Annotated in this window: 53 protein-coding genes, 4 tRNA genes and 3 pseudogenes (1 of these 60 cut by a window edge); 24 read left to right on the plus strand and 36 right to left on the minus strand. The window is 63.1% G+C overall.

Going from position 1 to position 56,776, the window contains the following annotated elements; translation table 11 throughout:
* Together QN413_RS20780 and QN413_RS20785 are read right to left on the minus strand one after the other, a co-directional pair.
* A pseudogene (locus QN413_RS20780) lies at window positions 1–625 on the minus strand (hypothetical protein); the annotation flags it as partial.
* Between the two features lie 54 nt (window positions 626–679).
* Complete coding sequence (locus tag QN413_RS20785; RefSeq protein WP_323498478.1) at window positions 680–3,061, minus strand: UvrD-helicase domain-containing protein; 2,382 nt, start codon at window positions 3,059–3,061, stop codon at window positions 680–682.
* A 211-nt stretch (window positions 3,062–3,272) separates the two neighbouring features.
* Here QN413_RS20785 and QN413_RS20790 point away from each other — a divergent pair, with 211 nt between their 5' ends.
* A complete protein-coding gene (locus QN413_RS20790) occupies window positions 3,273–4,253 on the plus strand; it encodes a GMP reductase (protein WP_323498479.1) in 981 nt (326 codons plus the stop codon).
* A 22-nt stretch (window positions 4,254–4,275) separates the two neighbouring features.
* Here the strand turns inward: QN413_RS20790 and QN413_RS20795 are convergent, their stop codons facing one another.
* Window positions 4,276–5,157, minus strand: coding sequence for an alpha/beta hydrolase (locus QN413_RS20795; RefSeq protein WP_323498480.1), 882 nt, complete (start codon window positions 5,155–5,157; stop codon window positions 4,276–4,278).
* A gap of 43 nt (window positions 5,158–5,200) precedes the next feature.
* On the opposite strand from QN413_RS20795, the gene QN413_RS20800 reads away from it, so the two are divergent.
* A tRNA-Ala gene (locus tag QN413_RS20800) sits at window positions 5,201–5,276 on the plus strand.
* Window positions 5,277–5,401: 125 nt separating this feature from the next.
* Here QN413_RS20800 and QN413_RS20805 read toward each other — a convergent pair.
* The 20 genes and pseudogenes from QN413_RS20805 to QN413_RS20895 form a co-directional block, all read right to left on the minus strand.
* Window positions 5,402–5,623, minus strand: coding sequence for a hypothetical protein (locus QN413_RS20805; RefSeq protein WP_323498481.1), 222 nt, complete (start codon window positions 5,621–5,623; stop codon window positions 5,402–5,404).
* An 898-nt stretch (window positions 5,624–6,521) separates the two neighbouring features.
* On the minus strand, window positions 6,522–7,001 hold the full coding sequence (locus QN413_RS20810; RefSeq protein WP_323498482.1) for an HK97-gp10 family putative phage morphogenesis protein: 480 nt from the start codon (window positions 6,999–7,001) through the stop codon (window positions 6,522–6,524).
* Window positions 7,002–7,003: 2 nt separating this feature from the next.
* On the minus strand, window positions 7,004–7,420 hold the full coding sequence (locus QN413_RS20815; protein WP_323498483.1) for a hypothetical protein: 417 nt from the start codon (window positions 7,418–7,420) through the stop codon (window positions 7,004–7,006).
* A 3-nt stretch (window positions 7,421–7,423) separates the two neighbouring features.
* A pseudogene (locus QN413_RS27385) lies at window positions 7,424–7,546 on the minus strand (HGGxSTG domain-containing protein); the annotation flags it as partial.
* 13 nt (window positions 7,547–7,559) lie between these two features.
* Complete coding sequence (locus QN413_RS20820) at window positions 7,560–7,898, minus strand: hypothetical protein (protein WP_323498484.1); 339 nt, start codon at window positions 7,896–7,898, stop codon at window positions 7,560–7,562.
* A complete protein-coding gene (locus tag QN413_RS20825) occupies window positions 7,898–9,772 on the minus strand; it encodes a hypothetical protein (RefSeq protein ID WP_323498485.1) in 1,875 nt (624 codons plus the stop codon). Before QN413_RS20825 ends, QN413_RS20820 begins: the two co-directional genes overlap by 1 nt.
* 10 nt (window positions 9,773–9,782) lie before the next feature.
* Window positions 9,783–10,109: a hypothetical protein gene (locus QN413_RS20830; RefSeq protein WP_323498486.1), complete on the minus strand. Its 327-nt coding sequence runs from the start codon at window positions 10,107–10,109 to the stop codon at window positions 9,783–9,785.
* Between the two features lie 18 nt (window positions 10,110–10,127).
* Window positions 10,128–10,649 carry a hypothetical protein gene (locus QN413_RS20835; RefSeq protein WP_323498487.1) on the minus strand — a complete coding sequence of 174 codons (522 nt, stop codon included), beginning with the start codon at window positions 10,647–10,649 and terminating at the stop codon, window positions 10,128–10,130.
* Window positions 10,649–10,921 (minus strand): hypothetical protein, encoded by a 273-nt coding sequence (locus QN413_RS20840; RefSeq protein WP_323498488.1) that lies wholly within the window; start codon window positions 10,919–10,921, stop codon window positions 10,649–10,651. The genes QN413_RS20835 and QN413_RS20840 overlap by 1 nt, the downstream gene beginning before the upstream one ends.
* A gap of 267 nt (window positions 10,922–11,188) precedes the next feature.
* Complete coding sequence (locus tag QN413_RS20845) at window positions 11,189–12,610, minus strand: phage/plasmid primase, P4 family (protein ID WP_323498489.1); 1,422 nt, start codon at window positions 12,608–12,610, stop codon at window positions 11,189–11,191.
* Window positions 12,610–13,437, minus strand: coding sequence for a toprim domain-containing protein (locus tag QN413_RS20850; RefSeq protein WP_323498490.1), 828 nt, complete (start codon window positions 13,435–13,437; stop codon window positions 12,610–12,612). Before QN413_RS20850 ends, QN413_RS20845 begins: the two co-directional genes overlap by 1 nt.
* Window positions 13,434–13,769 (minus strand): helix-turn-helix domain-containing protein, encoded by a 336-nt coding sequence (locus tag QN413_RS20855; protein WP_323498491.1) that lies wholly within the window; start codon window positions 13,767–13,769, stop codon window positions 13,434–13,436. The genes QN413_RS20850 and QN413_RS20855 overlap by 4 nt, the downstream gene beginning before the upstream one ends.
* The gene (locus QN413_RS20860) at window positions 13,762–13,956 is read right to left on the minus strand and encodes a hypothetical protein (RefSeq protein ID WP_323498492.1); all 195 of its coding nucleotides are present in this window, start codon (window positions 13,954–13,956) and stop codon (window positions 13,762–13,764) included. Before QN413_RS20860 ends, QN413_RS20855 begins: the two co-directional genes overlap by 8 nt.
* A 284-nt stretch (window positions 13,957–14,240) precedes the next feature.
* Entirely contained in the window at window positions 14,241–14,735 is a 495-nt protein-coding gene (locus QN413_RS20865; RefSeq protein ID WP_323498493.1) for a hypothetical protein, read from the minus strand.
* A gap of 227 nt (window positions 14,736–14,962) precedes the next feature.
* On the minus strand, window positions 14,963–15,361 hold the full coding sequence (locus tag QN413_RS20870; protein WP_323498494.1) for a hypothetical protein: 399 nt from the start codon (window positions 15,359–15,361) through the stop codon (window positions 14,963–14,965).
* A gap of 107 nt (window positions 15,362–15,468) precedes the next feature.
* Window positions 15,469–15,900, minus strand: coding sequence for a hypothetical protein (locus QN413_RS20875; protein WP_323498495.1), 432 nt, complete (start codon window positions 15,898–15,900; stop codon window positions 15,469–15,471).
* An 80-nt stretch (window positions 15,901–15,980) separates the two neighbouring features.
* Window positions 15,981–16,550 (minus strand): hypothetical protein, encoded by a 570-nt coding sequence (locus QN413_RS20880; protein ID WP_323498497.1) that lies wholly within the window; start codon window positions 16,548–16,550, stop codon window positions 15,981–15,983.
* Window positions 16,550–16,735 carry a hypothetical protein gene (locus QN413_RS20885; RefSeq protein ID WP_323498498.1) on the minus strand — a complete coding sequence of 62 codons (186 nt, stop codon included), beginning with the start codon at window positions 16,733–16,735 and terminating at the stop codon, window positions 16,550–16,552. Before QN413_RS20885 ends, QN413_RS20880 begins: the two co-directional genes overlap by 1 nt.
* A 54-nt stretch (window positions 16,736–16,789) precedes the next feature.
* On the minus strand, window positions 16,790–17,614 hold the full coding sequence (locus QN413_RS20890) for a hypothetical protein (protein WP_323498499.1): 825 nt from the start codon (window positions 17,612–17,614) through the stop codon (window positions 16,790–16,792).
* 11 nt (window positions 17,615–17,625) lie between these two features.
* Window positions 17,626–18,978 carry a tyrosine-type recombinase/integrase gene (locus tag QN413_RS20895; RefSeq protein ID WP_323498500.1) on the minus strand — a complete coding sequence of 451 codons (1,353 nt, stop codon included), beginning with the start codon at window positions 18,976–18,978 and terminating at the stop codon, window positions 17,626–17,628.
* Between the two features lie 189 nt (window positions 18,979–19,167).
* On the opposite strand from QN413_RS20895, the gene QN413_RS20900 reads away from it, so the two are divergent.
* Window positions 19,168–19,908: an SDR family oxidoreductase gene (locus tag QN413_RS20900; RefSeq protein ID WP_323498502.1), complete on the plus strand. Its 741-nt coding sequence runs from the start codon at window positions 19,168–19,170 to the stop codon at window positions 19,906–19,908.
* Window positions 19,909–19,950: 42 nt separating this feature from the next.
* On the opposite strand, the gene putA is transcribed toward QN413_RS20900, so the two are convergent.
* Window positions 19,951–23,805, minus strand: coding sequence for a trifunctional transcriptional regulator/proline dehydrogenase/L-glutamate gamma-semialdehyde dehydrogenase (gene putA, locus QN413_RS20905; protein WP_323498503.1), 3,855 nt, complete (start codon window positions 23,803–23,805; stop codon window positions 19,951–19,953).
* 66 nt (window positions 23,806–23,871) lie between these two features.
* Between putA and QN413_RS20910 the strand changes: the two genes are divergently transcribed.
* On the plus strand, window positions 23,872–24,396 hold the full coding sequence (locus tag QN413_RS20910; protein WP_323498505.1) for an Lrp/AsnC ligand binding domain-containing protein: 525 nt from the start codon (window positions 23,872–23,874) through the stop codon (window positions 24,394–24,396).
* Window positions 24,397–24,437: 41 nt separating this feature from the next.
* Here QN413_RS20910 and QN413_RS20915 read toward each other — a convergent pair whose 3' ends face one another.
* On the minus strand, window positions 24,438–25,985 hold the full coding sequence (locus QN413_RS20915; protein ID WP_323498507.1) for an alpha/beta hydrolase fold domain-containing protein: 1,548 nt from the start codon (window positions 25,983–25,985) through the stop codon (window positions 24,438–24,440).
* Between the two features lie 169 nt (window positions 25,986–26,154).
* Between QN413_RS20915 and QN413_RS20920 the strand changes: the two genes are divergently transcribed.
* The 16 genes and pseudogenes from QN413_RS20920 (at window position 26,155) to QN413_RS20995 (ending at window position 42,534) form a co-directional block, all read left to right on the plus strand.
* A complete protein-coding gene (locus tag QN413_RS20920; RefSeq protein ID WP_323498508.1) occupies window positions 26,155–27,018 on the plus strand; it encodes a fumarylacetoacetate hydrolase family protein in 864 nt (287 codons plus the stop codon).
* A 16-nt stretch (window positions 27,019–27,034) separates the two neighbouring features.
* Window positions 27,035–27,844, plus strand: a complete 810-nt coding sequence (locus QN413_RS20925; RefSeq protein ID WP_323498509.1) for an alpha/beta hydrolase — start codon at window positions 27,035–27,037, stop codon at window positions 27,842–27,844.
* Window positions 27,845–27,855: 11 nt separating this feature from the next.
* The gene (locus QN413_RS20930) at window positions 27,856–29,145 is read left to right on the plus strand and encodes an amidohydrolase family protein (protein WP_323498510.1); all 1,290 of its coding nucleotides are present in this window, start codon (window positions 27,856–27,858) and stop codon (window positions 29,143–29,145) included.
* An 18-nt stretch (window positions 29,146–29,163) separates the two neighbouring features.
* Entirely contained in the window at window positions 29,164–30,447 is a 1,284-nt protein-coding gene (locus tag QN413_RS20935) for an amidohydrolase family protein (RefSeq protein ID WP_323498512.1), read from the plus strand.
* Window positions 30,444–31,403, plus strand: coding sequence for a branched-chain amino acid ABC transporter permease (locus QN413_RS20940; protein ID WP_323498513.1), 960 nt, complete (start codon window positions 30,444–30,446; stop codon window positions 31,401–31,403). Before QN413_RS20935 ends, QN413_RS20940 begins: the two co-directional genes overlap by 4 nt.
* Window positions 31,400–32,581, plus strand: a complete 1,182-nt coding sequence (locus tag QN413_RS20945) for a branched-chain amino acid ABC transporter permease (RefSeq protein WP_323498514.1) — start codon at window positions 31,400–31,402, stop codon at window positions 32,579–32,581. The genes QN413_RS20940 and QN413_RS20945 overlap by 4 nt, the downstream gene beginning before the upstream one ends.
* Window positions 32,578–33,849, plus strand: a complete 1,272-nt coding sequence (locus tag QN413_RS20950; protein WP_323498515.1) for an ABC transporter substrate-binding protein — start codon at window positions 32,578–32,580, stop codon at window positions 33,847–33,849. Before QN413_RS20945 ends, QN413_RS20950 begins: the two co-directional genes overlap by 4 nt.
* 19 nt (window positions 33,850–33,868) lie before the next feature.
* Window positions 33,869–34,690: an ABC transporter ATP-binding protein gene (locus QN413_RS20955; protein WP_323498516.1), complete on the plus strand. Its 822-nt coding sequence runs from the start codon at window positions 33,869–33,871 to the stop codon at window positions 34,688–34,690.
* A pseudogene (locus QN413_RS20960) lies at window positions 34,690–35,184 on the plus strand (ABC transporter ATP-binding protein); the annotation flags it as partial. The gene QN413_RS20955 and the pseudogene QN413_RS20960, both read left to right, overlap by 1 nt.
* 540 nt (window positions 35,185–35,724) lie before the next feature.
* Entirely contained in the window at window positions 35,725–36,957 is a 1,233-nt protein-coding gene (locus tag QN413_RS20965) for a Tm-1-like ATP-binding domain-containing protein (RefSeq protein WP_323498539.1), read from the plus strand.
* 42 nt (window positions 36,958–36,999) lie between these two features.
* Window positions 37,000–37,830 carry a phosphoenolpyruvate hydrolase family protein gene (locus QN413_RS20970; RefSeq protein ID WP_323498517.1) on the plus strand — a complete coding sequence of 277 codons (831 nt, stop codon included), beginning with the start codon at window positions 37,000–37,002 and terminating at the stop codon, window positions 37,828–37,830.
* A 15-nt stretch (window positions 37,831–37,845) separates the two neighbouring features.
* Entirely contained in the window at window positions 37,846–39,543 is a 1,698-nt protein-coding gene (locus tag QN413_RS20975; RefSeq protein ID WP_323498518.1) for a flotillin family protein, read from the plus strand.
* A 12-nt stretch (window positions 39,544–39,555) separates the two neighbouring features.
* Complete coding sequence (locus QN413_RS20980) at window positions 39,556–39,996, plus strand: SRPBCC family protein (RefSeq protein ID WP_187050997.1); 441 nt, start codon at window positions 39,556–39,558, stop codon at window positions 39,994–39,996.
* Window positions 39,996–41,477 carry an SRPBCC family protein gene (locus QN413_RS20985; protein WP_323498519.1) on the plus strand — a complete coding sequence of 494 codons (1,482 nt, stop codon included), beginning with the start codon at window positions 39,996–39,998 and terminating at the stop codon, window positions 41,475–41,477. Before QN413_RS20980 ends, QN413_RS20985 begins: the two co-directional genes overlap by 1 nt.
* 33 nt (window positions 41,478–41,510) lie before the next feature.
* Window positions 41,511–41,885 carry a VOC family protein gene (locus QN413_RS20990; RefSeq protein ID WP_323498520.1) on the plus strand — a complete coding sequence of 125 codons (375 nt, stop codon included), beginning with the start codon at window positions 41,511–41,513 and terminating at the stop codon, window positions 41,883–41,885.
* A 91-nt stretch (window positions 41,886–41,976) separates the two neighbouring features.
* On the plus strand, window positions 41,977–42,534 hold the full coding sequence (locus tag QN413_RS20995) for a fasciclin domain-containing protein (RefSeq protein ID WP_323498521.1): 558 nt from the start codon (window positions 41,977–41,979) through the stop codon (window positions 42,532–42,534).
* 289 nt (window positions 42,535–42,823) lie between these two features.
* On the opposite strand, the gene QN413_RS21000 is transcribed toward QN413_RS20995, so the two are convergent.
* From QN413_RS21000 to folC, 11 genes are all read right to left on the minus strand, one after another.
* The gene (locus tag QN413_RS21000; RefSeq protein ID WP_323498522.1) at window positions 42,824–43,900 is read right to left on the minus strand and encodes a TAXI family TRAP transporter solute-binding subunit; all 1,077 of its coding nucleotides are present in this window, start codon (window positions 43,898–43,900) and stop codon (window positions 42,824–42,826) included.
* A gap of 18 nt (window positions 43,901–43,918) precedes the next feature.
* The gene (locus tag QN413_RS21005; RefSeq protein ID WP_323498524.1) at window positions 43,919–44,824 is read right to left on the minus strand and encodes a hypothetical protein; all 906 of its coding nucleotides are present in this window, start codon (window positions 44,822–44,824) and stop codon (window positions 43,919–43,921) included.
* A gap of 89 nt (window positions 44,825–44,913) precedes the next feature.
* Window positions 44,914–44,990: transfer RNA gene (locus tag QN413_RS21010), tRNA-Asp, on the minus strand.
* A 71-nt stretch (window positions 44,991–45,061) separates the two neighbouring features.
* Window positions 45,062–45,137 (minus strand) — tRNA-Glu (locus tag QN413_RS21015).
* A 44-nt stretch (window positions 45,138–45,181) separates the two neighbouring features.
* Window positions 45,182–45,257, minus strand: a tRNA-Ala gene (locus tag QN413_RS21020).
* Between the two features lie 33 nt (window positions 45,258–45,290).
* On the minus strand, window positions 45,291–46,679 hold the full coding sequence (gene gltX, locus QN413_RS21025) for a glutamate--tRNA ligase (protein WP_323498525.1): 1,389 nt from the start codon (window positions 46,677–46,679) through the stop codon (window positions 45,291–45,293).
* 8 nt (window positions 46,680–46,687) lie between these two features.
* Complete coding sequence (locus QN413_RS21030) at window positions 46,688–47,905, minus strand: O-succinylhomoserine sulfhydrylase (RefSeq protein ID WP_323498526.1); 1,218 nt, start codon at window positions 47,903–47,905, stop codon at window positions 46,688–46,690.
* 35 nt (window positions 47,906–47,940) lie between these two features.
* Window positions 47,941–49,443: an amidophosphoribosyltransferase gene (gene purF, locus QN413_RS21035; protein WP_323498527.1), complete on the minus strand. Its 1,503-nt coding sequence runs from the start codon at window positions 49,441–49,443 to the stop codon at window positions 47,941–47,943.
* Between the two features lie 13 nt (window positions 49,444–49,456).
* A complete protein-coding gene (locus tag QN413_RS21040) occupies window positions 49,457–49,942 on the minus strand; it encodes a CvpA family protein (protein WP_187050988.1) in 486 nt (161 codons plus the stop codon).
* A 16-nt stretch (window positions 49,943–49,958) separates the two neighbouring features.
* Entirely contained in the window at window positions 49,959–50,915 is a 957-nt protein-coding gene (locus tag QN413_RS21045) for an SPOR domain-containing protein (RefSeq protein WP_323498528.1), read from the minus strand.
* A gap of 65 nt (window positions 50,916–50,980) precedes the next feature.
* On the minus strand, window positions 50,981–52,285 hold the full coding sequence (gene folC, locus QN413_RS21050) for a bifunctional tetrahydrofolate synthase/dihydrofolate synthase (protein ID WP_416352216.1): 1,305 nt from the start codon (window positions 52,283–52,285) through the stop codon (window positions 50,981–50,983).
* Between the two features lie 49 nt (window positions 52,286–52,334).
* On the opposite strand from folC, the gene QN413_RS21055 reads away from it, so the two are divergent.
* From QN413_RS21055 to QN413_RS21070, 4 genes are all read left to right on the plus strand, one after another.
* Window positions 52,335–52,703, plus strand: coding sequence for an ArsC family reductase (locus tag QN413_RS21055; RefSeq protein WP_323498541.1), 369 nt, complete (start codon window positions 52,335–52,337; stop codon window positions 52,701–52,703).
* A 119-nt stretch (window positions 52,704–52,822) separates the two neighbouring features.
* Complete coding sequence (locus QN413_RS21060) at window positions 52,823–53,413, plus strand: hypothetical protein (RefSeq protein ID WP_323498529.1); 591 nt, start codon at window positions 52,823–52,825, stop codon at window positions 53,411–53,413.
* Window positions 53,414–53,659: 246 nt separating this feature from the next.
* Window positions 53,660–55,429 carry a DUF1800 domain-containing protein gene (locus QN413_RS21065; protein WP_323498530.1) on the plus strand — a complete coding sequence of 590 codons (1,770 nt, stop codon included), beginning with the start codon at window positions 53,660–53,662 and terminating at the stop codon, window positions 55,427–55,429.
* Between the two features lie 8 nt (window positions 55,430–55,437).
* Window positions 55,438–56,776 carry the 5' portion of a DUF1501 domain-containing protein gene (locus QN413_RS21070; protein ID WP_323498531.1) on the plus strand. It continues 101 nt past the right edge of the window, so the window shows 1,339 of its 1,440 coding nt (coding positions 1–1,339); the start codon lies at window positions 55,438–55,440; the stop codon falls past the right edge of the window.

Raw genomic sequence — 56,776 nt, forward strand, 5'->3', positions numbered from 1 at the left:
GTGGTGGGGCAGGTGGACGGGGCCGCGGGGACGGAGCCGGCGCGGTGATGCGAGGAACAGCCGGGATCGCTGGCGGCGACGGCACGACGCCGGACGGCATCACGGGAGTGACCACCGGCGGTGCTACGGCCGCTGTGACCTGGGCGGAGATCACCGGCTTCGCTTCAGGCACATGCACATGCACAGGCACAGGCACAGGGGCCAGGGTCGCAGCGGGCGTGGACTCCGTCGCCGCCGGCTTGACCGGCATCGAGATACGTCCAGCGCTATTCGCGGGCATCGCCGCGGCGACAGGCAGGCGCCGCGTCGGAAACGCGAACGCCGCTGTCGGCGGAGCGGCAAGCAGCGTAAGTGGCGCAGTCGAAGCTGAAGCCAGGCCCGTTTCCACTGCGACCAGTCGTCGCTCCAGCAAGTCGATTCGTCGCTGCAACGCGACGATGTCAGGTTCCGGCACCGGTCCGGCTTCGGACAGTGGCACCCCTGCCTTGCTTACCCTGCCCGTCTTGGCGACGAGCGGCAAAACGATCGCGCCGATCGCGCCGATGGCGCCGAGCACGAGTGCCGCGCCCATAGATTGAAAAACCGCACCGGCCAACAGCCCGGCTAGCAAACCGACAAACCACATCCCTGAACCTCGCTCTTTTTCGGCGAGTCTACGGTCGGCTCCTGAGGGGAAAGGCTAAACCGGCGTCAGCTTGGCCACCGATAGCGCCAACCATTTCACGCCGTGACGCGGAAAGTTGATCTGCGCACGCGCGTCGTCGCCGGTGCCTTCGAGGCCCAGCACGGTGCCCTCTCCAAACTTGTTGTGGAACACCTGCATACCCGAGCGCAGGCCGTGCGACGGCGCAGTCTTTTGCGGTGGCACCGGTGGGCTGGCGAACGAATCTTTCGAGAAGCCAGCGCCGCCGACCGGACGTGACGTCGCATAGCCGCCGCCATAGCCGAACGCCGATGGCGTAAAGCCCTGATTCTTCGGCGTAAGCCACTTCAACGCGCCTTCGGGCAGCTCATCGAAGAAGCGGCTCCTGACGTTGTAGCGCGTCTGGCCGTGCAGCATGCGCGTCTGTGAGTGGCTCAGGTACAGACGTTTGCGGGCCCGGGTGATCGCGACGTACGCCAGCCGGCGTTCTTCCTCGAGGCTCTCGTAGTCGTTCATCGAGTTTTCGTGCGGAAACAGGCCCTCTTCCATGCCGGTGATGAACACGCAATCGAACTCGAGGCCCTTGGCCGCATGAACCGTCATCAGTTGCACTGCGTCTTGGCCTGTCTTGGCCTGGTTGTCGCCGGACTCCAGCGCCGCGTGCGTGAGGAATGCGGCCAGCGGACTCAGCGTTTCGCCGGTTTCCGAATCGGGCGCCAGCGGCTCATCGATAACGGGCAAATTCGGGTCGAGCCCCTGGCTGACGAGCGACTGCCGCAGCTCGTCTATCGGCAGCGCCACCGCATCGCGGCCGAAGCCTTCCTGCGTGACGAAGCTCTCGGCCGCGTTCACCAGCTCTTCCAGATTCTCGATGCGGTCGGCGCCTTCGCGGTCGGCCTTGTAATGCTCGACAAGCCCGCTGTGGTCCAGCACCAGATCGATGATCTCGCGCAGGCTGATGCCTTGCGTCTGCTCGCGCAGCACGTCGATCTTGGCGACGAAGCCGGTCAGGTTGGAGCCGGCCTTGCCGGCCACTGCACCGACCGAGTCATGCATCGACTTGCCCGCTGCACGCGCCGCGTCCTGCAATTGCTCGATGGTGCGGGCACCGATGCCGCGGGGCGGAAAGTTGACGACGCGCAGAAAGCTGGTGTCGTCATCCTTGTTTTCGAGCAGTCGCAAATACGCCAGCGCATGCTTGATTTCGGCGCGTTCGAAAAATCGCAAGCCGCCGTAGACGCGGTACGGCACGGCCGCGTTGAAGAGCGCCGTTTCGATCACGCGACTCTGCGCATTGCTGCGGTAGAGCACCGCCATCTCTTTTCGGTCGAAGCCGTCGCGCACCAGTTGGCGCATCTCTTCGACCATCCATTGCGCCTCCGCGAAATCGCTGGTCGACTCGTACACGCGCACCGGCTCGCCGGGGCCTTGGTCTGTTCGCAGGTTCTTGCCGAGCCGCTTCTTGTTGTGGCTGATCAGCTCGTTGGCCGAGTCGAGGATGTTGCTGTAGCTGCGGTAGTTCTGCTCCAACTTGACCTGGTGCGCCACATGGAACTCGCGTACGAAATCGGCCATGTTGCCGACGCGCGCGCCGCGAAACGCATAGATGCTCTGGTCGTCGTCGCCCACTGCGATCACGCTGTTGTCGCCGGGGATGAAGGTGCCGTCGACGATGTTGCCCGACAGCATCTTGATCCACGCGTATTGCAGGCGGTTGGTGTCCTGAAACTCGTCGATCAGGATGTGCCGGAAGCGCCGCTGGTAGTGCTCGCGAATCGGATCGTTGTCGCGCAGCAGCTCGTAGCTGCGCAGCATGAGTTCGCCGAAATCGACCACGCCTTCGCGCTGGCACTGCTCTTCGTAGAGCTGATACAGCTCGACCTTCTTGCGGTCGTCGTCGCTGCGCACTTCGACATCGCGTGGGCGCAAGCCGTCTTCCTTGGCGCCGGCAATGAACCATTGCGTCTGCTTGGCCGGAAAGCGCTCGTCGTCGACCGCGTACTGCTTCATCAGCCGTTTGATGGCCGAAAGCTGGTCTTGCGTGTCGAGGATCTGAAACGTCGAGGGCAGGCCGGCCAGCTTCCAGTGCGCGCGCAACAAGCGGTTGCACAGCCCGTGAAAGGTGCCGATCCACATGCCGCGCACATTCACCGGCAGCATGGCCATCAGCCGCGCGGTCATTTCCTTGGCGGCCTTGTTGGTGAAGGTGACGGCCAGGATGCCGCCCGGCGACACCTGCCCCGTCTGAAGGAGCCAGGCGATGCGCGTGGTGAGAACGCGGGTCTTACCGGAGCCGGCGCCGGCCAGGATGAGGGCATTGCCGGCCGGCAGTGCCACGGCAGCGCGTTGCTCGGGGTTGAGGTGCTGGAGCAGCGGCGATTCCGCTGATTCGGAGGCAGTCGCGAGATCGATAAACATGCCCCGATTGTAGAAACCGCAGCGTGCGGTGGTTATATGAAATGCCATCGCCCCACGTCCAAACGACCGCGTAAACTCAGACACCGGGCCCAAGTTTTTTGCGCCCGGTTTTTTGTGGGCGCCTTATTGAGGCGGATGCTGCGAAAACCGGCCGGACCAAGCGCTCGTTCGTTATTTCAAACGACCTTCACAGGAGCTTGGGACCTTAGCTATGCAGATTTTCGACTACGACAACATCCTCTTGCTTCCGCGCAAATGCCGCGTGGAAAGCCGCTCGGAATGCGACGCCAGCGTCACTCTGGGCCCCCGCAGTTTCCGCATTCCGGTGGTCCCCGCCAACATGAAGACGGTGATCGACAAGACCATCAGCCTGTGGCTCGCCAAGAACGGTTACTTCTACGTGATGCACCGCTTCGACCTCGACAACGTGCACTTCGTGAAGCACATGCACGCGCAAGGCGTCTTCGCCTCGATTTCGCTGGGCGTGAAGAAGGCCGACTACGACACCGTCGACCTGCTGGCCGCTGAGGGTCTGGTGCCCGAATACATCACGATCGACATCGCGCACGGCCATGCCGACAGCGTGAAGAACATGATCGGCTACCTGAAGCAGAAGCTGCCGAAATCGTTCGTCATTGCAGGCAACGTCGGGACCCCCGAAGCGGTGATCGATCTGGAGAATTGGGGCGCTGACGCGACCAAGGTTGGCATTGGCCCGGGCAAGGTCTGCATCACCAAGCTCAAGACCGGCTTTGGCACCGGCGGCTGGCAACTGTCGGCGTTGAAGTGGTGCGCCCGCGTCGCGACGAAACCGATCATTGCCGACGGCGGGATTCGCGACCACGGCGACATCGCCAAGAGCGTTCGCTTCGGTGCATCGATGGTCATGATCGGCTCGCTGTTCGCCGGCCACGAAGAGTCGCCCGGCAAGACGGTCGAAGTCGACGGCGCGCTTTTCAAGGAGTACTACGGCTCGGCCAGCGACTACAACAAGGGCGAGTACAAACACGTCGAAGGCAAGCGCATCCTGGAGCCGATCAAGGGCAAGCTGGCCGACACCCTGATCGAGATGGAGCAGGACGTGCAGAGCTCCATAAGTTACTCGGGCGGGCAGAAGCTGATGGACATTCGCAAGGTCAACTACGTGACCCTGGGCGGCGGGGACAACGCGGGCGAACACCTGCTGATGTAGACCACGACCGCGGCGACACGGCTCACGCGCCCAGCAACCGCGATGCGTGCTGGTGCAGACGGTGAGTCGGGTCGATCAATGCATCGAGCACGCTGAAGTGATGCAGCCCCGGCAGGATGTCGCAGACCGGCACGGTGGCTTTGCCCCATGCGTCCTGAATTAGGCGCGCTTGCGAGGCGAATGCTTCGCTTTCATCACCGCCGGCCACGGCATACAGCGTGCGCGCCTTGGGCGCAGGAAACAGCGCCGGGCTTGCGCGCTGCGCATCGACTTCGTTCAGCCGCAGCGCGTCCATCAGGAACGGCGTGTGCTGAATCGGCCGAAGGTCGTGCACGCCGGAAATCGACAGGGCGTTTCGCACCAGGTTCGTCGGCAACTTGGCGGCGACCGCGCCCCACTCACACGCCAGCAGCGTCGCCGCCAGATGGCCGCCGGCCGAGTGCCCTGCCACGGTGATGCGCGACGGGTCGCCACCGTATTCGGCGATGTGCCGCCACGTCCATTCCAGCGCGCGCACCATGCACAAGACGATGTCCGGGATGCAGACGGGGCGATCCGGCGTGCCAGGGCAGAGCGGGTAGTTCGGCATCACGACGCATGCCCCTTCGCGCGTGAAGCTCGGCGCTATGAACGAGTGGCCGCTCTTGTCGAGCGAGCGCCAATAGCCGCCGTGGATGAAGACCAGGACCGGCGCGGAGGTCCTGGCATTCGCGTCTTCGGTTGCCGGAAAGATATCGAGCGTCTCGCGCGGCCCGTTGCCATAGGGCAAGTCCAGCGTGCAAGGCTCAATGGCTCGAACCTGCTCGGATTCGGTCGTCCAGCGCGCGAGGAATTCGGCATGATCGGGCACCAGCGCACGGTTGTTGTAGACACGATCGAGCCAGGCGGGGTCTTGCAAAGTCATGCGCAGATTCTGATCGATCGCAGTAGAATTTTTCTTGCTTGTTGGGGGGGTAGCTCAGCTGGGAGAGCGCCGCGTTCGCAATGCGGAGGTCGTGAGTTCGATCCTCATCCTCTCCACCAACTCTCTTGATTTCATGCGGGTTTCCAGAGCTTTCGATCCCCTTCCCACCTTTCAACCCACCTAAAGCCAAAATACGACTGTCGAGCCCTAGCATCGGCACCGGGTGCCGACCCTCAAAACCGTCTCAGTCATTCGGCGGAGGCGTCGCTCCCAGCTCTTTCATAAGCGCGAGCGCGGCCGCGCCGCTGTCTTCCAGTGGATGTTCACGGCAAAACTTCTCGATGTACGCGTCCAGCGACGAGATCTCGATGTCTTGCATGATCTGATGACGTTGGTTGTAAACGTTGTACGCCGACATATATCCGCGCACGAACGAAACGGCATATTGCCGCTGGTAGGCGAGCACGGGCTGCGCTAGATAGTCGCCGCAAGAGAGGACGTACTGAAACTTGAACGGCCGAGCGCTAGCGCAGATGGGGAGGCTGAGGCAAAGCGAAAGCGCAGCTGCAGCGAAGATCCTGGGGGCTGTCACCATTTTCTCTCCTCTTGATTTGAACTCAATCGTAGAGGACAAAGGCTTTGCTGCTCACGTTGCTTTGAAGCGCTCGCCGCTCACGATCCGCACCCGGTGCGGATCGTGGGTAGACAACCCTTAGCGTCGGTCCCGCCAGTTTAGTGTTCGCTGGTACTTCGTCACAGCCTGGTATGAGGTTCCGACCAGCCTCGCGCGCGGGCGATGTGTCACTTCAGCTGCCCTGTGCTGAATGTGTGGCGACGCAATCACTCGATCGATATCGCGGCCGTACGCGGCATCACTTTCGCGTCCGGGGCGTCCATGTCGGGCGCCGCCGCCAGAGCGCATTTACCGTGTCGACCTGTTTACTCGTCACGCGAAACAAGCGCGCCCAGAGCCCTCGCGCAGGGGGCTTCGCTGGTGCAGGTGCTCGGTCTTCGATGCTCATAAGGGTGCCGGCTTGGAAATGGATGAACTTCGTACGACGTCCCTTTCCGTGATGCAGGACGACGCACACGTCGCGAGCCAGACAACTCCACAACTCAGGGGAACAACGCCCTCGCACGATAAGAGGGCGCCAGCCCCTGCGTCCGGAACCCTTTGCGTAACCTTAGCGTCGCTGCGACCCTTGTGGAAACCTTGGGGTCCGCACCCGGTGCGGACCCTCCCGCGCTCAGGTCATGGGACGACAACCCTTGCCGTAACCTTGACGTCTTTCCTCTGCGTGGATTGGCTGGCCGTAACCCCGCACCTGGTGCGGAGTTAATTTAGCGGCGCATCCGTCTCCCTGTCAAAGCTTGAGGCGCTCACTGCCAACGATCTGCCCCGCGACGATTCCCTCGAACGTCGCCTCGCCAAGAATCTCCAGGATCTTCTCTTTGTTCCGCAACAGCGCCGGGACCATCACCGGCCGAGGCGGCATCTTGCTTGTCCCCAGCTCGTGATAGATCATCTTTTCGTCCGTGCTGCCGATGATTGCGGTCGAGCCCTCCACCTCGTGCCCGATGCTGTTGCGCAGCGCGCCCGTGGCCAGCAGCGGCGCGTCGGCGGGATAGCCGGCTGAGGCTTTCGCAGCCTCGGTGCTGTCAGCCAATGGCGCCCACGCATCGAACGGCCCGATCGCCGTTTGATAGGTGCCGATCTCTTCCTTGGCGGCCTCTTCGACGAGCCGGGCGCAGTGTTCAAGTGCACTGTGCTCGACGGCTCTCATTAAACCGGTTGCGCCGGCCAGGTGCGCCGCCAAGGCTGCCATCGATTCAAAGTTGCGCATGGTCAGAGCACCGGGTTCGGTGGTCCGGGCTCATCGCCGACACCACGCGTTAGATCGTTTCCGAAGTCGGGCACTTCCGCGCCGGTTCCCAGTGCGAGCCGCGTCTTCTCCAAGCTCTCGATGCGACCGATCAGCTTGTCGATGATGGCGTGATAGTCCCTGACCTTGCGTCTTCGGGACTCGCTCGGAACAGCAGCGCCGCCGCCATCGTTTTCCATGACCTCCTCAAGCTCGGGCTGGCCAGCCGCGGCAGCCTCCGCAGCGAGTGCGCGGCCGACCATGATCCGCGTCAGGCGCAATTCATGATCGACAGCGCCTAGGTTGAGCGAATCGTGCTCGACCTGTTCCTCAGGGCTCAGCCGCTTTCGATAGATGCCGTGCGACACGGCGTTGCTATTCCCCTCCGGAGCACCCGCCATGCCGCCGTGCTGCCGACAGCGGCCGTTCGCGCAGGTGAACCGGTTTGCACAAGGCACGCCAGAACGGGTCTTGGCCCCGCATGGCGGGCGGGCATGGGTTTGATTTTCAGATTCAGAGTTTTTCATGACAGTCTCCAATTCACCATGGCATCAGCATCAAGCCGTTGCGCTTCATGGTCGCCAGGCAATCAAGGCCATTGATTCGGCCCACGTAGTCGGAGACCAGCTCGTCAGAGCGACGAGCCTCCCCCAGCAGCCGCACGGCGTGCTTTTCGAACACCGTGCCGATCGCCTCCAATTCGGTGAGGCCGACCTTCATGGCCGCAAGCCCGAGAGTCGGAGCGCTCTCGCTGAGCGGATTACTCAACATGGTCGTGTTTGCCGCCTCCATGAGCGCCACCATCTTTTTGCCGTGCGCACTGATCTCGTCGAGTGCGGAACTGAAGGCCTGCAAATCGGCTTGTGTGCGGTACTTCATCATCCGCCCCGCGACATATCGAACTGGCGCAACGACATGCTGCCGTCGAAAGTACGCCCGCCCGTGCTCGGTCGCGAAAGTTCGCCGGCGATGTGCCGCGACGACGCCTCACCGACCTTGCGGCCGTCCATGGTCAAAGTCGTGTTCACCTGGATGGGTTGGTTCGTCCGGTGGCGAATGTTCGGATTGCCGAAAGCCGCACCGCCGCCGTTCTCACCGAAGCCGGCCGACTTGGCTTCGCCGCCCTTGGTCGGTCCTTCGATGGCGTTGATCGCGGCCTGTGCGTCCTTGGAACCGAAGAAAGCGAAGATGTGCGCGATGGCGCTGCCGATCTTGTCGGCTGCTTTGGTGCCTTCGATGCATGAGGAAATGAACGAGCCCACGGCATAGCCGCCGATCGCGGCAGCCAACAGGCCGACAGCAGGGCCGGCCCGCCCGAGAGCGCCGACCAACCCGCCACCCGCTCCGCCTGGTCCTCCAAGCACAGTACCGAGACCGCCGAAGCCGACTTTGAGAATCGTCAGCGCGCCACCAATGGCCATCGCACCTGAGAGAGCCGTGAAGCCCAGCACGAGACCCTTGGTCATATCCGGATTGGCGCGAGACCAAGCACCGAGACCATTCAAGCCTTTGGCCAACTGATTGAGCGCCGGCACCAGCACGGGCACCACGTTCATCATCAGAGAGGTCTCGAAGTTCACCCAACTCGCTGACAGTGCTCGTCGTGCCGTGGCCGGATCTTTGGTGATCGCCTGTTGGTAGGCGTCGGCCGGCGACATCACGCCTTCGATCAGCTTTTGATCCCGCTCGAAGTTTTTACGCTTGACGTAGTACTCGCCCAGGATCGAGCCGGCGAGTTGATTACCGCGCGTGGCTTCGTTGATGATCTGAAGCACGCGGGACTCGGTTTTTTCGAGCTTGTGCGCGGTCAGATACGCATCGATGCCTTCGAAGCGCTTCTTGGCCCACTCGAACGAATTGGACGCGGCGAGTTCGCTGTCTTTGAGCGGCCCGACCACCGTCCCGCGGCCGCTCGTCTTCAGTGCACCGCCTTCGCCGAGCCATCCGAGTTCGCTCAGAAGCGGCAGTGACTTGCGATTGACAAAACCCTGATTGGTGAAGCGGTAGAGCGCGGACATCATTGGCCCGACACCGCGCGAGCCACCGCCCCCGCCTGCCTTGCCGGCTGCCTCTTGCATCAACGTCGGGAGAACTTTGTAAGCGAAGTCATCGCTCATTGCGAACTTGGCTTGTCGCGAGTACTGAAACACGCTCTGGAATTGGTCGGGCGTGACGCGGCCTTGCGTGGCCATGATGACCCGCGTCATCAAGTCGGCCTGACGTTCGAGCTTGGCCTGGTCGCTGACTGCGCCACGCACGTCCAATGCCTTCGCAGCGCTGTACGCCAGATCGATCGACCCTGCGCTCAGTTTGTGCTCGCTCGACGCGGCGAGGATCGTCTGCATGCGCTGCATCATCGGAAGCAACGTGATCGCCTCGTTCATGTCACCTGTGACGTTCCGGAGGTCGAGGATTGACTTCAGATTGCCGGTGGCTGTCGTCGTCATGTTCTCGCCGGCAAGCTTCCACGCCGCAGCGGCAGACTGTGCGACCTCGACATGCGACATACCTGCCGTGTTCATGCGCAGAAGCTGCGAGGTGTACTCCTCTGCCGGCTTGATCATTGAAGTGACCATCTTCATGCCGGCAATGCCGGTGGTCGCCATCGCGCCGCCGAAAAGAAGCATCTTCTTGTTGAGGGCGCCGATCTCACCGTCGGCGCGCGACAGGTGCTGACTCAGCGCAGAAAAAATGACCGCCGCATTGCTCTGCACTTTCAGAGCAACGGCGACTTCCCAGGCTTGGAAACTCATGGCGTGCTCCTCAGACGGCGAAGCCGTAGCCAAGAGCCCACGTCACCCAGGCTTGCGGAATCTTCGCGATGCCGCTGGCCACGGGTGCGGTAGTGCCGTCGGGAAACGTGATCGTCGCGCCCCATGCGCCGACAGTAGGGACTGTCATGCGGACCACGCGAGCCGCTGGCCAGGGTTGGTTGGCCAACACGGTCCAGTTCAATCGAAGGCACAGATCGACGTCCTCGGGATTGACTGCGCCAATGCCGCCCACGAGGGAGACGCTGGCGCTGCTTGGAAGGGGAAGAGTCACGGTGCAGGTAGAGCCGAGGCCCGAGTTCATTTGGATAGTGGTCATGTCGTTCTCTCAAAAAATTTAATGCCAGTCGGCAACAAGACGGACGCATTCAGGTGCGGTGATCAGCATCGCGGTCGACGTATCGAGGACACGCTGCGCGGTGGCAATGACTTCGGGGCTCAAGGCCTTGCGGAAGTCGCGCATGGCTTGCAGGTAGTCCTCGCGTGCCTGATTCGCTGCGTTGATGGCAGCGACGTGCGTGTGAGCGCCGAGCACCGGATGACCGCCGCTCGTCATCAGTTCACGTTCGCGATCAAGGCCTGGAAGCGTCAGGTGTTGCAAGGTGCGGATCTTCTGGTACAGCTCGCCGGCTTCTTTTTGCAGTGCCATCTGCTTGTCGTAGTCAAAGAACTCGCCAGTGGCGCGCACTGCCTGCAGCTTCAGGTTGTGGGCTTGCTGCAGCTTGGTGAGGCGCGCCTCTGCTTGGCTGCGACGGTCGCCGATGTCTGTGATCAGCGTCTCCCAGGCCGTTGCATGCGCGTCTCTTCGCGCTTGTGCCGCGTCGAAGGTCGGGGCTTCTTGGTCAATCGTTTTGGTCATTACTTGGCTCCTTGAGCGGGTTGGTAGGTCGGCACGTTGCCGCGACGGATTTCGGCGCGGGCAGCGGCGTATTGCTGAGGCGTCATTTCTGTCGCGGAGGTTGGAATGGGCGCAGCGGGTGCGGGCGTGGTTTTGGTCATCGTTGTCCTTGGTGTGAAGTGCCGGATCGGCTGGGAAAACTGGCGCGCGTCGCTCCGACCGGCCTTGATGCGCGCGCTCAAGGCCAGGGTGCGGACGTTCGCAATCGAGTTGCTGCGATGGTTCTTGCTCATGCAATCACCGCGAAGCAGCACACCACCGCGTTCGGAAAGATGGGTATTTGGGTGGGATAGGCAGCGCGAGGGCTCAAAGCGAGCGTCAGGCCTAGAACCAAGGCGGAGAAGGGGACCGCCACAGCCGGCTCCGGTCGTGTCCGGGTCCGGCGGTCACCGTCTTTTTCCTCACTAGGGAGAGTAGGGACAGTCATCCCATTTAGACCGTATTGCGCGCGCGCGTGTAGACGTCCAAATGCTGGAACCCTCCCTACCCTCCCTAGTTGGTCAAAAACTCGCATGGAAGCGCCTCATTTCTTGTTCGGTGAGGCGAATGCCGGCATAGCGGACGACGCTGACTTTCTTCTTGAAGACGCCGGGCAAGGTCGTAAGCCGGGAGCCCCAAGTCGTCTGGCTTGGCGCGTGCTCGCCGCGAGCCTTCTTCCAGGCGCCGAAGCTGGCGTAGAGGTCCGAAGCTCGGCATTCCCCTTCGCGCTCGCAGCATTCGCTCATCCACAGCGCGAGGTCGTCGTGGTCAGCCATGTACTCGTGCGAGGCATCCCGAACGCTGGTCGGCACGCACAACCCGTCAGAGCTCCACTTGATGGCGCCCTCGACGATCCAGGCAAGGATGGCGGGCGCTTCAGCCTTGAGCTTGTCCAGCATGTACGGGTCGCGGTCGGCGCCCTTGAAGCTGGCATTGAACGGCACCAACAACATGCGCCGCGCCATGGCCGGGTCGCCACCGCGAAGACGTGGCTTGAAGTTGCCAACGATGACGTGCTTCTGGCTCATTGCGAACTCGAAAAAATCGCCGCGCATGAACCGGGCAGTTAGAACGCTGTCGCCGGTCAGTTCTTTAATCAGCGACTCATTGAAGAAGCTGCTCTCGTCGAGTTCGGAACTGACAGCCAGACGCTTGCCGCGAAGTTGTGCGAGTTCGGTCGGATGTCGATCGCCCTTGGACTGCATCAGCGCGCTCGCAGGCAGCTTCAACGCGTAGGTGCCACCCAACCACTGCACCAAGTCAATCAAGACGCTCTTGCCGTTCGCGCCGAGTCCGTAGAAGAAATGCACCACCTGTTCGCGGCGATCGCCAGTGAGCCAGTAGCCCATCGAGCGCTGCATGAACTCGATCAGCTCGGCATCCATGAACACTTGATCAAGAAATCGGTGCCAGGTAGGGCACGAGCCGGCCATGGGGGCAACGCGGGCGGCCTGTGTGACGTACTCTACGCCGCGTTTGCTTAGCGCACCGGTACGCAGGTTGACGATTCCGCCCGGCGTGTTGAGCACCATCGGGTCAGCGTCCCACGCAGTGGCCGGCACAACGATGCGCTGGTCGGTCTGCGCCAGCGACACGATGGCGTTGACTGTGCGGCCGGAGGCTATTTTCTTGCCCTCGCCGTCGTCGTCACATCGAAGGGCCGTCTCGGCTGCAATCTGTTTCGCCAGGCTGAAGCGCTTGAGCTTTTCGTCGCGGGTCCAGATCACGCCGTCGTCGACCATGTACCCGAGGCCGGGGCTCCAGCGATATTCGCTCTGCCCGCGGTCGACAAACTCCAACGCCATCGAAAGTTCGCTGAAGTCAGGCGGCATCACGTCGCCGATGACGTCGGGAAGGTCAGCGTCCATGTGATCGGCTTCATGCATCGGACGGGGCAACGATGTGGCGCGGGTGGCGAGTTGTTGAACGACATCGGCGGCCATCACGGAGCCCTCGCGAGATCGTTCAAGTCCCAGCCCACCTGCTCCGGAATGAGCACGCGAGCCTCACGGTCGGCGGCAGCCCAGCGATTGCCGCAGGCATAGGCGGCCTTGATGCCCGCTGGATCGTTGTCGCCGCCGACAAAGAGTTGCCGCACGCCTGCCAACACGGGGAAGCTGGTGAGGTTGCCGGCGTCGATCACGGACCATATTGCCTCTACTGCGTGGGCGAGGCTCAAGGCTGATTCGATGCCCTCCGCGATGCCCAGGACCGCGCCGACGTGCTCGTCAGGCCACAGACGAATGACGCCTTCAGCCTTGCGGTGGTCCTTAAGCAGCATGCGCGCTGGTTCGACGTCGGCCTTGTCGCCGTTCGGCTTGATCCAGGTCCGGTGCAAGCTCAACGGCTCGCGGGTGTGAACGTGCGTGATCAGTCCGACCAGCGCCGCACCGACATAGCCGCTCGGATGCTTCAGCTCCGGCAGCCAGCGCAGATGCGTGCCTTTCGGCGGCACGACACACGAACGAGCCTCAAGGTAGGCCAGTGCGGCGCCGGAAAGCGGCTTGGTGGCGCCCCACAGCGCGCGGCCCCAATCTGTGAGGGTGTTGTGCTTAAGCGCCGCTACGGGCCGGCAAACGGCCTTGCCGGGGCGCTGTGTTGCGCCACGGTCCGGACGGTTGGTTTCGACGAAGTTGCAGCGAAAGCAATGAGCCACGCCCTTGCCTTCGTCGTCGACCGTCACGCCCAACGCCTTGTCGCGGCCGTCGCGGTCGCATGCCGGGCAGCGTGTGCGGTAGTTTCCCACCGGGAAGTCGGACCAAGTGATCATTCCGCCGCCTCAAATTCATGAAGGACGTACAAAGCTGATCCGGAGTGGCTATAGCCGTCGCGATCAACCAGCGTCACGCGCACTGTCTGGATGTTGAAGCCGAACTTGTCGCGCAGCTCCTTGATGCGAGCGGGAGCCTGATAGCAGCCAAGCCGTCGAAGGTCGTAGCTGGTCTGCGGCCGCAAGCGGAGCGCTTCAATGATGCGGAGCCGTTGAGCTCTGCCCGCGGTGGACTTTGATCCCAAGATCGCGGTACGATCGTGCTGCTGATTTGTGATTTCGAGAGGCCCGTTGTTGACGCAGCGGGCTTTCTCATTTGGGGCGTTAAGCATTGCGCCCTCCGGTCATCTGGTCGATCCAGGCTTCGAGCGCATCGAGTGACGACAGCGCTTTAGTCAGTGACCACTTGGTCACGATGTACTCGGGCTGACCGCGGTCGTCTTTGAGGTTGTGGACCACAACACCGGACAGTGCAGCGCGGGCTTGCAGCGTGGTGAAGCGCTTGAGGTCGGCGCTCATGCGGAGACTCCGGCGAGGTACTCGCGAAGTGCGCCGACATTCCAGCGGGTACAGCCTTGGCCAATGGTGACCGGGCGGGGAATTTTGTTGAGTCGCGACCAGCGCCAGACGCTGGGGATAGAGCCGCCAAGCAAGGGGGCTACGACACGAACGTCGACGTGCGCAGAGTCCGGAAGACTATCGAAGCCAACCAGCGCTGCGGATCGCTGATTGGTATTTCCTGTGTGTTGCATCGCTTGCACCTATTTGATTTGGTGAAGCAATGGTCTTTCTGGCTCTGAAACTTAGCGCGCTAGGTTTGCCTTAAGTTTCATACGCAACGCCGAAGCCGAAACTCCGTACTTGGCTCTCATTCGCGACCTGGCATCGCGCTCACTGTTGCCTGCGGACATCTTCTCGTTAAGTTCTGCTCGGCACGCTTCAGCCGAAGGAAGCTTTCTGTCCCTTGGGCCCTTTGCAGCATTTGATCGGGTCTCTCTGTCGGTCTGTGCCTTCGCGGCCAACGGCGTGAGGGTGGAGGTGGTGTCGCGCTGCTCGAACTGCGCCATCCGTTCGCGCCAGATCGGCGATCGATTTCCGTTCTCGTCGAGGTGCTCTATCAGATAGCGCGCAAGAGCGAGCAGCTTGCTCTCAGACGGATGCTCCCGAAAGAGGCGCGCGCCCGCCGCTGTCGTCGATTTGACTGGCGATGCGAGGTCGTCGCCAAGCTCTACGAAGCGAACATCCTCGACAGCGGCGGCGTCAAAACCGAGGGCGCTCACAGCGATCCAATAGGGCATGGAACGCTGGATGATGAGTCGTACTTGTCTGTCCGCCCCCGCTTCGCAAATGAGGAACGCAGGCAATCGGTCCCGAACGCGTGATTGGCGTCGCTCAGTCATCGACAAACCCGTTAGTCACTTTCGTCTTTCGCACGAGCAACCGCTTGCGCAGCGCCGTGCGCGTGCGTGCAAGGTGCGTGAGGGTTTCCTCGGCGCGATAGCGTGGGCGCCGTCTCTGCGCGGTCTCAGCGGATTTCATCGATGCCTTTCTCATGAACCAGCGTTGCGAGCTGATCCGACAAAAAGCTAACCATGCCGCGAGCCATCGTAGGCCGTGCGGCGCATTCGCCGGTTATGTCGGTGACGTAGGTCCCGCCCTTGAACGTGCAGCCGAAAGCCATGCCGGTGACCGCTCCGGCTTTGGCGAACGTGAGCAGTTGTTCGAGTGCCGCAACCGTGTCGGCGCTGACCGGCGCCCGTTTTGGCACAAGGCGCAAGACCGGGCGCTCGGAAATCTGATCCGGTCGACGGGTTCGATGTTTGAGCATGAGCGTGTCGTCAGATGTAGGGATCGAACGCATCGTGAATGCCCTGGATCTTCTCCAGCGCGCACTGTAGAAGGCGACCCTGCGGCTCACCTGCATCTCCAAAGGATGGAAGAGCCATTGCGCCTTCGATCAATGCGACAACATCGAACAACGCGTTCGAGGCTGTGAGAGCGACTTTGGTAAGGGGCTGGCAGGTGTTCGGATTAGACATTTGCGACCTCCCGCCCATTGATCAGCTCAAGCAGAGCGGGCACATGCTTTGGACCGTCTTTGCCTGAAAGAAGTATGTTGCCGAGGGCGTCCGTGATCCGGAGGGCCTGCAAGAGCAGTGTGCGACGCTTGATCTCCAAAACCTCCACGGGGTAGTTGAGCGCAGCGACGATCAGCGTGTGCAATTCGAACGCGATGCCCGCAACTGAGCCTTCCACCATGCCCTCCTTCAGAGTCTTGTCGCTCAACAGCTCGTTTTTTGCCATGTTGGAAGCGATGCCTGCCAAGCATTCGGAGTGGATGTTGTCGACCTCATCTTTCAGTTCATAGACCGCTTCTGTTAGAGCGGCGATTGCTTCGCTCGCGGCGCGTACGGGCTCGTACCAAAACTTGGTTTCTACGGAAGAGATAATTGCGATAGCCATGATTTGCAGTCCTTTATGTTTGCAAGTGGTGGTCAGGTCGGGCTCGTGATTTCAGCACTTGCCCGGCCGTCTTTTTTGCCTCAGATGAGGTGGTAACCGTTACCACCTTCCGCCCTAAGACGCGGCGATTTTTCAGTTCTGGTCAACATGATCTCTTCGATGCGGCGCACCGCGGGCGAAATGATCTCGCTCTCCTCGCGATTCAGCTTCAGAACACACGTAGACCTCGGCACGCGGCCAACGATCAGCAGCGCTTGTCCGGGCTGGCGGTATCGATTCTGGGAGACGATGCCTTCGGCGATTGATCGCTCGGTCGTCCAGCTCAACCCAAGACGATTTGCGGCGTAGCAGCCGCGGTAAACGGTGATGGTCGCAGGCATGGCTTCAAGCGCTTTCCGCTCGTCATTGGTCATCATGACGTCTAGTTCGTTTCGGCCTGCAGTGCGAAAGAGCTTGCCCAGGTCAAGACGGAAGGCGGCAACGTTGTCGCAGCCCGACCATTCGTCTCCGAGCACCCGCCACCAATCCAGGCCATTCAAATGCGGCCTGAGCGACATCACAGTACCGAGTCTTGAGTAGGAATCTGCGAGCCGAAGGTCATTCATCGCCGCTTCGGCCGTCGAGGCTTTTTCTACCGATGGCCGCTTCATTACTTTGGCTCCTTCGCCTTGTCGATGCGATCACGCACCCATGGCGCACCGCCAAGACGCTTCAGCTTTTCCTTCTGCGGCTCGGTCATCTTGATGGAAATCGGCGTCATTGCCTCGCTCAAAAGCTTGGGCTTTCGCCCCTGCCCTCGCCCCGCGCCACCTCGTCCAGACAGTTTGTTTTCCATTGATTGATGGTAATACCATATTTCAATTAACGCAAGCACAAAGATCGGAGTTTTCTAGCTATCTTTAAACGCTGTAGCGAGGGCTCGGGACACCCCGTCTAGAGGCCAGGCAGCGATTTGTCTCGACCGTGCGTCCCATGAGCTTTGAATGCCGATGGCTGCGTAGTCAAACTCTTTTCCGTCAACCGAGAACCAGAGTCCAAACACCGGGCCGCCGCTCGTACCAACAACACTATCGATGCTCGCTGCTGCAAGCACCTCGCTGTCGATGACTCCAAAGTGACGGCGAAAGCCATTTCGCAAAATCGGCGCAACATCTGTATCTGCAATGCCCAGGGCGGGAATTGCAAAAAGAGTCTGCGAAAGATGTCCTAAACCGATGGCGCTTTTTTCCTTCGGCACGCCAAGCACAAGAAGCATTCCGCAGGGTCGCTCAGCCAAGCGGATGAAGTCCGCGCCCAGATCCAACGGCACCACACCGTTAACTTGCAGCGCGCGCGTATGGAAGCCGTGCAACCGAAAAGCCGCAAGGTCTGCACCGCCCGGTTCGAGTTGCTCATACGCCACTACCCACTCGTCCAGCCGCCCATCGAAAGGCAAAGTCTTTGGGTGAACACCTCCGGCGAAAGAGTCGCCAAGTTGCCACGACAAAGAATGCAGACCCCCTGTATCGACCGCTTGCTTGAGGTCTGCAATATTGTGGCCAGCCGTCGTCAAGTACCACTGTTCAGGCGAGCAAAAAATGAACGCCGAGTAGCTTGTCTTAAGGACGTCGCCGTTCGGCCATCTACCCATAACCACCAAACTAACGTAGTGGCGGGCAAACACCGTGGCCAAGCCGTCACGCTTGCCAGCCTGAAGCAATTTGGAGTCGTACATGTTGTCCTAGCTCAAGCTGCAGTGTTTGATAGGCTCAGGTCTGCTTTCGCATCCGTCGCAACGCGGTCGCAAAAGTCTGCCCATTCGGCCATCATCTTGGTGCGCTTCTCGAACAGGTCACCACGTCGATAAGCGGCCTCGACCTGGTTCTCTATGACGTGCGCCAGCGCCATTTCCGAGACTTCGTTCGGATAGTTCGTGCTCTCGCTGATCCAGTCCTTGAACGTCGATCGGAAGCCATGCGGCACTGCGGGCACTTTCATGCGGCGCATCACTGCGACGAGCGCCATGTCCGAAAGCATTCCGCCGCGAGGAGCCGGGAACACAAGCTCAATGTTGGCCATCTTTGGGAGGGCTTCGAGCAGCGCGACCGCTTGCGGCGACAGTGGGACTCTGTGCTCCTTGTGCGCCTTCATGCGTTCGGCCGGCACCCTCCAAACCGCTGCATCGAGGTCGATCTCGGACCACAATGCCCCGCGAACCTCGCCAGAGCGTGAGGCGCACAAGATACCGAACTCAAGCGCCTTGGCCGCCAACCCGGCCTGCGCGCGAAGGCGAGTCATGAAAGCGCCCATTTCGTGAGCGGGCAAGGCGGCGTACTTCTTGGCCTTCATCTTGATCAGCTTCGCCGGGTTCAGCAAAGTCTTGTCCATGCCGGCCCAGCGCGCCGGGTTCAACTCTTCAGGTCGGTATTTCTGCTGCATCGCATAGGCCAGCACCGACTCAATGCGGCCGCGCAGTCGGGAAGCTGTCTCTGTTTTCTTGTTCCAGATCGGCCGCAGTACGTCCAGGACGTGTTCACGGCTCACATCGCGCACGAGCAGCGAGCCCAGCACTGGATATGCGAAGGTCTTGAGCGTGTTCGTCCACTGCTGCCGATGCTTGGCATTGCGCCAGCCTTCGCCGTGGGCCTCGATGTAGGCCTCGGCAACCTGCTGGAATGTCTTTTCGGTGGCCGACTTGGCGCGCATCGCGCTCTTGGCTTCACGCCGAGCCAGGATGGGGTCGACGCCACTGTCGAGTTTTTGGCGCTCCTCCCGAGCGCGCTGTCGAGCATCGGCGAGCGTCACCGCCGGGTAACCGCCCAATCCCATCTCGCGACGCTTGCCGGCGACAGGGTATCTGAGGAGCCAGCTGCGGGCTTGCTCAGAGAGGATGTGCAGGCCCAGGCCGGGTACGCCGCCAACAAAGTGCAGCCCGGGCTTCGACAGTCGTTTAACCTCAAGGGGGCTCATCTCAGGAGCTTTGCGGGGCATGTTTTCATCCTTTCGCCGCTGCAGGTGGGAACGGCGAGATAATTCCCCCCTTCCTTCCCACCTACGTTTATGCGATTGGATGATATTGGGTGATACGCAGAAATACAAGTGTGCCGCCGTTCACCAATGAATTTCTCAGGAAAAATGCCTTTTCTGATTTGGGGTGATACGGCCTAGAGTTCGGCGGAGGCGGACATCCTCTCCACCAACATTCCCTTCAAACCGAACCGCTCGGGCACTGGCCTTCAACGTGCCCGCTGAACCGGTTGCGCTTTTCGACAACGAATCGGAGACAACATGACTCACAACACCTCCCCCGCCAAAGTAGCCCTCGTCATCGGCGCAGGCGATTCCACCGGTGGCGCCATTGCCAAACGCTTTGCAGCGGGCGGCTATACGGCGTGCATGACGCGGCGCGATTCGGAAAAGCTCAAGCCGCTGATCGAAGGCATCGAGGCAACCGGCGGCAAGGCGCATGGCTTTGGCTCCGATGCGCGCAAGGAAGAAGAAGTGATCGCGCTGTTCGACACCATCGAACGCGACATCGGGCCGGTCGAGGTGCTGGTCTTCAACATCGGCGCCAACGTACCGACACCGGTGGTCGACGAGACCGCGCGCAAGTACTACAAGATCTGGGAGATGGCCTGCTTCGGCGGCTTCTTGAACGGCCGTGAAGCCGCGCGGCGCATGAGCGAGCGCGGGCGTGGGACGATCATCTTCACCGGCGCGACCGCCGCATTGCGCGGCTCGGCCAACTTCGCGGCGTTCGCTGGCGCCAAGCACGCGTTGCGTGCGTTGTCGCAGAGCATGGCGCGCGAGCTGGGGCCGAAGAACATCCATGTCGCGCACGTCGTGGTCGATGGCGCCATCGACACCGAGTTCATCCGCACCAACTTCCCCGAGAAGTACGCGACCAAAGACCAGGACGGCATCCTGAACCCGGATCACATCGCCGAGAACTACTGGTTCCTGCACACGCAGCCACGCGACGCGTGGACCTACGAACTCGACCTGCGGCCCTGGAACGAGCGCTGGTAACTCACGCCACTTGCAACGCGGCCGCTGGCCGAGGTCGCGCCCTTAGCCGATCGTCATCAAGGTCGCGTTGCCACCCGCAGCCGCGGTGTTCACGCTCAACGCGCGTTCGACCACCAGGCTTTCAAGCGCGATGCCGACTGCGCCATGCGTCAGCGACCTGACGCCGACGATCGGCCCTGCGCGTCCTGCCAACGCCTGATTGATCTGCTTCAACGACGCAGCATCTCCATGGTGAAGCACCGCATCGAACATCACCGTATCGGCACGCCAGTCTTGCGCCATGACGATCGACTGCTGCACTGCAGGCGGTAGCGAGGCACGCAACCTTTCGACATGCGATCCGGCTGGCCAGACGGCCGTGCTGCCAACTGCAAACACGGCGGCGAGTTGCACCATGCGGTCGGCATCATCCTCGGCCAGGCACAACACGGCCTCGCGCGGCAGCAGCGTGTAGACGTTGCGCTCACCGGTCGGGCCGACCAGCGTGCGGGCATAGCCGCTGCGCGACAGGCCGGCGAAACGTCGGCATTGCGCAGCAAGCGATTCGCGACCCTCGCGCTGCGCCCAAGCCACGAGTGCCTTCATCGCCACACTCGACCCGCCGTCCGCCGAGCCATCGCTTTCATCGACCGCAACTGCATTGCCCGGACCCGCATCCGCCATCGCGCGCGCCATCACATCGTCCGGCCGTGCCGCCAGCATCCGGTACATGTACAACGGACCGCCCGCCTTCGGTCCCGTTCCCGACAACCCCTCGCCACCAAAAGGCTGCACGCCGACCACCGCGCCGACGATATTCCGGTTCACATAAACATTGCCCACCTTGGCCTGCTCGACCACTTGCGCGATCGTCTCGTCGATGCGCGTGTGCACACCCAGCGTCAATCCATAGCCGGTGCCGTTGATCCGGGCGATAAGCGCACCGAGATCGCGGCGCCGGTAGCGCACGACGTGCAGCACCGGCCCGAAAACCTCGCGCTGCAGCTCCGACAAGCTGTCGAGCTCGATCAGCGTCGGCACGACAAAAGTACCGTGCTGCGTCGCGTGATCGATGTCGCGCGCTGCACGGAACACCTTGCGGCCACGTGCCTCCATCGCAGCGACATGGCGCTCGATGCCACCACGCGCCTCGGCGTCGATCACCGGGCCGACATCGACTGCGAGGGTCGCCGGATTGCCGATGCGGCTCTCGGCCATCGCGCCCTTCAGCATCTCGATCACGCGGTCGGCCACCTCCTCCTGCACGCACAGCACGCGCAGCGCCGAGCAACGCTGGCCGGCACTGTCAAAGGCCGATGCCACCACGTCGACGACAACCTGTTCCACCAACGCGGACGAGTCGACGATCATCGCGTTCTGACCGCCGGTCTCTGCGATGAACGGCACGCTGCGCCCATCGACGCCGAGCCGTCGTGACAAGGTCTTTTGCAGGAGGCGTGCCACCTCGGTCGATCCAGTGAACATGACGCCCTGCATGCGCGCGTCGCCGACCAGCGCGGCGCCGACCGTCTCGCCTCGTCCCGGCAGCAACTGCACTGCAGCGCGCGGCACGCCGGCACGCCACAGCAACCGCACGGCTTCGGCAGCGATCAGTGGCGTTTGCTCTGCCGGTTTGGCGAGCACCGGATTACCAGCTGCCAACGCCGCGGCGATCTGCCCGACGAAGATGGCGAGCGGAAAATTCCACGGGCTGATGCACACCATCGGACCCAACGGCCGGTGCGTCTCGACGGCGAAGTCGGTACGCGCTTGCGCCGCGTAGAAGCGCAGGAAGTCGACGGCCTCGCGCACTTCGGCGATGCCGTTGGCGTAAGTCTTGCCGGCCTCGCGGGCTAGCAAGCCAAGCAGGCGCGGCATCTGTTCTTGCAGCAGATCGGCAGCACGATCGAGCTGAGATGCACGTTCGGCAGGGGGCGTTATGGCCCACATCGGCGCGAAGGCTTCCGCGTCGGCGACGGCAGCTTCCACGTCGGCCAGGGTCGCTTCCTGCACATGACCGATGACATCGCGGAGGTCGGCGGGGTTGCAGACCGCTTCGGCCGGCGCGCGCGGCGAGGCATAGGCGCCAGAGGCCAGCAATGGACCAGCGGCCCAAGCCTCAGACGCACTCCGGGTCAGTGCCTCGCGCAGCGCGCGCAGCCGATCGTCGTTGCCAAGATCGAGCCCGCGCGAGTTGGCCCGCGCTGCACCATACAAAGCCGCCGGTAGCGCTATCGAAGGATGCGGCAAGCCAACCGCGCCCTCGCTCTTCGCGATCTGCTCGACGGTCGCAACCGGGTCTTCCACCAGCACGTCGATGGCGATCGTCGGATCGGCAATGCGATTAACGAAGGAGGTGTTGGCGCCGTTCTCCAGAAGCCGTCGAACCAGATAGGCCAGCAGCGTTTCATGCGTGCCGACCGGCGCATAGATGCGGCAAGGACGATTCAGCTTGCCGAGTTCGATGGCACCGACCACCTGCTCGTAAAGCGGCTCCCCCATGCCGTGCAGACACTGGAATTCATACTGCCCCGGCAGGTACGTCGACGGGTTCGCCATCTCGTAAATTGCAGACAGCGTGTGCGCGTTGTGCGTGGCGAATTGCGGGTAGACCGCATCGGGCGCTGCCAGCAACCTGCGTGCGCACGCGAGGTACGACACGTCGGTGTAGGCCTTGCGCGTAAACACCGGATAGCCTTCGAGCCCGTCGATCTGCGCGCGTTTTATTTCGCTGTCCCAGTAGGCGCCCTTGACCAACCGCACCATCAGCCGGTGGCCGCTGCGACGCGCCAAGTCGACCACGAAGTCGATGACGAACGGGCAGCGCTTTTGGTACGCCTGAATGACGAAGCCGATGCCGTTCCATTGCGCGAGCGCAGGCTCGAAGCAGAGCTTTTCGAGCATGTCGAGCGACAGTTCGAGCCGGTCGGCTTCTTCGGCGTCGATGTTGATGCCGATGTCGTAGTGCCGCGCCAGCAGCGTGAGGTCGCGCAGCACCGGATACAGCTCGTCCATCACGCGCGCATGCTGGGCGCGGACGTACCGTGGATGCAGCGCCGACAGCTTGATCGAGATGCCCGGCCCTTCGTACACACCGCGGCCGGCCGATGCTTTGCCGATCGCGTGAATCGCCTGCTCGTAAGCCACGCGATAGTGCTCGGCGTCGTGCGCGGTCAACGCGGCCTCGCCGAGCATGTCGTACGAATAGCGAAAGCCTTCGGCCTCCAGCTGCTTCGCATGGTCGAGCGCCTGCGCAATGTTTTCGCCGGTGACGAACTGCTCGCCCATCATCCGCATCGCCATGTCGACGCCCTTCCGAATCAACGGCTCACCGCCCCTGCCGATCAGCCGTGTCAGCGTGTTCGACAGGCCGGCTTCGCTGTGCGTGGCGACCAGCTTGCCGGTCAACAGCAAACCCCATGTCGCTGCGTTGACGAACACCGACGGACTGCGGCCGGCATGCGCCTGCCACTGACCATGCGCGATCTTGTCGCGGATCAAGGCATTGCGGGTGGCCGCGTCGGGGATGCGCAGCAACGCCTCGGCCAGGCACATCAGCGCAACGCCTTCCTGCGACGACAGCGCGTATTCCTGGAGCAGACCCTGTACCAGGCCGGCGCGGCCGGTCGCGTTCTTCCGGTTCCGCAGTTGGGTGGCGATGCGATGCGCCAGCCTGTGCGCTGCCGCTGAAGCCTCGCCTTCCAGACGTGCGGCTTGCAACAGTGGCGCAAGCGCATCGGGCTCCGGCGTTCGATAGGCCGCCGTGATGTGGGAACGCAGCGGCGTCGCGGTGTCGAGGGCATCGGCGAAGTCGCTGAACGGCAGGGGCATCGAGCGCTGCAAGGCGATGTCGGAAGCGGGGTCCGACCTGTTGTTCAAAGCGATGTCCGGTGTGAAAGGTGCGACAGTGGCGGTCATGGCGGCGTTCTTTGGTGGTTAAACTGATAATGCCGGGCCTTGCACCGACGTTTATTTCGAATTCAGATGATTAAGCCGAAGAAACCACCAAAGACTTCCGCGCCACCCATAGAAGATCCTCCTCCGGGTCTGGATCGACTCGACGTTCGCATCCTCGCCGCTTTACAGGGCGACGGCCGCCTCTCCAACATCAAGCTCGCGGACACGATCGGCCTGTCGCCGACCGCCGTACTGGCCCGCGTCCAGCGCCTGACGCGCGAGGGCTACATCCTCGGCTACGAAGCGCGACTCAACCCGCTCAAGCTGGGCGCCAGCATGCTGGTCTTTGTCGAGGTGATGCTCGATCGCACGACACCCAACGTGTTCGATCAGTTCAAGGCAGCGGTACAAGTACGCCCTGAAATCATGGAGTGCCACATGGTCGCAGGCGGCTTCGACTACCTGCTCAAGACCCGAAGCGCCGACATGGGCGACTACCGCGCCTTCGCGGGCAGCGTGCTTTGGCAACTGCCGGGTGTGCGCGAAACCCGGACCTATGCCGTGATGGAAGAAGTGAAGAACTCGACGCACCTGCACTTGCGCGGCGGCTAGAAAACGCCGGGGCTGAGGGCGCTCCGACGAATCGGCCTAGCTCAGCCGCGCGCCGGACCTGACAGCCCCAGCAACGACAGCGCATGCGCGTAAGTCGATGACGTCGGGTCCGCCAAATCGTTTAGCACGCTCATGTGGTTCTTGCCGGCAACACGTTCGTTGGCCACGACGATGTCCGGACCCCATGCGGAAGACATCGCATCGGCCTGACGCAAGAACTCTTCGCTCTCGTCGGCCCCGACGACTGTCACCAGCGAGCCCATCGTGGGCGCGCGCATCCGCAGCGGACTCAGGCGCAGCGCAGATGCTTCCGTCAGCCCGATGTCGGCCGACAGAAACGGCGCATGCCGCAGCGGCTCCAGCTCATACACACCCGATATCGACAGTGCCGACTTGACCAGGTCGCGCGGCAGGTCCGGCGCCACGGCGCGCCAATCGCAGGCCAGCAGCATCGTCGCGAGATGACCGCCGGCGGAGTGGCCGGCCACCACGATGCGCTCGCGATCACCGCCATGTGCTTCTGCATTTCCATAGACCCATGCAAGCGCCTGCACCATTTGCAGCACGATGTGCTCGATGCCGACCGCGGGGCACAGCGCGTAGTTCAACTGCACGACCATCGCACCCGCGGCATGCAACGGCGGCGCAATGAAGGCATGGTCGCGCTTGTCGAGTGCGCGCCAGTAGCCGCCGTGGATGTAGACGAAGACGGGGGCGCCCGAGCGCGCAGGGAGGATGTCGAGCCGCTCGCTCGCATGGTCGCCATAAGCGACATCGAGCACCCAGTCCGGTCGCTTGAACGCGTCGGCGGATGCGTCGGCCCAATAGCGGAGGATGGCCGGATGCTCGGGGATGCGCGCGCGATTGTTGTACTGCGCGTCGAGCCACTCGGGATCCACGGCGACCGTGCTCTCTTGCGCGCTCGCGGCATCCGCGAGCGGCGGCAGCGGGTCAGGTCCGGACTCACGCAGTGCCGCGTCGATCAACGCATCCGCCATCCACAGCGCGGTGCGCTCGACCTCACGGTCACGCAGACCCCAGATGTCTTTCAAGATCACATACGGCTCGATGCCGTAGACGACCGACAGCGCCTGGTGCAAACGGTCGCGCACGTCCGGTCGCAGCAATGGAATCATCGGCTGCAGCGCATGTTCGAGAATGCCCACGCGATGGCCGCGCCGATAGGGTTCTTCCTCCAACAACCCTGCACGCTCCAGGCCCCACTGCTCCAGCGACAACTGCGCGGCAGCACGCATTTGCGCCTCGAATTCCTTGAAGCGCGGGAAGGTCTTGATGAACAGCTCGTGCACGCGCTCACGTCCGTTCGGCTTGTCCGAAGCAAGCTTGCGAACCGGCCCCAAAGAGCTGTCGACCACCGCTGTCACCAGCGCGCTGCGACTCGGAAAGTAACGGTATGCGGTGGCGCGCGAGACCTTCGATCGCGCAGCCGCCTCGGCGACCGAAGGGATACGACCCTTCAAACGAATGATGTCCATCGCGGCTTCGAGCAAGGCCTTGAAGGTCGCTGCGCGAACGCCGCCTTCGGGTGCGATCGGCGGATCGGTCAGCTTGTATTTGAGTCGCGGCATCGGGTTTGTACGGGTCAGGAAGGGTTTGTGTCGGCTTGTGAATTTCGTGACGCCGACCGTATGATGCGGCCAACCAGATTTGAGACGCAAGTCTCAAAAATGACTTCCGAGATCTCGTGGCGGCCAGTGAACACCGGCAAGACCACGGGGCAATATGGAGACAAAGTCTATGCGTTTTGCCAGCTGGAGTTGGGGTGGCCGCGACCATGTCGGCACCATTTCGCAGGATGGCCGCGAGGCCACGCCGTTGGCCGTGCGCGATCCTTCGCTCGGCACGCTGCCGCTGATCCAGGCGATGGCACGCGACGAAATGCTGCCACAAGCCTCGGGTGCACGACTGCCGGTCGATGTGATCACATTGCGCTCGCCATTGCCGCGCCCGCTGCGCAGCCTGTTCTGCGTCGGCCGCAACCACCACGCACATGCGGCGGAGCTGGCGGGGTCGGTGTTCAACGCAAAACCAGAAGCCGAAGCATGGCCGATCGTCTTCGGCAAGCTGGCCGAATGCGTGATCGGCCCCAACGACACGGTGCAGCTTCCGGCACCGGCTGCCTCGGTGCAGATCGACTATGAATCGGAGCTCGCGGTCGTCATCGGCCGCGGTGGCCGCAACATCCCCCGCTCGCGCGCCATGGACCATGTCTTCGGCTACACGGTCGTCAACGACGTGACCGCGCGCGACGTGCAGATGCGCCACCAGCAATGGGACCTGGGCAAGAGCTTCGATACCTTTTGCCCAATGGGACCGTGGATCGTGACGGCCGACGAGGTCGATGGTCGCGCCACCCGCGTGCGCGGCTGGGTCAACGGCACGTTGCGACAAGACGGCCAGACGCGCGACATGATTTTCGACATTCCGACGCTCATCGAAACCTGCTCGCGCGGCATCACGCTGTACCCCGGCGACGTGATAGCGACCGGCACGCCATCGGGTGTCGGCATGGGAATGAAGCCGCCGCAATGGCTGCGTTCGGGTGACGTCGTGCGCGTCGAGATCGACGGCGTCGGCGTCATCGAGAACCGCTTCGAATGACAACACCGACATCGCCATGACATTCCAGCTCATCGACCGCGTTGCGGTGGAAGAAGAAGGCGACGGCCCTGTCGTGGTCTGCGTGCACGGCCTAGGCGGCAGCTCCAACACTTACACGCCGTTGATGCCGGCGCTGGCGCGGCACCGCGTGGTGCGGGTCGACCTGCCCGGCAGTGGCCGGTCGCAAAGCGTCGAAGGCGCTCTTTCGATCGAGCGCTATGTCGACACGTTGCTTGGCATCTGCGAACGGCTGGGCATCGCGCGGGCGCACTGGCTCGGCCATTCGATGGGCACCATCGTGTGCCAGCACATCGCTGCGACGCGTCCGAAGCTGGTCGCCAGCATGAGCTTGTTCGGGCCGCTGATGGCACCGCCCGATGCCGCACGCGCTGCAATGCAGGCCCGCGCCGCCAAGGCCCGCGAAGGCGCTGCGGGCATGCACGACATCACCCAGTCGTTGCTGCAGGGCGCCATCTCCGCCGACACGCGGCAACGGCTTCCGGTGGTGGTCGCATTCGTGCGCGAGAGCCTGATGCGGCAGGAAGGCGAAGCCTATGCACGCAGCTGCGAAGCATTGGCCGGCGCGCAGGCTGCAGCCGTCGAGCAAATCGAAGCGCCGGTGCTGCTGGTGACTGGCGACGAAGACGGCGTGGCGCCGCCGCAAGCCGTGCGCGCCATGGCCGACCGGCTGCACCGCGCGGCCAGCAAGCGCGTGGTGGTGCTGCCCAAATGCGGCCACTGGACACCGGTCGAGCGGCCCGACGAATGCCAGCGCGAACTGCGCGAATTTCTTGCGACGCACGACCGCGTCCATCGCATCCAGTAGGGAGCACGACCATGGCAGACGTTCTCTTCACCAACGTGCGCGTCTTCGACGGCGGCGGCGAGGCGCCCTTCACCGGCGACGTGCTGGTGCAAGGCAATCGCATCTCGCGCGTCGTCAAGACCGCTTACGGCGCGAGGCAAGCTCCCATCCACGGCGCGCAAGTCATCGACGGTGCCGGCGCTTTCCTGATGCCGGGCATGGTCGAGGCGCACACGCACTTCTCATGGAACGACCAGCCGAGTCTCGATGCGATCCAGCGCATGCCACCGGAGGAGCACATCCTGTGGTGCGCCGAGGTCGCCAAGAAGTACCTCGACATGGGCTGGACCAGCTGCGTCGGTGCGGCAGCGGCCAAGCCACGGCTCGATGTTGTGATCCGCAATGCGATCGCCGACGGCACGATCATCGGCCCGCGCTACCTCGCCGCTGGACAAGAGATCACCGTGCCAGGCGGACTCGGCGACAGCACACAACCGCATCTGCCGCAGCCGGAGTTCGCGTTCGGCGCCGTCGTAAGTGGCGCTGAAGAGATGCGCCGTTGCGTTCGCATGATGGCCAAGTGGGGCGTCGACTCGGTGAAGATCAATCTGTCGGGCGAGTCGATTACCGGCATGTCGAGCGAGATGAGCCAGTTCACCGAAGAAGAGATCCGCGTCTGCGTGCAGGAGGCCAAGGCCTGGGGCAAACGCGTCGCCGCCCACGCGCGCTCGACCTGGGCCATCAAACAGTGCGTGAAGCAGGGCATCGAGGTGATCTACCACGCGAGCTTTGCCGACACCGAGGCGCTCGACCTGCTTGAAGCCCACAAGACAGAGCACTTCATCGCACCCGGTCTTGCATGGCTCATCAACACCTGCCACAACGCGAGCCAATGGGGTTTGACCAAAGAGGTCACGATGAAGATGGGCTACCACCGCGAGCTCGATGCCGCGGTCGAGAGCATGCGGGCGTTGCGCAAACGCGGCGTCCGGATCCTGCCCGGCGGCGACTACGGCTTTGCATGGACGCCGCACGGCACCAATGCCAAAGACCTCGAATACTTCGTCAAGTACGTGGGCATGAGCACGATGGAAGCGCTGCTTTCTGCCACCGCCTGGGGCGGTCCGATGATGCGCATGGGCAAGGTGCTCGGCTACATCCGCGAAGGCTACCTCGCCGACATCCTGCTGATCGACGGCGACCCACTGGCCGACATCACCGTGCTGCAAGACAAGTCGCGAATCATGGCCGTCATGAAAGACGGCGAGTTCCACCGCGCGCCGCCAATGCGTTCGGCACGCACCACCCGCTGGGCTGCTTGAGCAGCAAAGGAGCACGCCATGAACGATGTCGTCTTCACCAACGTCCGCATCCTCGACGGGACCGGACAGAACCCTTTCAGCGGCAGCGTGCTGGTGCGCGGCAACCGCATCCGGCAGGTCGGTCGAAGCACGGCACCGATCGCGCCGAGCGGGGCCACTGTCATAGATGGTGCCGGCGCGACCTTGATGCCCGGCATGTGCGAGGCGCACACGCACTTCTCATGGAACGATGCCGCCACGCTGTCGGCCATTCAGACACTGCCGCTCGAGGAACACGTGCTGTGGTGCGCCAAGGTCGCAAAGAGATACCTCGAAGCCGGCTTTACCTCGTGCGTCGGTGCGGCCTGCGCCAAGCCGCGGCTCGACGTGGTGATCCGCAACGCGATCAATTCGGGCCAGATTCCCGGACCGCGCTACCTGGCCGCCAGCCAGGAGATCACGGTGCTCGGCGGGCTGGGCGACGAGACCTTGCCGCACCTGCCGTTCCCGGAGTTCAGCTTCGGCGTGAACATCTCGGGTGCGGATGAAATGCGCAAGGCCGTGCGGATGTTCTTGAAGTACGGCGTCGACTCGGTCAAGCTCAATCTGTCGGGCGATAACTTCACGCCGCAGTCGCCTTCGGAGACGACATGGATGCTCGATGAAGAAGTCGCCGCGGCCATGCGCGAAGTCAAGATCCGCGGCAAGCGCGGCATCGCGCACGCCCGCTCGTCGGACAGCGTGAAGCAGGCACTGCGGCACGGCATCGACCTGATCTACCACGCCAGCTTCGTCGACAACGAGGCGCTGGACATGCTCGAAGCCGCCAAAGACCGAGTCTTCGTCGCACCGGGCATCGCCATCCTTTACGCGATGCTGAACGAAGCAGAAGCGTTCGGCATCACCAACGCGATGGCGACCGACATGGGCTACCAGATCGAATGGGACGCCGCGCTCGAGTCGCTCTCCAAGATGCACAAGCGTGGCATTCGCGTGCTGCCGGGCGGCGACTACGGTTTCGCTTTTACGCCGCACACGCAGAACGCACGCGACCTGGAGTTTTTCGTCAAGTACCTCGGCTTCACTCCCATGGAAGCCATCCGTTCGACCACGCTCTACGGCGGTCAAATCATGATGCAGCCCAACGAACTCGGCGTCATTAAGGATGGCTATCTGGCCGACATGCTGCTGATCGACGGCGACCCGCTCGCCAACCTGTCGATCCTGCGCGACCCCAAGCGCATCCTCGCGGTGATGAAGGACGGCGTGTTCGCCAAGGCGCCGAACATCGCGTCCGAGCGTGCCTGGGAACGCGTCGCATGAACGGCATGGCGCGCATGAATCGGAAGTCGCTGGCGCTCTGGCTGATTTTCGGAGTGCCCATCGCAGTGTTCTCTGTCTGGGCCATCTCCGACAACTACCCGCTCTACTTCAAGACGCTGCTCAACGGCCTCACGCTCGCGTCGCTCTACTTCCTGGTCGCGAGCGGCTTCACGCTGGTGTTCGGGCTGATGCGCAACGTGAACCTCGCGCACGGCTCGCTCTATCTCTTCGGTGCCTACGTGGGATGGTTCGTCGGCGAGCACACGGGCTCGTGGGTGCTCGCTGTCATTGCCGGCTTTCTGGCCTCGGCGATCCTCGGGCTGCTGATGCAGTTGCTGGTGTTCCGGCACATGCAGGGGCAAGACCTTCGGCAGACCTTGGTGACCATCGGCCTGTCGATCGTCTTCGCCGACTTGATGCTGTGGATCTGGGGCGCGGAGATCTACACCTTCGATCCACCCGCGTGGATCTACGGCTCGACCACCCTTCCCCTCGTCGCCAAGTTTCCAACCTACCGACTGTTCGTGTTGCTGGCATCGATCGTCATCGGCGTGGGCCTCTGGCTGCTGCTGGCGCGCACGCGCATCGGCATGATGATCCGCGCCGGCGTCGACGACCGCGGCATGCTGGCCGCGGCGGGCGTCAACGTGCAACTGGTGTTCGCGCTGACCTTCGCGATCGGTGCCGGGCTCGCCGGGTTGGCCGGCGTGGTGGGTGGCACCGCCCTGTCGATCTCGCCGGGCGAAGACACACGCTATCTGCTGGCTTCCCTGGTGGTGGTCATCGTCGGCGGCATGGGCAGCGTGGTCGGCGCCGCCATCGGCGCGCTGCTGATTGGCCTGGCGGAGCAGTTCGGGTTGGCCTATGCGCCGACCTACAGCGTGGTCTTCACCTTCGTGATCATGGTGGTTGCGCTCGCGTTCAAACCGCGTGGCCTGATGGGAAAAGCGACATGAGCGCAGCGCAGTGGCGACGGGCGATGAAGTCGCCGGCGGCCGGTGTCGCGGTGCTACCACGCGCCGCCATCACCACGCGCAGCACGCGCACCACAAGCACTACACGCCCGGCCGAACCACTGCCAGCGCACGGCGACCTCCCGCGCTGGCTGCGCGTGCTGTTCCGCCCGGTGCGCTGGCGCCATGTGCTGGTTGCCGCGCTGGTGCTGCTTTATCCCTTCTTCGCAACGCCCTTTTTCACCTTCCAGATTGGCGCGCAATCGCTCGCGCTCGGTCTGGTCGCGTTGTCGCTCACCTTCCTCGGCGGCTATGGCGGCATGGTGTCGCTGGCGCAAATGACGGTGGCGGGCTTCGCCGCCTACCTGGTCGCCATCATCGGCAGCAGCAGCAACGCGGCAATCAGCCTCGGATGGCCGTGGTGGCTGGCGGTGATTGCAGCGCTCTCGCTGTCGACCATGTTCTCCGCCGCGATCGGATGGTTGTCGGTGCGCACCGAAGGCATCTACACGATCATGATCACGCTGGCGGTGGGTGTCGCATTCTTCTATCTGGCGCAACAGAACTACACGCTCTTCAACGGCTTCCAGGGCTTCAGCAAACTCGCCGCGCCGATCGTCTTCGGGCTCGACCTGCGCGAGCCGATGCCGTTCTACTTCCTGGTGCTGTCCTGCTCGGTCGCGGGCTACTTCCTGGTAAAGCACCTCGTTCGCGCACCCTTCGGCGTGGCGCTGCAAGGCATCCGCGACAACCCGCGGCGCATGCAGGCGCTGGGCTACAACGTCACCGCGCACCGCGTGGCGGCGTATGCGGTGGCGGGCTTTCTGGCGGCCATCGGCGGCGTGCTGCTGGTTTGGTACAACGGCCGCATCTCGCCCGGCACCGTCGGTATCGGCGCGATGATCAACATCCTCATCATCGCCGTGCTCGGCGGCATGAAGCACCCGATCGGCGCGTTCATCGGCGCCGTGGTCTTCGTGCTTTTGCAGAACTTCGCCATCGACCTGGTCGACCGCGAGCGCTTCAATCTTGTGATCGGCGGGGTCTTCCTCGCGATCGTCCTGTTCTCACCCGACGGCTTGCTGGGCTTGTGGCAACACCTGCGCAGTCGCCTGTCGGGTCGAGGTCCCCAGCCGCGGCAGAGGCCGCATTCGACAACCACAAACAGGAGCGAGACATGACGGTTAAGCAAGAGCACAAGAAGATATTCGCGCGCAGCCTCGTCGGTGCCGCAGCGGCGCTGGCCATGGCCGGCCTCGCGGGCATGGCCCAGGCGCAAGAGGTCTTGAAGATCGGCCTGCTGGCCTCGCTCGAAGGTCCGTTCGCGGCGCCCGGGCAAGACGGCATGCGCGGCGCCGACCTGGCGCTGAAGGAAAAGAACGGCATGGCCGGCGGCAAGAAGATCGAGTTCATCAAGGTGTCGTCGGACGCGACACCCGACAAGGCCGTCAACTCGACGCGCAAGGCAGTCGAGCAGGACAAGGTGCAGATCATGATTGGTCCGCTGTCGGGCGACGAAGGCATCGCGGTCAAGAACTACGCCAAGACGCAGCCCAACGTCACCTTCATCAACGGCTCGGCCGGCGCACAGGCTGCCACGCTGCAAGACCCTGCGCCCAACTTCTATCGCTTCAACACCGAAGGCGCGCAGTGGATGGTGGGCCTCGGCGAGCACGCGCTGGCCAAGGGCTACAAGCGGACCTTCCTCATCGCCGAGGACTACGGCTTCCCCTATTCGCAGGTGCAAGGCTTCATGGCGAGCTACTGCGCCAAGGGCGGCAAGGTGATCGACAAGGCGTGGGTGCCGCTGGGCACCAAGGACTATGCGTCGGTCATCGCCAAGATCCCGAAAAACATCGACGCCCTGGTCGTCGTATTGGGCGGTTCCGACGCAGTCAACTTCCTGACGCAGTACGAACAGGCCGGTGGCGACAAGCCCATGATCGGCGGCTCCATCACGGTCGACCAGACTGTTCTCAACTTCAAGGGCAAGCGCCGCGAGTCGTTGCTGGGCACGGCTTCCGCAGGCCCGATGGCCGACTCGATCGACACGCCGGAGTGGAAGAAGTTCGTGTCCGACTACAAGGCGACGTTCAAGGACGGCTTCCCGAGCCCTTCCCTCTTTGCCTACCTGTACTACATCAACACCAAGGCGACGCTCGATGCGCTCGACGTGGTCAAGGGCGATCTTTCCGGGGGCCAGAAGGCGTATCGCGATGCGCTGCAAAAGACCGACTTCAAGGGGCCGGCGGGCGAGGTGAAGATCGACGCCAACCGCAACGGCGTGGGCACGACCTACATCACCGAAGTGGCCAAGGCACCGGACGGGTCGTTCTACAACAAGGTGGTGAAGTCGGTGCCCAACATCTCGCAGACGCTGGGCTTGCCGGAAGCAGAGTTCAAGAAGATGGGGCTGGGTACGCGCGACGTGCCGGATTGCAGGACTTGAAGCGCCAGGAACACTGAACGTGGCCACGATCACCCCGCTCCGATCCGCCGCTGTGCGTGGCCCCGCCACGCCCAGCCGCGCCGACACGCAGTTGCTCTCGGGCGATGCGTTGCGGCTGGACGGGGTGACGCGCGCCTTTGGCGCGTTGCGCGCGGTCGACGACGTCTCGCTCACGGTCACGGCCGGCCAGAAGTACGCGGTGCTCGGCTCGAACGGCGCCGGCAAGACCACACTCTTCAATGCGATCACCGGCGACTTTCCGCCGACGGCCGGTCGCATCTATTTCTTCGGCGAAGACATCACCGACCTCGCTCCGCAAGACCGCATTCGCAAGGGTATGCGGCGCACCTATCAGTCTTCGCTTTTGTTCCGCGACCTGACGGTGCGGGACAACCTTTTTCTCGCGGTGCGCGGCGTCGCCAGCGGCCGTTTCAGCTTTCGGCGCGCGGGCGCCGGGCACCCTTCGACACGCGCGACCGACGACTTGCTCGATCGGTCGCGGCTGAGCCACATCGCCGACGAGCGCGTGGCCAACCTGGCGCATGGCCAGCAACGCCAGCTTGAAATCGGCATGGCACTCGCCGGTGCGCCGCGGCTCATCCTTTTTGACGAACCCGCTGCCGGCCTCTCGCCCGCCGAGCGTCGCGAACTCGTTGCACTGCTGACCTCGCTGCCGGCGCACATGAGCTTCGTGCTGATCGAGCATGACCTCGACATCGCACTGCGCGTGGTCGACCGTGTCACCGTCATGCACAACGGTCGTGTGCTGCGCACCGGCAGCCCGGACGAGATCGAGAACGACGCGCAAGTGCAGGCGATCTATATGGGGAGCAAGCACTGATGGCATGGTTCAGCAGCGATCGCGATCCAGCGGCCAGCAAGTCGACGGCCCTCGTCATCGACGGGCTCGACGTGTACTACGGCCGCGCCCATGCGTTGCAGGGCGTGAGCCTCACGCTGGAGCGCGGCGTGCTCGGCATCGTGGGCCGCAACGGCATGGGCAAGACGACGCTGTGCAACGCGATCACCGGCATGGTTCCGGCGCGGGGCAGCATTCGCTTTGCCGGCGAAGAGATCCTCGGCATGGCGCCGAACGAGATCACGAAGCGCGGCATCGCCTATGTGCCACAAGGTCGCCGCGTCTGGCCTTCGCTGTCGGTCGATGAAACGCTGCGATTGGTGGCGAGCCGACGCCGCGATGTAGACCGGGTCTACACGATGTTTCCAAGATTGGCGGAACGCCGCGGCAATGGCGGCGCACAGCTCTCCGGTGGTGAGCAGCAGATGCTGGCGATCGGCCGCGCGTTGTTGCTGAACCCGAAGCTGCTGGTCATGGACGAGCCCACCGAAGGGCTGGCGCCGGTGATCGTCGAGCAGGTCGCGCAGGCGCTGCGCGAGCTGGCGGCGGACGGCATCGCGGTGCTGCTGATCGAGCAGAACCTGGGCGTCGCCCTGTCGGTGGCGGACCGAATCGGCTTGATGGTCAATGGCCGCATCGCGCAGGAGATGCCGGCGGCGGCGCTCGCAGCAGACCGCGAGTTACAGGAGCGACTGCTGGGTGTGCGCTCGGGCGGTCATGAGGATGAACTCGATGCGGAGCTGCCGGAGGCCGGTGCAGCGCCGTCGACCGGCACGCAGGTCTTCACCGTCCGGCGTGCGCATGGCGATGGGGCGCCATCGCTCGGCGACTTGGCGCCGGCGACGGTGCGCGGTTTTACGCGATGGAACGCTGGGGGGACTGCGGCGGCGGTGACGGATATTTCGCGGGAGGCGATCTCGCCGTCTTCCGCGTCGCTGTCGCCTTCGCATCGACCCTCACCCCAACCTTCTCCCGCTAACGGGAGAGGGGGCCATACCGCCGTCTTCGACTTTCCGGTGGCTGCCAGCAGCGAGCGCGCCGCCTATGTCGTGGGCACCTTCGACACCAAGGGACGCGAGCTCGGCTTTCTGCGCCAGTGCATCGAAAAGCTCGGCTTGCGTGTCGTCACGGTCGACCTGTCGACCTCGGGCAAGCCGTCGCCGGCCAGCGTCCATCCACGTGAGGTTGCGCGTCATCACCCCGAAGGCGAGTCGGCCGTCTTCAGCAATGACCGCGGGCGTGCGACGGAAGCGATGGGGCTCGCCTTCGAAGCTTTCGTGCGCACGCGTCGCGACATCGGCGGGGTCATTTCTGCAGGCGGCTCCGGCGGCACCTCGATGGCAACGCAAGGCATGCGCGCACTGCCGATCGGCTTGCCCAAGATGATGGTCTCGACCATGGCCAGCGGCGACACGCGCCCCTACGTCGGACCGAGCGACATCTGCATGATGTATTCGGTCACCGACGTGCAGGGCATCAATCGAATCAGCGAGAGCGTGCTGGCGAATGCAGCGAATGCGCTGGCCGGCATGGTCGCGCATCCGCCGGCAGTGTCCGCCATCACCCGGCCGGCCGTGGGACTCACCATGTTCGGGGTGACCACACCCTGCGTGCAGGCCGTGACCAAGGCGCTCGAAGAAAGCTACGATTGCCTGGTGTTCCACGCGACCGGCGTCGGTGGCCAGTCGATGGAAAAGCTCGCGGAGTCGGGCTTGCTGGCCGGAGTGATCGACGTCTCGACCACCGAAGTGGCGGACGAGATCGTCGGCGGCGTGCTGTCTGCCGGCCCGACACGGCTCGACGTATTTGCCCACCACGCACTGCCGTACGTCGGCTCGTGCGGCGCGCTCGACATGGTGAACTTCGGCGCTTTCGAGACCGTTCCCGAGCGCTTCAGGGCGCGCAAGCTGTATCGGCACAACACGACCGTCACGTTGATGCGAACGACCGTCGACGAGTGCCGCGCGATAGGCGAATTCATCGCGGCCAAGCTCAACGCGATGCGCGGGCCCGTGCGCTTTCTGATTCCCGAAGGCGGCGTCTCCGCGATCGACAAGGCCGGCCAGCCATTTCACGATCCCGAGGCCGACCGCATGCTGTTCTCGACCATCGAAGCAGGGTTCCGCGTCGGGCCCGACCGGCGTCTGCAACGCTTGCCGCTGCACATCAACGACGAAGCTTTTTCTGCCGCGCTCGTGGCCGCATGGCACGAGGTGTCGCGCACGCCGGTCGACGCGCGACGCGTCTGAATCGAATAAGCCAGAACCAAAAACCAAGGGAGACCGAACACCATGCCACGCATCGCAAGATCGACATTGCTCGAACGCTTCCGCGCCAAGATCGAGTCGGGCAAGCCGCTCATCGGCGGGGGCGCCGGCACCGGCCTGTCGGCCAAGTGCGAAGAGGCCGGCGGCATCGACCTCATCGTCATCTACAACTCGGGGCGCTACCGCATGGCCGGCCGCGGCTCGCTGGCGGGGTTGATGGCCTATGGCAACGCCAACGAGATCGTGTGCGAGATGGCGCGCGAGGTGCTGCCGGTGGTCAAGCACACGCCGGTGCTGGCCGGCGTCAACGGCACCGATCCTTTCATGATCGCCGACGAGTTCCTGGGCCGGCTCATCACGCTCGGCTTCTCGGGCGTGCAGAACTTTCCGACGGTCGGACTCATCGACGGCACCTTTCGCGCCAACCTCGAAGAGACCGGCATGGGCTACGCGCTCGAAGTCGACCTCATCGCCCGCGCGCACGCGCTCGATCTGCTGACGACGCCCTATGTCTTCAACGAAGACGAAGCGCGCGCCATGGCTGGCGCCGGGGCCGACATCGTCGTGTGCCACCTCGGGCTTACCACCGGCGGCGCCATCGGGGCCGAGACCGCGCTGACGCTGGCCGACTGCGTGCCGCGCATCGACCGCTGGGCGGCAGCGGCGCGCGAGGTCAACCCGAATGCCATCGTGCTGTGCCACGGCGGCCCGATCGCCACGCCGAAAGATGCGCAGTACGTGCTCGAGCAGTGCCGCGCATGCGACGGCTTCTACGGCGCCAGTTCGATGGAGCGCTTGCCGACCGAGACGGCGCTCACCGACACCACGCGACGCTTTGTCGAGATCACGCGATAACAGGAGACGATGTCCATGTCAGGTTCTCAATTCGGTAGTTTCATCCTCGGGCTGATCGTTGTCGCGATCGTCGTCGCCATCGCGGTCTGGCTGCTTCACTGGCTCTATTTGCGCAGCTCGAAAGAGCGCGCCTTCGTGCGCACCGGCTTGGGCGGGCAAAAGGTGGTGCTCGACGGCGGCGCCTTCGTGCTGCCGATCGTGCACGACGTGATACCGGTCAACATGAACACGCTGCGCATCGAGGTGAGCCGTGGCCGCGACAAGGCACTCATCACCAAGGACCGCATGCGTGTCGATGTGATCGCCGAGTTCTACGTGCGGGTGGCTGCCAATGCCGATTCGGTGGCAGTGGCCGCGCAGACGCTGGGCCTGCGCACCATGGAGCCCGATCAGCTCAAGGAGCTGGTCGAGGGCAAGTTCGTCGATGCACTGCGCACCGCGGCGGCAGAGATGACCATGGAAGAGCTGCACGAAAAGCGCGGCGCTTACGTGAAGCGCGTGCGCGAAGCGGTGGCCGAAGATCTCACCAACAACGGCCTGGAGCTCGAAGCCGCTTCGCTCACGCAGCTCGACCAGACCGGCATGGAGTTCTTCAACCCGAGCAACGCTTTCGACGCCGAAGGTTTGACGCGGCTGACAGAGCAGATCGAGCACCGCAAGAAGCAGCGCAACGACGTCGAACAGGACACGTTGATCGCGATCCGCAACAAGAACCTCGAAGCCGAAAAACTGTCGCTCGAAATCGATCGCGAGAGCGAACACGCGCGGCTGTCACAGCAGCGCGAAGTCGAGATGGCGCGCTCGCGTCAGCGCTCCGAAGTGGCGGTCGAACGGGCACAGCGGGAGCAACATGCAGAGAGCGCACAGATCGCCGCCAAGCAGAGCATCGACGCGGCGCGTATCCGATCCGAACAGACGATCGAAGAAGGTCGCATCGGCAAGGAGCGTGCCATTCAGAGCGCCGAACTGGAGCGGCGCATGTCGCTGGAGCTGGCCGAACAACAGCGCTCGATCGCGGTCGCACGCGAGAGCAAGGCCCAAAGCGAGGCACAGGCAGAAGCCGAGCTGGCGCGGGCGCAAGCCGTGTCGGCAGAAGAGAAAGTGTTCACCGCGCGCGAGGTCGAGATGGCCGAGCGCAAGAAAGCCATCGAGCTGATCGCGGCTGCATTGATCTCGGAGCGAGATGCTTTGCGGCTCACGTCGGCGGCGCAAGCGGAGAGCGATGCCAGCGCCAACCGCGGCGCGTCGATCCGCGCGCAGGCCGAAGCGGATGCGGATGCCGACAAGATCCGCTCGATGGCGTTGCGCATCCGTGCCGAGATCGAAGCTGAAGCGGCGCGCCTGATGAATGAAGCGCACAACATGCTCACGCCCGAGGCGCGCATGTCTGCCCTGCGCATGCGACTCGTCGAAAAAGCGGAGGGGATCATCCGCGAATCGGTACGCCCGATGGAGCGCATCGAGGGCATCAAGATCCTGCAGGTCGACGGCTTCGGCGGATCGTCGAACGGTGGCGGGCGCGATGGTGATGGCGTCGGTCTGGCCGATGGCTTGGTCAACTCTGCGCTGCGCTTCCGGGCGCAGGCACCACTGGTCGACCAGTTGCTGCGCGAAATCGGCATCGAGGGCGGCGACATCCAGAAGCTGGTCGGCAATGTGAGCGGCTCGCATGCTGCGCTGCCGTCGAACGCATCCAAGGCCAAGCAGGACTAAGAGGAACAGCGCATGGTGAATGTCTACGTTTCCAGCGTGATCGATGCGAGCGCCGACAGTGTGTGGTCGCGCGTTCGTGATTTCAACGGCATGCCGCAGTGGCATCCGCTGATCGCGGACAGCCGGATCGAGAACGGCCAGCCGGCCGATCGTGTCGGCTGTATCCGGCACTTTCATTTGCGCGATGGCGGCGCGATCCGCGAGCGCTTGCTCGCCCTGTCCGACTATGACTACAGCTGCACCTACGAGATCCTCGAAAGCCCAATGGGCGTGACCGACTACACCGCCACGCTCAAGCTGACGCCGGTGACCGACGGCACGCGTTGCTTCGCCGAATGGAGCGCCGAATTCGACTGCGACGAAGACCGTGAGCGCGAGTTGACCGAGTCGATAGGCGGCGGTGTTTTTCAGGGCGGCTTCGATGCTTTGAAGCGCCACTTCGGTAGTCGCTGATGCTTCAGAAGGTCGTCCGCTCGACCATCATCGACGCGCCGATCGAGCGTGTGTGGGCCGTCCTGCGCGACTTCAACAGCCATGCCGAATGGCACGACGTGGTCGAGTCGAGTCGCATCGAAGGCGACGAGCGTGGTGACCAGGTCGGCTGCGTCAGGAGCTTCACGCTGAAAGACGGCAACCGAATCCGCGAGCAGTTGCTGACGTTGTCCGACAAGGATCACAAGAGCACTTACTGCATCGTCGAGGCGACCTTGCCGCTGCAGCGCTACGTGGCGACGCTCACCCTCAAGCCGGTGACCGACGGCCGCCGGACCTTCTGGCATTGGGAGTCGACCTTTGGCACGCCGCCTGGACGGGAACGCGAGTTGCGCGAAACGGTCGCGCAAGGCGTGTACGAGGCCGGCTTCGTCAATCTGCGGCGGTATCTTCAGCAGGGCGGTGACCTTCACCACGGCGGCGGCACGACGTCTTCGTTGCCTCGCGCGTTGCCCGTGTCGACGCGATGTGTCGGCCTTTCGCACTATGGTGCCGCCGACGTGCTGCAGCCGCACAGCGGTGAAGCAGCGGCACCGCGCGCCGGCGAAGTACGCATCCAGCAGCGCGCCATCGGCATCAACTTCATCGACGTGTATTTGCGGCGCGGCTGGATTCCCTCCATGCTGCCGGTGTCCGGAGAGTCGCCCGGTGTGCCCGGCATGGAAGCCGCCGGTGGCATGCTCGATGTCGGCGAGAACGTCCACGGATTTTTTCCAGGCGACCGCGTGGCCTACCTCGGTCCGGTGCCGGGCGCCTACTGCGACGTGCGCACGGTGCCGGCGGCATGGGTGGTGCGCTTGCCACCGGCCATCGAAGACGAGGTTGCTGCGGCATTGCTGCTCAAGGGCATCACCGCCGACTACCTGCTCCATGATTTGGGGCGAGTGCAGCGCGGCACGCGCATCCTGGTGCATGCGGCGGCCGGTGGCGTCGGACTGTTGCTGTGTTCATGGGCACGGCACCTTGGCGCGACCGTGGTGGGCACCGTGTCGAGCGAGGCCAAGGCGCGCATCGCGCGCGAACATGGTTGCGAGCACGTCATCGTCACGCGCGATTACCGCTTTGCCGATGCCGTGCAGCATGCGTGCGGCGGTGTCGATGTGTTGATCGACGGGCTCGGTGAAGCGGCACGCGACGAAAACCTCGCATCGCTCGCGCGCCGCGGGCACTGGATCAGCCTGGGTCAGGCCACCGGCGCATTGACGGCGCTGTCGTCCGACATGCTCGGCGCCAAGTCGCTCAGCTTCTCGCGGCCCGTGGTTTTCGACTACGTGTCGGCGCCGGGACAGCTCGCAGAACGTGCGCAGCGCGTGTGGAACGCGCTGGCCGAGGGCGCCATCAGGACGCCGGTGATCGAACGCTTCTCGCTCGATGCCGCGGCCCAGGCGCACGCGCGGCTCGAATCCCGGACCAGCATCGGCGCGCTGGTGCTCATTGCATAACGAACTGAAACGGAGACAAAGATGATCGTCGGAATGAACCATTTCACCGTGACCGCGGAAGACGAAGCGAAGACGCTGGACTTCTATTGCGGCCTGCTCGGTCTGCACGTCGGTCATCGGCCGGACCTCGGCTTTCCCGGGGCCTGGCTGTATGGCACCGGCACGCAGGCGGTACTGCACATGTACTTTGGCCGCCCGGTGCCGACGCAGCGCACAGGCGTGATCGACCACATGGCGTTCACGGCCGAAGGTCTCCGCGAGGTCAAGGCGCGCTTCGATCAGCGCGGCTGGAAATACGAACTGGGGCAACAGGTCGGCTCCGGCATCTGGCAGCTTTTTTGCCACGACCCGAGCGGGGCAAAGGTCGAACTGGACTTCGATGCAAAGGAATCTTTAGCGGCCTCCTGAGGCGCCGAACGAATCCAATGTGAGCGGAGGACCGTATCAAGCGCAGCCAACGCACATCTTTGCGACGGCCTACCCCGAGAGGATCCCTCCAATGAAACGCAATCTTCACCGCTTCGCCTCCATCACCCTCGCCGCAGCCATGGCCCTGGGTGCCGCTTCCGCCATAGCCCAAGTGACCGTGGGCGGCGCAAAGATGTACCCGACCAAGGACATCATCGACAACGCTGTCAATTCCAAGGACCACACGACGCTCGTCGCGGCCGTCAAGGCAGCCGGTCTGGTCGACACGCTCAAAGGCCCAGGCCCGTTCACCGTTTTCGCACCGACCAACAAAGCGTTTGCAGCCCTGCCCGCCGGAACTGTCGACACTTTGCTCAAGCCTGAAAACAAAGACAAGCTGACCACCATCCTGACCTACCACGTCGTGGCCGGGAACATGGATTCGAAGATGCTGATGAAGGCCATCAAGGACGGCAAGGGAATGGCGTCGCTGAAGACCGTGTCGGGCGGCACGCTGACGGCAAAATCGAGTGGCAAGAAAGTCATGATCACCGACGAAAACGGCGGCACGGCAAACGTGACGATCGCCGACGTGAAGCAATCCAACGGCGTCATTCACGTCGTCGACAAAGTTCTTTTGCCGAAGTAACGACTCGCCAGCCGTCAAAATGTGGGGATTCGCTCCGGTTTCCACATAGGCCCACTGACCCGGGCTACGCACGGCCCTATGCATCCGCTCGTTCCCCTCGCCATCCTGACCGTATTGATCGGTGTACCCGCATTTCTTATGACTCCCCGAGAGAAGCGGGGAGTCTTCGCGCTGCATCTCGCGATGGTGACCGGCCTGACCGCTTATGTGGTTCTGGGGGACAGCCTGTAGCTGTCAGCTGTCGTGCAGCAGCGCGTTCAGCAGCCGAGTCCGCCGGTAATAACCAGAGTCAGCGCCTGCAGATGCCCAACACCAGCTCCTGCTCGGTGCAGTTTCTCGGACTTGGCAGCGCTGTTCCTCCAGCGGCAGAGAAACTGACAGCACTCCGCTTCGCGATGCAGGCGCGCATGCGTTTTTCTGTCGGCGCGTAGTAGCGCCATCCCTGGCTCAGTGGTGGGAGCTCCAGCCGCACCTGCTTCCACTTGGGATGTCCATTTGCCTGAAGCTTGTCGAAGTTGGCACAGAGCGACTCGGCAAAACGATTCAAGTTGATAACTGTCGACTGCAGTCCGTAGTCGTAGGTGACGAGGTAGGCTTTTACGGTCAATGTAGGCACGTCGTTCTTGAGCCACGCCGAATAACTGGCGGCACGTATCACCGCAGGAAAGTAAGCTTTCTTGGCGCGGGCCGACTCGGGTTCCGTATCGTCGAGCTTCAGGAGCTTGATGTAGTTGCGGGCCTCGGCCCTCATCTCGGTGAACAGCTTGGCTGGCTGACCCGCGACGATGATCGCAACGTCGATCGACTTGTCGACAGTGAGCTTGGCAAGTGCTTCTTCATTGCTGAGGTACTGCGTATTGGCAGGCGGCAGCGGCTCCCCGAACATCAGCTGATACAGCGTTCTCGACGTGAGGGCGGTGCCGCTTCCCAAGGGCCCGACGGCGATCTTCTTGTTCTTGATTTCGTGAATGCTGTTGAGCGGAGAATCGGCGCGCGCGACGAAATAGATCTCCTCGTCATAGAGCGGCATGATGAGGCGCAGAGGCTTGATGATGTCCCCGGCGTCGGCGTTGCCGGCCTTGGCTTCGTCCAGAAACGCCTGGTACACGTCCGACTGCACAAGCGCCAGCTTGACTCCCTGCTCGAATCGCATTCGCTGAATGTTTTCTGCCGAGCCTTTCGACTCGAGAACTTCCAGCGTAATGTCGGCGGGTTCCGCGACCAGCGTGGCCAAGTCGCGACCGATCTGAATGTAGGTGCCTGTTTTCGTCGCGGTGACGATCTTGTACTCAGCGCGAGGCGCCGCGGTCGCGCACAGAACGACAGAGATCCACAACAGGCCTGCTACCAGCAATCTGATGGGCATGTGGCTCCCTCCAAGCGGCTATTCTTTTGGGCACAGTGCCAATGCGGCGAGCGCCACACTGCACTCTTTCTGCGAGGCTCGAAGCGGGCCAGTGGCTTGCTCGAGGGGGTCGCTAGTCGGTGCGTCCGGCGTCTCAGGGGCACCTGGCGCTGAGTCATCCGATACAGACGCGTTGGACGCGATGCGAGAGGTGGCATCCAGCAGTTCGCTGCGCCGGGTAGACCGCTCCTGAATGCGCAGATCGAGGGCGTCTCTGAGAGATTGGACGGTGGGGTCGTCCGGATGACTGGATTCGATCGCCTCGAGAAGCTGGACGGCACTCCTCAGATCCCCGCGATTCAAGGCTGTCTGCACTCGCTCGGTGCCGACCTTGAAATCACTCCGGGTGTCGAAATAGCCTTGCCTCGCGCCCAAGAAAGCGACCGCCATCACTACCAGCGCCAAGGCGATTCCAGCCTTCAGGTTTTTAGGCGATAGACGCGCCATCCAGTCCGTCCTACCCCCAACGCCCAACACTTCTGTCTGCCAGTAGTCGCTGGGCTGGGCCAGTGAGATCCCGGTGTCTCCTTTTGCGTTGGGCGCCTTGCCCGCCGGGCCGGAAATTGGAATGACCTCCGCCGCGCTCGGGTGGACGGTGTCCGCGAATTCGAGTCCGATGGAGTCTTTCTCTTTACTGGAGGCGGATCTATGACGTGCAGACTCGGTTGCCGCTGCAGCATCTGTTTCTGCATCTCCATCGACCGGCGAGAACTGATCTTCCAGGCAGAACGGGCAAAACCGGTTCCACTCCTGCAACAGCCCGGCACATCGTTTACAGGGCACTGAGAACGATGGGTCCAACTCACGGGGGTTCGCAATGGTTCGATAACGGTCCATGCTGGCGGTGAAGGGTTTTGTGTATTTTGGACCTACTTTGCTGCGCAACCAAGGGGGTCGAATACAACTCGGACGGTGTGCAGACGAAAAAAAGCCACCCGAAGGTGGCTTTTTTCATTGGGCAAATCCCAAAATACTGGCGGAGCGGACGGGACTCGAACCCGCGACCCCCGGCGTGACAGGCCGGTATTCTAACCAACTGAACTACCACTCCTGGTAGACAACGTTCACTCTGTGAAGAGCCAAGTGCTGACGACTTGCTTGCCTCATCGACCGAAGCCGATTTGGCGACCCTACGGGGATTCGAACCCCGGTAGCCACCGTGAAAGGGTGGTGTCCTAGGCCTCTAGACGATAGGGTCAAAACCTTGGACTAATCCGATAACTTCCGATTCGACAACCTTGATGGTGGAGGTAAACGGGATCGAACCGATGACCTCTTGCATGCCATGCAAGCGCTCTCCCAGCTGAGCTATACCCCCTCGGGTGTCGAGCCTCGAATTATAGCTTGAAACTCAAGCCGCTCTCAACCTTGCGACAGCGGTTTCGCGAGTGAACAACGCAAGCACCGCATCGAGCGATGGTGTCTGAGCTGTTCCCATCGTTAAAACACGCACCGGCATGGCGAGCGCGGGCATCTTGATGCCATGTGAAACGAGCACTTCCTTGATGGCGGCGCCGATCGAAGGCTTGTCCCACGTCGCGTCAGAAAGCTTGTCGGCCAGCGCGAGGACGACCGGGCGGATCCCCTCGGTGACATGCTGCACGCGATCGGCCTCGCCGGGTGTCACATCTGCATAAAACGCCGCAGCCCAGTGGGCCAACACGACCGTGGTGTCGCAGCGGTCCTTGAACAGCGCGCAAATCGCAGGCAGCCGCTCGTCGGCCACGATGCCGCGCTTTTGCAACTGCACCGCAACCAGCGGCGCGAGCGCATCGTCGGGCTTCGCCTTGATGTACTGCGCATTGACCCAGGCCAGCTTGGCCGCGTCCCACTGCGCCGGGCTTTTGGACAGATGCGAGCCATCGAACCAGCTCACCATCTGCTCGCGCGTGAACAGCTCTTCGTCACCGTGGCTCCAGCCCAGCCTGGCCAGATAGTTGAGCATCGCCTCGGGCAGGTAGCCGTTCTCTTCGTACGCCGTCACACTCACTGCGCCGCGCCGCTTCGACAGCTTCTGCCCATCGTCGCCGAGGATCACCGGCACGTGGCCGAATCGCGGCAGCGGCGCGCCGAGCGCGTTGAAGATGTTGATCTGCCACGGCGTGTTGTTGATGTGCTCGTCGCCGCGAAACACGTGGCTGATCGCCATGTCCCAATCGTCGACCACCACTGCGAAGTTGTATGTCGGCACACCATCGGGCCGCAGGATGATCAGGTCGTCGATCTCGCGGTTGTTGATGGTGATCTCGCCCTTGACGAGGTCGTCCCATGTCACGTCGCCGCGCGTCGGATTGCAGAAGCGCACCACGGGCGGCACGCCTTCCGGCACCGGTGGCAGCACCTTGCCCGCCGCGGGGCGCCAGCGACCGTCGTACAGAGTTTTCTCACCGCGCGCACGTTGCGCTTCACGCACTTCTTCCAACTCGGCCGGGGTGCAATAGCAGAGGTACGCGGTGCCGGCCGCGAGCATCTGTGCAATGACTTCCTGGTAGCGCGCCAACCGCTGCATCTGATAGATCGGGCCTTCGTCGTAGTCCAGACCGAGCCAGTGCATCGAGGCGAGGATCTGGTCGGTCGAATCCTGCGTGGAACGTGCGACGTCGGTGTCTTCGATGCGCAGCACGAACTCACCGCCGTGATGCCGCGCGTAGGCCCACGAATACAGCGCGGTGCGCGCGGTGCCGAGGTGCAGAAAACCCGTCGGGGAAGGAGCGATGCGGGTGCGAACTTTGCCGGTCATGAAAGCGATCAGGTACTGAGTGTGTCGAACCCGCGCAGCAGGTCGGTCTTGATGTCGTCGATATGGTCGAGGCCGACCGCGAGCCGGATCAAGCCCTGCCCGATGCCGGCCGCCTGGCGCTGCGCTTCGGTCAGGCGACCATGCGAAGTCGTGCCGGGGTGCGTGATTATCGTCTTCGTATCGCCGAGGTTGGTCGCGATGCTGACGACGCGCGTGCTGTTGATGACGTGGAATGCATTGGCACGCGCCGTTTCCGGGTCGCCGCCGCGCACGTCGAACGACAGCACCGCACCGCCCTGCCCCGACTGCTGGCGCATCGCCAACTCGTGCTGCGGATGCGACTTCAAGCCCGGGTAGTAGACGCGCGAAACAGCCGGCTGCGTTTCGAGCCATTCGGCTACAGCCAAAGCATTCGCGCACTGCGCCTGCATGCGGATGCCGAGCGTCTCCAGGCCCTTCAAAACGACCCACGCATTGAACGGCGCAAGCGCCATGCCTGCGGTACGCACCACCGGCCCAAACACATCGACGATCAACCGCGAAGGCCCGCAAATCGCGCCCGCCATGACGCGGCCCTGGCCGTCGAGGTACTTGGTGCCCGAGTGAATCACCAGATCGGCACCCAACTCGGTCGGCCGCTGCAACGCTGGCGAACAAAAGCAGTTGTCGACCGCGAGCAACGCGCCCACGCTGTGCGCAAGGTCTGCGAGCGCGCGGATGTCGCAAACGTCGGTCAGCGGATTGGTCGGCGTCTCGGCGAACAGCAGCTTGGTGGTGGGGCGCAACGCGTCACGCCATTCGGTCACATCGGTCTGCGAAACGAAGCTGGTTTCGACGCCGAACTTTGCGAACTCCTTGGCGAACAGATTGAGCGTAGAACCGAACATCGAACGCGAGCAGATCACGTGATCGCCCATCTTCAGCAGACCCATGCACATCATGAGAATCGCACCCATGCCGGTCGATGCGCCGATGGCCGCTTCGGTGCCTTCCAGCGCTGCGAGCCGCTGCTCGAAGCTGGTGACCGTCGGGTTCGACGTTCGCCCGTAGGTGAAGCCTTCTTCGGTGCCGGCGAACCGGCGCATCGATGTTTCTGCATCGGGCTGCACGAAGCCGCTGGTCAAAAACAAAGCTTCTGAGTTTTCGCCGTGCTGGCTGCGCGGCAACGCGGTGCGCACGGCCAGCGTGTCGCGGTGCAGTCCGGGTGGCAAGGATCGATCGGTCACGGATTCTTTCGCTTCTTCGCAGGTTATTCGGAGCACTATTCAGAGAAATTCGGTAGCGCGAGCCGCGAGGAGTCTTCTTCCGTCTCCTCCATGCGCGGTCGGCTGCCGTTCATGCGGTTGATCGACTCAGTGTCGATGTCGCCGGTGACGTACACGCCGTCGAAACACGAGGCATCGAAGCCGTCGAGCTTGGGATTGAGTGAACCGATGGCTCGCTTCATGGCATCCACGTCCTGATAGATCAACGCATCGCAACCGATGAGTTCGCGGATCTCTTCGATGGTGCGGTCGTGTGCCACCAACTCGTCTTTGGTCGGCATGTCGATGCCGTAGACGTTGGGGTAGCGCACCGGCGGTGCCGCGCTTGCCAAGTAGACCTTGCGGGCACCGGCGTCGCGCGCCATCTGCACGATCTCTCGACTGGTCGTGCCGCGCACGATCGAATCGTCAACCAGCAGCACATTGCGCCCTTTGAATTCGCTGGCGATCACGTTGAGCTTTTGCCGGACCGACTTCTTGCGAATGCCCTGCCCCGGCATGATGAAAGTGCGACCGACGTAGCGGTTCTTGACGAAGCCTTCGCGGTACGGGATGCCGAGCAGATGCGCCAGCTGCGTGGCGCTCGGCCGGCTCGATTCCGGGATCGGGATGATCACGTCGATCTGGCTCGGCGGCACCGTCGACACCACGCGCTTGGCCAGTGCTTCGCCCAGGTTCAGGCGCGCCTGGTAGACCGAAATGCCATCGAGTGTCGAATCGGGCCGCGCCAGGTAGACGAACTCGAAAATACATGGCTTGAGGGTCGCCGTCTCGGCGCACTGGCGCGAATGCACCTGGCCTTGCAGATCGATGAACACCGCCTCGCCCGGTGCGATGTCGCGCTCGAACTTGAAGCCCGAACCTTCGAGCGCGACCGACTCGCTCGCCACCATGATCACGCCATCGGCGTTGCGTCCCATGCACAACGGGCGGATGCCGTACGGGTCGCGGAACGCCAGCAGGCCGTGTCCGGAGATCATCGACACCACGGCATACGAGCCGCGTAGGCGTTTTTGCATGCTGGTGACGGAAGCGAAGACTTCTTCGGAGTGCAATGGCACGCCGCGCGTCGCGCGCTCGAGTTCGTGCGCGAGCACGTTGAGCAGAACTTCAGAGTCGCTCTCGGTGTTGGTGTGGCGGTGATCGGTCGAAAACAGTTCGGCCCGCAGCGCATGCGCGTTGGTCAGATTCCCGTTGTGCACGAGCACGATGCCGAAGGGCGCGTTCACGTAGAACGGCTGAGCTTCTTCTTCGCTGTAGGCATTGCCGGCGGTCGGGTAACGCACCTGGCCCAAGCCGATGTTGCCGGGCAGTGCCCGCATGTTGCGCGTGCGAAACACGTCTTTCACCATGCCCTTGGCCTTGTGCATGAAGAACTTGCGCTCCAGCAAGGTCACGATGCCGGCTGCGTCCTGACCGCGATGCTGCAATAGCAGCAAGGCGTCGTAGAGCAGTTGATTCACAGGAGCGTTGCTGACAACGCCGACGATTCCGCACATGGGGACAATCCTCTCAAGGAAGGTAACTGGCCAACTTTTCCGGCAAAACGGGCTTCACGCCCTGCAAGGCCGTATCAAGAACAATGGCGCCGCGCGACTCCTTCCACAAGGCTCCGCCGCTCAACGCCAACAAATGAACCACCACCGCGACCACCATCAACGCGACGGCGCCGCGCACCAGACCGAAAGCGGCGCCGAGTGTGCGGTCGACCGGTCGCAACCCCACCGCGGTGATCATCCGGCGCGTCAATGAAGCCACCAGCCCCACAGCGAAAGCGACCGCAATGAACACCAGCACGAAGGCGACCGGGTAGCGCCACACGGCACCGGCCTCACCGATCGGTAACCAGTCCGCCACCGGCCCGGCAAACCACTGCGCGCACAAGAAGGCGGCAATCCAGCCCGCCAGCGAAATCACCTCGAACACCAGCCCGCGCATCAAGCCGAGCAACACCGACACCACGAGCACTGCAATACCGATCCAGTCGAGCAAGGCCACTGCAGCACGTAGGCGATTACAGCGTGAGCACCGAAGCCGCCAACGACAGGCTCTTGACGCGGCTCGCTGCGCGATCGGCTTCGGCCCGCGTGGCGAACGGGCCGATGCGCACGCGCGTGCGCTCACCGTCTGCCGTCTTGGCCACATGGGTGTAGGTTTTGAGACCGGCGCTTTCGAGTTTCTGCCGAACTTCGCGTGCCTTGGACGCATCTGCAAAGGCGCCGACCTGGACCACGAAACGGCCCGCCTCGTCGGAAGCCGCGGGCTGCTTGGCGGTTGAAGTCGCAGAGGCGGTGGAGGTCGTGGCGGCGGCGCTGCTGGCCACCTTGCCTTCGAGCAAGGCGCGGGCGCGGGCGCCGTCTTCGCTGGAGGCCGCCTTCACTTCCGTCGGCTTGGGTTTTGGCTCCGCTTTGGCCTCTGACTTCGGTTCAGGTTTCGGCTTGGCTTCAGCTTTCACTTCAGGCTTGGGCTTGACTTCCGGCTTGTGCTCGGGCTTTGGTTCTGGCTTCAGCTCGGGCTTGGCTTCGGCCTTCACCTCGGGCTTGGGATCAGGCTTGGGGACTGGCACAGTCGTCACCGGTTTGCTCGCCGAAATCTCGCTGCCATCGGCGGCCTCGGTGATCATGGCGCTCGATGGCGATGCGGCAGCGATGCGTGTGCTGGCGCTTCCTTTGCCGCCGTCCCCGTCCGGCGCAGCGGACGTAGGCGCCGGAGTGGTCGGCACGGTCAGCGGTTTGACCTTGTTGCGATCGGGAATTTCAATGGGAATATCGACCGAAACCGGCCGCGGTTGCGTGTCGAATAGCAGCGGAAAACCGATGACACCGACCAGCACCAGCACCGCGGCGCCGAGCAAACGATGCCGGGCCCGGCGGCGCATGGCTTCGACGCTCTCGGCCGGCGGTGACGCGACGCTGGCGCTGCGCCCTTCGTTGCCTTGAGAACCGCGGTTGCGGAACTTGAAAAACGCCATGAAAGTCGGTCCCTGATGTGTGCAGCGAAAGAAAAGAAAAATGCGCCGCGGACTGCACTGTCGGCTTAGGCCGATCGGGCGCTTGACAACAGGTGTTTGGCTTGCAGACGAGGTGTTCCGTTCACCAGCACGCCGCCCACTGTGAAGAACGATCCGAAGACCACGATTCTATCAGCGGGGTCTGCGCGATCGATGGCTGCCTGGAGCGCTTCGAGCGGCGCCGCATGCACCGTGGCCGCGACGTCGGTACGGGTGTTTTGCGCTTGCCAGAGTGCCATCATGTCGGCTGCTTTGGCGGCGCGAGGTGTCGGTAGGTCCGTGAAGTACCAGCGGTCGATCAGCGGCCCGATGCGCGCGAACATCGCTGCCAGGTCTTTGTCCACCATTACGCCGAAAACGGCATGCGTGGTCGGAAAGAAACCCATCGCGTCGAGGTTCTCGGCCAGCGCCGCGACGGCATGCGGGTTGTGCGCCACATCGAGTACAAGCGAGGGCTGGCCCGGCACGATCTGGAAGCGGCCCGGCAAGTCGACCATCGCGAGGCCGGTTCGCACGGCCTGCGCCGTGATCGGCAACAAGGGCCGCACCGCTTCGAGTGCGGCGAGAGCGCCTGCCGCATTGATCAACTGGTTGGCGCCGCGCAGGGCCGGGTATGCCATGCCGCTGTAGCGGCGGCCGCGACCCGACCAGCCCCACTGTTGAGGATCGCCAGAGACATTGAAGTCGCGGCCGAACAACCAAAGGTCGGCGCCGATCGCTTCGGCGTGATCGATCACGCTCTGCGGCGGCATCGGATCGCTCACGACGGCCGGTTTTCCGGTGCGAAGGATGCCGGCCTTTTCGAAACCGATGCTCTCCCGATCGGAACCCAGGAAATCCATGTGATCGAGATCGATGCTGGTGATGACCGAACAGTCGGCGTCGATGATATTGACCGCATCGAGACGACCGCCGAGCCCGACCTCGAGGATGACGATGTCCGGCTTTTCAGCTGCGGCACATCGCATCAGCGCCAGCGTGGTGAGCTCAAAGTATGTGAGGCTGATTTCTTCCCGCGCCGTTTCGACTGCAGCGAAGTGCGGCAACAATTTGGCGGCTTCGACCTGCTCGCCCCCCAGCCGCAATCGCTCCTCGAAATGCACGAGATGCGGTGACGTGTAAACCGCGGTGCGATAGCCGGCGTGCGTCAGGATCGACTCGAGCATGGCGCAGGTCGAGCCCTTGCCATTGGTGCCGGCGACGGTGATGACGGGGCAATCGAACTTCAGACCCATGCGCGCGGCGACGCGGCGCACGCGGTCCAGGCCGAGATCGATGTTCTTTGCGTGCAGGCGCTCGGCGTGTGCGAGCCAATCGGCGAGGGTTTCCATGGGACTCGGGATTGTCGCCGACGCGCCGGAGCGGCATCATTCATCGCAAATGATCACCCTCTTCGGCATCCCCAATTGCGACACCGTCAAACGCGCCAGAGCCTGGCTGGCCGACAAAGGCCTTGCCTACCGCCTTCACGATTTCAAGAAGGACGGCGTGCCCGAAGTGTTGCTGGACCAGTGGCTCGACGATCCAGGATGGGAGACGCTGGTCAACCGTCGCGGCACCACCTGGCGACGGCTGGACGACGCGGCTCGCGCTTTGGTAGTCGATGCGGCGTCGGCCAAGGCGGTACTGCTTGCGAATCCCAGCCTGATCAAGCGGCCGGTAGTCGCATGGGAAGGCACGAACGGCAGTACCACCTTTGGGTTCGACGCTGGGCAATGGCAGCAAGAAGCATCGCAACTGCCCAAGTAGATTCAATAACGCCAGGTAAAGGCAAACGTGGCCGACCGGCAGGCACTGAACCTGACGCCGACAATCGCATCCAACAAGTTCAACGCGGGGAAGGCCCTCGCCATCAGGAGTAAAAAAAAATGGTTATCTCGACTCGCAACATCGCAGTTCTTACCCTGTTGGCGGCGCTCGGCTCGGGCGCACCGCTTGTGCATGCGCAGCCGGCATCGCACATCGAGCAGGCGCGTGTGGTTTCCAGCACCCAACTCGCAGACGGCGGCTACAACGTCACGTACGAGTACGCTGGCCGCCGCTACACGACGCGTTCCGACATGGCGCCCGGCCGCACGATGCCGATTCAGATCAGCGCGATGGGGGTCACGACCAGCCCGGTGCTGTCATCGCAAATCGAACCGGTGGAAAGCGGTCAGCGCGCAAGTGATCCTGCCGCCTGGCAGAACGTGACGCCGGAGCCAGGCGTCGTTGTGTCCGGCAGTGGCGGCGCTCCCGTGTATCAGACGGCCTACCCGGCGCCGGTTTACGTTCAACCCGGATATGCCGCTGCTTATCCTGCCCCGGTGTACGTACAGCCCGGCTACGCATACCCACAGCCGTACTACGCATACCCACAGCCGTACTACGCATCACCGATCGGCCTTTCGCTCAACCTCGGCTATTCACGAGGCTGGGGCGGCGGCGGCGGGGGATGGCATCGCGGCGGTTGGCGTTGAGGTTTCAGGTGGTAACGTCTCTCGCGCTTGCTGTAGGACGCACACTAAGAAAGGTGTAGGAAAAAACACTGCGCGTTACACAGTTTTGGCTTAGAAATGCATAACGGTTCTTAAAATCCGTTTGTTTTTCACCAAAAAGTTGACGAATACATGAGAGAACTTCAATGCCTCGAGGCGCCGTTCGAGGCAAAGAGTGGGCCCAGTCAGTCAATTCATCAGGGGACCGTTACGCCGGCTCCTCCGGCTTTGCCCATCGATGAAATCAAGGACTTTGCCGCGATTGCGGCAGTTCCTGCGGGCGCTGCTGCGTTGTTGACGGCTTGCGGCGGCGGGGGTGGAGGCGGCGGCGGCAGCTTTGCCGGTCTGGCCGCCCCCAGCACGACAACGAAAACCGCGGATGCCGCCCAACCCACCATGGGTGTCGCGATTCCCGACTCGCCGATCGTCGCAGGTGCGGCGACCACCACGTACACCACACCCGCAAATAACAAAGATGCGGCGCGTTTCCTCTCGCAGGCTTCGCCGGGCGCCACCAAGGCGCAGATCACCGCGATGCAGGCGATGAGCTATTCGGCCTGGATCGATGCACAGTTCGCCCTGCCCCGCAGCCAGACGCACGTCGACTGGCTGTCGGGCCAGGGATACGGGTCGGCCACCTACCTCGGACAAGTCAACGGCCTCGACAACACGGTGTGGCGCAAGTTCATTTCGAGCCCAGACCTGCTGCGCCAGCGCATGGTGATGGCCCTCACTGAAATCTTCGTCGTGTCGATCGACGGGTTCAACGCTTACTACCCTCAGTTTTCGGTCGGCTACTTCCTGGACGTGCTGGAGAGCAATGCCTTCGGTAACTATCGCAACCTGCTGCTGGAAGTGAGCCGCACCACGGCCATGGGCACGTACCTGACGTTTGTCGGCAATCAGCTGGCGAACCCGACCACCGGCAGCCAGCCAGACGAGAACTACGCGCGTGAAATCATGCAGCTGTTCACCATCGGGTTGTACAAGCTGAACAACGATGGTTCGCAGGTGCTGGTCAACGACGCACCGGTCGAAACCTACACGCAAGCCGACGTCAGCGGACTGGCTCGAGTGTTTACTGGCTGGTACGACGACACCAGCGGCGGCCAGCAAACGCCGTCTGCCTACACCCGGCCAATGGTTCAGCTGAGCGCGCTTTACGAAGAAGGTGCCAAGACATTCCTCGGCACGACCATCCCGGCCGGCCCCAAGACCCAGGCCGGCGCCATCGACAGCCTTACCCGTGCGATCGACACGCTTTTCAATCACCCGAACATGCCGCCGTTCGTGTGTCGCCAGCTCATTCAGCGTCTGGTCACGAGCAACCCGAGCCCGGCCTATGTGAACCGCGTCGCCAATGCCTTCATCAACAACGGCAGCGGCGTTCGCGGCGACATGAAGGCGGTGATTCGTCAGATCCTCCTGGACGACGAGGCACGCAATCCGTTCATCAGTACGACGATCGCGTTCGGTAAGCTGCGCGAGCCGGTCGTGCGATTCCTGAATTGGGCGCGCGGCTGGGCCGCAACTTCGGCGAGCGGAGCGTGGAACATCGGCGACCTGTCGAGCGCGGCCGACGGCCTCGGCCAGAGCCCGATGCATTCGCCATCCGTCTTCAACTTTTTCAGGCCAGGCTACGTGCCGACCAACAGCGACCTCGGCAAATACAACCTCAACGGGCCGGAGTTTCAAATCACCAACGAGTCGACGGTGTCGGGCTACGTCAACTTCATGCAGAGCGCGGTGTCGGGTCAGATCCTCACTGACCTCAAACCCAACTACGGCACGCTGACCGCCATTGCCGCCAATTCAGGGGCGTTGCTCGACGAAATCAACCTGGTGCTGGCGGGCGGCGAGCTGTCTGCTGCCACGCTGGCCACGCTCAAGGCTGCCGTCGACACGATATCGGCCGACAACGACACCGGCAAGCTGAACCGCGTCTATGCCGCCCTCACGCTCGTGCTGGCCTCCCCCGAATACATCGTCCAGAAATAACGCGCCGCATGACAGATTCTTCTTTTCGCTCCGGCCGGCCTCCTTCGTCGGCTCACTTCCCGGGCGTCCAGCCCGACAACGCATCGCGCCGTGAATTTTTGCGTCGCACCGGCGCGCTGTCGATCGCGGCGTCGGCCACGCCATGGGCGCTCAGCCTGGCTGCCATGGGCGAGGCGGCAGCCGCCACGGCCGGCGACTACAAGGCACTCGTCTGCATTTTTCTGTATGGCGGCAACGACTACGCCAACACACTGGTCGCCTATGACCAGCCCACTTACAACATGTACAACAGTCTGCGCAGCAACATCGCGATCGGTCGCGACCTGCTGGCGTCGACCGTACTCGCACCTGCCATCGCCTTGCCAAACGGCCGCCAGTACGCACTGGCGCCGACGCTCGCACCGCTGCTGCCGATCTTCAACACTGGTGCACTGTCGATCGCGCTCAACGTAGGCACGCTGGTGCAGCCGACGACCAAGGCGCAGTACAACGCGCGCTCGGTTCCGCTGCCACCCAAGCTCTTCTCGCACAACGATCAATCCTCGTACTGGCAGGCCTCGGCGCCCGAGGGTGCATCGTCGGGTTGGGGCGGGCGCATGGGCGACCTGCTGGCCGGCGGCAACGGCAACGCGACCTTCACCTGCGTGTCGGTGGCTGGCAACGCGGTCTACCTGTCGGGCAGCCAGGTGTCGCAATACCAAGTGGCTTCGAGCGGACCGGTCTCGGTCGCTGGCATCAAGTCGGCGATGTTCGGATCAGCCGCTTGCTCGACCGCGCTCAACGGTTTGATGATGAACACGCGTACCCAGTTGCTGGAGAACAGCTACGCCGCGGTGTCGCGTCGCGCGCTCACCGCGAACGACCAGCTCAGCAGCGCACTCGCCGGTGCCGATGTCGCGACGACTTTTCCGACAGGCAACTCGCTGGCCGATCAGTTGAAGCTCGTCGCCAAAATGATTTCCGTCAGCAGCACGCTCGATGCCAAGCGGCAGGTGTTCTTCGTCTCGATGGGGGGCTTTGACAACCACGATGGACTGGGCGGTGCCGGTGGCACGCACGCCTTGCTGCTCGCGGGTGTGGCCAACGCCATGTCGGCCTTCTACCAGGCGACAAAAGACCTGGGTGTCTCGCAGCAAGTCACGACGTTCACCGCGTCGGACTTCGGCCGCACGCTCAACAGCAACTCGAGCGGCTCCGACCACGGCTGGGGCGGCGTGCAGTTCGTCATGGGCGATGCCGTCAAGGGCAAGTCGTTTATCGGCGCCGCGCCCACGCTGGCCAACGACGGGCCCGACGACGTGGGGCAAGGTCGGCTGGTGCCGACCACCGGCGTTGACCAGTTCGGAG

The organism is Variovorax sp. LG9.2 (assembly GCF_035018885.1).
GTDB lineage: Bacteria > Pseudomonadota > Gammaproteobacteria > Burkholderiales > Burkholderiaceae_C > Variovorax.

Coding starts and splice junctions, on each gene's coding strand:
- QN413_RS20785 (WP_323498478.1), bottom strand. CDS start 3,061: ATGTTTATCGATCTCGCGACTGCCTCCGAATCAGCGGAATCGCCGCTG.
- QN413_RS20790 (WP_323498479.1), top strand. CDS start 3,273: ATGCAGATTTTCGACTACGACAACATCCTCTTGCTTCCGCGCAAATGC.
- QN413_RS20795 (WP_323498480.1), bottom strand. CDS start 5,157: ATGACTTTGCAAGACCCCGCCTGGCTCGATCGTGTCTACAACAACCGT.
- QN413_RS20810 (WP_323498482.1), bottom strand. CDS start 7,001: ATGCGCAACTTTGAATCGATGGCAGCCTTGGCGGCGCACCTGGCCGGC.
- QN413_RS20815 (WP_323498483.1), bottom strand. CDS start 7,420: ATGGCGGGTGCTCCGGAGGGGAATAGCAACGCCGTGTCGCACGGCATC.
- QN413_RS20820 (WP_323498484.1), bottom strand. CDS start 7,898: ATGAAGTACCGCACACAAGCCGATTTGCAGGCCTTCAGTTCCGCACTC.
- QN413_RS20825 (WP_323498485.1), bottom strand. CDS start 9,772: ATGAGTTTCCAAGCCTGGGAAGTCGCCGTTGCTCTGAAAGTGCAGAGC.
- QN413_RS20830 (WP_323498486.1), bottom strand. CDS start 10,109: ATGACCACTATCCAAATGAACTCGGGCCTCGGCTCTACCTGCACCGTG.
- QN413_RS20835 (WP_323498487.1), bottom strand. CDS start 10,649: ATGACCAAAACGATTGACCAAGAAGCCCCGACCTTCGACGCGGCACAA.
- QN413_RS20840 (WP_323498488.1), bottom strand. CDS start 10,921: ATGAGCAAGAACCATCGCAGCAACTCGATTGCGAACGTCCGCACCCTG.
- QN413_RS20845 (WP_323498489.1), bottom strand. CDS start 12,610: ATGGCCGCCGATGTCGTTCAACAACTCGCCACCCGCGCCACATCGTTG.
- QN413_RS20850 (WP_323498490.1), bottom strand. CDS start 13,437: ATGATCACTTGGTCCGACTTCCCGGTGGGAAACTACCGCACACGCTGC.
- QN413_RS20855 (WP_323498491.1), bottom strand. CDS start 13,769: ATGCTTAACGCCCCAAATGAGAAAGCCCGCTGCGTCAACAACGGGCCT.
- QN413_RS20860 (WP_323498492.1), bottom strand. CDS start 13,956: ATGAGCGCCGACCTCAAGCGCTTCACCACGCTGCAAGCCCGCGCTGCA.
- QN413_RS20865 (WP_323498493.1), bottom strand. CDS start 14,735: ATGCCCTATTGGATCGCTGTGAGCGCCCTCGGTTTTGACGCCGCCGCT.
- QN413_RS20870 (WP_323498494.1), bottom strand. CDS start 15,361: ATGCAGGTGAGCCGCAGGGTCGCCTTCTACAGTGCGCGCTGGAGAAGA.
- QN413_RS20875 (WP_323498495.1), bottom strand. CDS start 15,900: ATGGCTATCGCAATTATCTCTTCCGTAGAAACCAAGTTTTGGTACGAG.
- QN413_RS20880 (WP_323498497.1), bottom strand. CDS start 16,550: ATGAAGCGGCCATCGGTAGAAAAAGCCTCGACGGCCGAAGCGGCGATG.
- QN413_RS20885 (WP_323498498.1), bottom strand. CDS start 16,735: ATGGAAAACAAACTGTCTGGACGAGGTGGCGCGGGGCGAGGGCAGGGG.
- QN413_RS20890 (WP_323498499.1), bottom strand. CDS start 17,614: ATGTACGACTCCAAATTGCTTCAGGCTGGCAAGCGTGACGGCTTGGCC.
- QN413_RS20900 (WP_323498502.1), top strand. CDS start 19,168: ATGACTCACAACACCTCCCCCGCCAAAGTAGCCCTCGTCATCGGCGCA.
- putA (WP_323498503.1), bottom strand. CDS start 23,805: ATGACCGCCACTGTCGCACCTTTCACACCGGACATCGCTTTGAACAAC.
- QN413_RS20910 (WP_323498505.1), top strand. CDS start 23,872: ATGATTAAGCCGAAGAAACCACCAAAGACTTCCGCGCCACCCATAGAA.
- QN413_RS20915 (WP_323498507.1), bottom strand. CDS start 25,985: ATGCCGCGACTCAAATACAAGCTGACCGATCCGCCGATCGCACCCGAA.
- QN413_RS20920 (WP_323498508.1), top strand. CDS start 26,155: ATGCGTTTTGCCAGCTGGAGTTGGGGTGGCCGCGACCATGTCGGCACC.
- QN413_RS20925 (WP_323498509.1), top strand. CDS start 27,035: ATGACATTCCAGCTCATCGACCGCGTTGCGGTGGAAGAAGAAGGCGAC.
- QN413_RS20930 (WP_323498510.1), top strand. CDS start 27,856: ATGGCAGACGTTCTCTTCACCAACGTGCGCGTCTTCGACGGCGGCGGC.
- QN413_RS20935 (WP_323498512.1), top strand. CDS start 29,164: ATGAACGATGTCGTCTTCACCAACGTCCGCATCCTCGACGGGACCGGA.
- QN413_RS20940 (WP_323498513.1), top strand. CDS start 30,444: ATGAACGGCATGGCGCGCATGAATCGGAAGTCGCTGGCGCTCTGGCTG.
- QN413_RS20945 (WP_323498514.1), top strand. CDS start 31,400: ATGAGCGCAGCGCAGTGGCGACGGGCGATGAAGTCGCCGGCGGCCGGT.
- QN413_RS20950 (WP_323498515.1), top strand. CDS start 32,578: ATGACGGTTAAGCAAGAGCACAAGAAGATATTCGCGCGCAGCCTCGTC.
- QN413_RS20970 (WP_323498517.1), top strand. CDS start 37,000: ATGCCACGCATCGCAAGATCGACATTGCTCGAACGCTTCCGCGCCAAG.
- QN413_RS20975 (WP_323498518.1), top strand. CDS start 37,846: ATGTCAGGTTCTCAATTCGGTAGTTTCATCCTCGGGCTGATCGTTGTC.
- QN413_RS20980 (WP_187050997.1), top strand. CDS start 39,556: ATGGTGAATGTCTACGTTTCCAGCGTGATCGATGCGAGCGCCGACAGT.
- QN413_RS20985 (WP_323498519.1), top strand. CDS start 39,996: ATGCTTCAGAAGGTCGTCCGCTCGACCATCATCGACGCGCCGATCGAG.
- QN413_RS20990 (WP_323498520.1), top strand. CDS start 41,511: ATGAACCATTTCACCGTGACCGCGGAAGACGAAGCGAAGACGCTGGAC.
- QN413_RS20995 (WP_323498521.1), top strand. CDS start 41,977: ATGAAACGCAATCTTCACCGCTTCGCCTCCATCACCCTCGCCGCAGCC.
- QN413_RS21000 (WP_323498522.1), bottom strand. CDS start 43,900: ATGCCCATCAGATTGCTGGTAGCAGGCCTGTTGTGGATCTCTGTCGTT.
- gltX (WP_323498525.1), bottom strand. CDS start 46,679: ATGACCGGCAAAGTTCGCACCCGCATCGCTCCTTCCCCGACGGGTTTT.
- purF (WP_323498527.1), bottom strand. CDS start 49,443: ATGTGCGGAATCGTCGGCGTTGTCAGCAACGCTCCTGTGAATCAACTG.
- QN413_RS21045 (WP_323498528.1), bottom strand. CDS start 50,915: ATGGCGTTTTTCAAGTTCCGCAACCGCGGTTCTCAAGGCAACGAAGGG.
- folC (WP_416352216.1), bottom strand. CDS start 52,285: ATGGAAACCCTCGCCGATTGGCTCGCACACGCCGAGCGCCTGCACGCA.
- QN413_RS21055 (WP_323498541.1), top strand. CDS start 52,335: ATGATCACCCTCTTCGGCATCCCCAATTGCGACACCGTCAAACGCGCC.
- QN413_RS21060 (WP_323498529.1), top strand. CDS start 52,823: ATGGTTATCTCGACTCGCAACATCGCAGTTCTTACCCTGTTGGCGGCG.